Origin of the sequence: Microcoleus sp. FACHB-831 (assembly GCF_014695585.1) — a bacterium.
Taxonomy (GTDB): Bacteria; Cyanobacteriota; Cyanobacteriia; order Cyanobacteriales; family FACHB-T130; genus FACHB-831.
The window spans coordinates 56262-113932 of record NZ_JACJON010000058.1; the positions used below are offsets into that span (position 1 = coordinate 56262).

Consider the following 57671-nt stretch of genomic DNA (forward strand, 5'->3'; position numbering starts at 1 on the left):
CAATACTGAGCAATCGAAAGTAGGGTGATTTCCACCCTACCCTGCTTGTTACTTGTCATCCCGGACTGGCAATGGTGTCTCCAGAATTTCCATTAGCAACTCTAGCCGCGAAGGACGAGACAGGAGCGGGATAAGATTCGGCAACGAGTAGTAGTCACCCGCAAAGGTGAAAGTATCTACCTGCGCGTGTCTTTCCTGCAATCTGCGTTCCATCCAGTCATAGGGATAACCTACTTTGATGATGAGGACGCTTGGCTCTACTTTCAGGTCGCGCTTGTAAGCTTCATAAGTTTCCACAAAGTGGGGCGCTTTGTTTTCTCCTTCGTCTGTAACTAGGATGATTTGCTCCACACGTTGCTTTCTCAGGCGCATCGCTTCCAACGCGCAACCGATGCTGGTAGCACCGCTGGCTTTGATGTGCTGGAAGGCACGTTCCCAGTCGCTTAACTGCTTCCCCGCAGCTTTGATGGGGTAAGGCATGGTGTCAAAGGCGTAGACGAATAAATCTGCCGCAGCAATGCCGGAAATTAGGGCGGCGATGCGCTTACCAACTTCGATGGCATTTTCCATTGAGCTAGATTTATCGACTAGGAGAGCAGTTGGCTGGGAAATTTTGCCGCGCTTTTTTACCTGTTCGTCCATCACGCGCTCTAACTTAGCGGCTGTATCTGCCTCTAGGTTGGCGACATCTGCCGCTACTCGCGCCTTTAAAGCCGCTACTCGCCCATCAGTTTGCGCTTTCTCCAGTTTCTCGTCGATGAGTGCTTTTACCTGGGGGTTTTCCATCGCACCGCGAGTTTGGAGTGACTTGAGGTTGTTTATTACCTCTTGGGGTGTCATAGAGTTAATCAGCGCTACTAGCACTGTGGGTGTCATCTGTTTGATGGCTCCCACAGCAACTGTGTAGGGGATTTTGTGTTCTACAATCAGTTGCGCTTGCTCTAGGGGTGAAGATGCGATCGCCATCAGCTTTAGCGCAAAGGCTAAACTATCTTCTGGCGGGTTGTCTTTGAACAATACCGCATCAGCGCGATCGCTAGGGCGTATATGCAAGCTAGCATAAAGATGCTTTATCGCCTGACGCGCTCGTAGTGCCGCACGGTCAAAGAACGCAGGATTTTTTTCCCGTTCCTTTAAATAGCGTCGCACAGCAGTACGAGTAGAACGCGGCAATTTACCCCGATACTGCTTCAAAAAGTCTACAATCCGCGCTACCTGATAAGGCGGAAACTCCTGCAACAGCACAAACCCCGCATCCCGGTGTTCGGTCAACTTGCTGGTGAGTAAATTGCCAACAAATACCTCTTTGTGGTCGCGGACATCACCTTGGCGCTGATACCATACTGCTAAATGTCCATAAAAAATCGGGTCGCCCTCCACCATATTCTGATGAACTTCAGCTACTTTCTCTAGCTCCCGGTGGGGTGTAGTGAGCAGACTATTTAGCATATCTAAACGCACGTCGCGCTCTGTTGCTTGCACAGGAATCACCTCTATATAAGTCACCCCGTACAAGTTGAGAAAGCTCTTGGCTACTTTGTAAATAAGTATGTAAGCTTTCTCGGTTTGGATACGGGGCGAACGCTTGAAGAATTGGAAATTATATGCTCCGCGCAAGTCGGCAAAGCCGTTCACTTTCTCTGATGCTCTACCACTGAGCTACATCTCCAATTGGAGATAATGGGATTTGAACCCATGGCAACCAGAACCCTATGTGTGTATGCTTCACTCGTTAGGGCGCAAAGCGGTAAATTATAAGCTGCGAATTAGCTGATGTCGCTTTTAGGCGGCTACTCGCAGATGAGTTCAAATTTAACTACTCTTTTATACTACACAAATACTACAACATCGTCAAGGGACTGGAAAAAATAATTTTCACTCTCGTAGGCAAAAAAAGTCCCAAGTCAGAATATATATATAGACAGGCGGTAAAATACAAATTCCCTGGCTTTGCCAGAACTCCTTCATGGGAATAGTATGCTTGATTTCTGTCGCCGCCCAGTTGCCGTCGATTTATTTGCTGGTGCGGGGGGATTTTCCCTGGGAATTGAGCAGGCTGGGTTTGATGTGGCGGTGGCGGTTGAGGTTGACCCGATTCACGCCGCAACTCATGCTTATAACTTTCCCCACACCAAAGTTTTGTGTGCAGACGCGAGGAAGTTATCAGGTAAGGCAATTAAAGAAGCGGCGATACAAGCTAGTGGGGAGATTGACTTAGTAATCGGGGGGCCACCTTGCCAAGGTTTCTCTTTGATGGGGAAGCGGTGTCTGGAAGATGAGCGCAACGACTTGGTATTTGAGTTCTGTAGATTAGTAGTAGAACTGCAACCCCGCTATTTTGTCATGGAGAATGTACCGGGGATTGCTCAGAAGGAACACGCGATTTATCTGGATTTGATTAATAGTGAGTTGGAAGCCGCGGGATACTGCATCACGCAACCTGTGAAGGTGTTAAAAACGGCAGAGTTTGGAGTACCGCAGAATCGGAAGCGTTTGATTTTATTGGGTTCTCGTGCTGGAGAACGCCAGCTTGAGTATCCTAAACCCCTAATTCCTAATCCCCAATCTGTATTTACCACAGTCAGGGATGCGATCGCAGACTTGCCCAACCTGGATGACTTTCCCGAACTCCTGACAAGCGATGAAGTCTTGCTTGAACGGCGACAGCTTAAAAAAATGCGCTCCCTAGCCAGCCTCTATGCACAGCAGCTAATGGAAGCTTCCCCCGACCTTAATAATTTTGCCTATCGTCGGCTAAGTTGTGGGAATCTGTTGACGGGATCTCTGCGAACCCAGCACTCTACTACCTCAATTGAGCGTTTCCAGAAAACTCTACCTGGTGAGTTGGAATCTGTAAGCAGATTTAGACGCTTGCATTGGGATAAACTTTCACATACTTTAAGAGCCGGAACTGGCTCTGGAGGCGGTCGCTACACTTCTCCCCGTCCAATTCATCCGGATTACCACAGAGTTATTTCTGTACGCGAAGCAGCGAGATTGCATTCTTTTCCAGACTGGTTTCGCTTTCACACAACAAAATGGCACGGGTTCCGACAAATTGGGAACTCCGTGCCACCATTGTTGGCAAGGGCTGTGGGTCGTCAAGTTATTGCCTCGCTGGGCATTATCCCACCCAAGCCAAAAGAGCCTATAGAATTAGGGAACACTCAACTACTCCGGTTTAATCCGTGGGAAGCTGCTCGGTATTGGTCAGTCAGTAGTCAGGGAATTGTCAAGTTGGAAAGCTGAAACGTTCTCAGGTTCTAACAACGCCTCCAACCTACCCTTTGAGCTACAAACCTGCAAAGACGAATCAATCCCACCAGCCAAACTTACATATTTGCTTTCGGCTTATTTGCCTCATTTTTTACTTCAGATAGAACATTGTATCCTTCTGGCCCTGGAGGATTTGTAGATTCAGCAACGCCTTCTGTAGGGCCGCCGACTGCTTTCCATGCAGGAAAACCGCCTTTGAGTTCAGAAACGCACTGGAACCCAGCAGAGCGCATTTGGGAAGCTGCTTGAGCGGTTTGCTCGTCAGATTCGCCATAGACATAAATATCGCGAGTGGGCTGAAGACTTGTTTTGGCGCGGTCTACCAATTCCTCTAGGGGCATAGGCATGGCTCCCATGATGTGACCGTTGTTAAAAGTATCGCGATCGCGCACATCTAAAATTGTTAGAGCAGGCTCGCCCCATTCTAAACGGGCTTTCAGGTCGCTTACGCTTGATTGGGGTTTCAGTCCCGGTGGGGTGGGCGTAACTTCTGGTAGGGCATCTTTCGCTTTTAAAATGGTTTCTTCAACCTTGTTGGTAGCACTTTCCACAGTATCTGCAACTTTTTTTGAAGCATCTTCAATTTTATTTTGAATATTGTCCATGAGAAAATTTAACCAATCACATCAATAGAAATGTAATAGGAAGTTAACTTTTTATTTATCCTTCTCCAGAAAGAAGGTTAAAATAATCTTTCTTTAGACAGAGTTGACTATTAATTTCTCTGTTGTTGTAACCTACCAAATCTTTAGTTTTGTTAATCTTGCCTGACGCATTTGGTCTATATTTTTACGAATTGTAACAGTTTGGGGATAATGTGTTCCAAGGATGCGATCGCTCAGTTCTTAAACTTGCAGATACAGCAGTTTCGCTTGGGTGTAGTCTCGTTGAGAAAAGTAGAGAGTTGCCAGATTATCCAGACTGGAGGCTAATTATGTTTCTAAACGGATCGGTCTTGCCTGAGTAGAGAAGACTACAAAAGGCAGCAAAAAATCTAAATTTCTCTAAGCTGCGGGAAATGATTCTAATAACTCGCTAGACATCGCGCTATGCTGTATTGGGTGCTAACTACTTACGTCATGGCGCATTCCCAAGTTGTCCGGTGTCTGTTATTCAACCTTTACCCACAGAAGTAGTCCATTTGATAGCAGCTGGAGAGGTAATTGACTCTCTGGCTGCTGTAGTGCGGGAACTGGTGGAAAATTCTTTAGATGCTGGTGCAACGCGCATCAGTGTTTCCCTGTCGCCGGAACAGTGGCGAGTGCGGGTGGCAGACAATGGCTGCGGCATGAATTTGGTAGACTTGAAACAAGCAGCAGCTGCCCATAGTACCAGTAAAATCCGCGACTGCGAAGACCTCTGGAAGATTACCAGTCTGGGGTTTCGCGGGGAAGCGTTGCACAGTTTGGCAGCTTTGGCAGAATTGGAGATTTACAGCCGTTGTGCGGGAAGCACTGAAGGTTGGCGAGTGGTTTATAACTCGCAGGGGGAAGCGGTGCAGGTGGAGACAGTTGCGATCGCTCCCGGTACAGTTATCACCGTGGCAGATCTGTTTGGCAACTGGTTGGCGCGTCGTCAGGCAATGCCAACACAAGCACAACAGCTAAGAATAGTACAAGCTACAATTCAACAAATCGCCATTTGTCATCCCCACGTCACCTGGCAAATACAACAAAGCGATCGCCCTTGGTTCGCTCTCAGCCCAGGAACCAGCGCGAAACATATTCTGCCCCAAATTCTCCGAGAAGTGCGTTTGAACGATTTACAGCAACTCTCGGTTGAAGTTCCTACTCACCCAGAAAGTAGTCCACAGAGGGAGAAAACCAATCCCCAACCCCCAATCCCCAATCCCCAATCTAAAATCGACTTGGTGCTAGGATTACCAGACAGATGCCATCGCCGTCGTCCAGACTGGGTGCGGGTGGGGATGAATGGACGCTTGGTGAAATCTCAGGAACTAGAGCAAACTATATTGGGGGCTTTGGTGCGAATTGTGCCACGCGATCGCTACCCAATTTGTTTTCTCCATCTGAGGATTTGTGCTAGTCAAATTGACTGGAACCGTCACCCCGCCAAGTCAGAAATTTATTTACACCAGCTTTCTTACTGGCAAGATCAGGTGAAATCGGTAATTGAGCAAGCCTTACGCCTCAACGTCGAGACAATTCCTGAAAAAACCCTCACGCAACGGGTGGGAAAATTGCTCAAAGCGTCGGAAGCGCATAGTAGCTATAATGCAAGTCGTTCCATTCAACCGACACCAACTCAAGCTAGTGAAATAGGGTTATTGCCACTAAAAGCCGTTGCCCAAATTCACAACACCTATATTGTGGCAGAGCATCCGGCTGGGGTGTGGTTGGTAGAGCAGCACATCGCCCACGAACGGGTTTTATACGAGCAATTGTGCCAGACTTGGCAACTCGTACCCCTAGAACTACCAGCGATTTTAAATCAACTTTCACCCGCTCAGCTCGATCAACTTGAACGCATCGGTTTAGATGTAGAACCTTTTGGCGAACAACTTTGGGCGGTACGCACCGCACCCGCACCCTTGCGATCGCGCTCAGATTGTGCAGATGCTCTCTTGGAACTCAGTCTGGGAGGGGATTTGGAAGCTGCACAAGTGAGCCTAGCTTGCCGTAGTGCTATCCGCAACGGTACAACTCTCAGCTTGCTTGAGATGCAAACCCTGTTAGAACAATGGCAGCAAACACGCCATCCTCGCACCTGTCCCCACGGGCGACCAATTTATTTATCACTAGATGAATCAGCCCTCGCCCGTTTCTTCCGCCGTCATTGGGTAATTGGCAAAAGTCACGGTATTTAAAAGCTTTAACTGTTAGCTTCTACCTCCTCATTATTCTCTACTTTCTTGATTTTCCGCTCATACCAGTTCATCAAAGGAGTTGCGCTAATCCCATGTAGAAGTACAGAAATCACGATAACAATGTAAGTAATCCAGGCTATTTGTTCGCCCAAAGTGTCTTTTAATCCTTCGCCAAAGGCATAGGAAAGATAATACAAAGAGCCGACACCGCGAATGCCAAACCACCCAAATAACGAGCTGGTTGCAGGGCCAAAGTTTCGTCCGAGCAAGCTAATCCAAATTCCCAAAGGTCGAATTGCAAATAATAACAATACTGCTACTAAGATTCCTTGACCCGCGTAGTCGCGCATCGGTGCATATCTTAGTATTGTCCCCAATATCAAAATTGTTGCTACCTCCAGCAGTTTTTCAATTTGCTCGGTAAATTCAAATCGAGATTTTTGCTTTTCTGAATCTTCGTAAGTGCGCTGAACCACCACTCCAGCAACAAAAACCGCGAGAAAGCCATAACCGTTAACAACTTCTGTGAAGGAATAGGTCAGCAAAATTGTACTCAGCGCCACGAAATCTTCCATCAAGTTATCGACAGGGCGGAATTTTTGCAGTCGCTTGTCAATCCAGCCAACGCTTTTTGCTACAACAATTCCCATCACGATGGCGGCGGCGATCGCCCAAAGTAAATCAACAACTACCCACTCTTTAAACCAGTTTTCCCAGTTGTTATCTTTTAAGGAGTGAATGCCGAAATAAACAAAGGGAAAAGCTAAGGCATCATTCAACCCGCCTTCAGAAGTCAAACCAAAGCGCAACTCATCGCGATCGTCCATATTTTCCATCTGGACTTCTGAGGCTAATACTGGATCGGTGGGGGCGAGAATTCCTCCCAATAAAATAGCAGGACCCCAGTCCATTTTTAAAATAAAATGTCCAACGGCAGCGATCGCAAAAATTGAAATCGGCATCAGCAACCCAATCAGCCGCGCCGTGATATTCCAAGACCACAAATTCAGCGGACGATTCATCTTCAGCCCGCAGCTAAATACTGAGACAATCACCACAAATTCCGCCAGTCGTTCCAGAAACTCGGCATCTGGTCGGATCTGAACCAACTTAGTCCCGTATGGCCCCAACAAAATACCTACAATCAGGTAAATGATGGCATAGGAGAGAGGTAAACGGGCAATCCAGCCCGAACCCAACGTCACCATAAGCAGGAGTAGACCAATAACCAGCAGGTCAAGAATATATATATCTACAGGAGGGAAGAGCGCTTGCAGCATACAGTTAGCGATCGCACGATTGGCAACAAACATCTGAGCTTACTGCGAAGTCTCCCCGCTCTAAATCATCCTGTGTGATTATTTGTTATCCAGGTTGTGTATACCCTTGTACTTATGCCAACTTAGTTGGTGATGGACAATCAATATATTCTTACAAACTATTATGATGCCTCCTAGTCCGACGACTCCCAAACTACTACAGATGCTCCAGTGGCTGGCAAGCCCGATGACGTTTATGGATGCTTGCGCCGCACGTTACGGAGATATTTTCACATTGCCATTAGGCGCGAAGCTTGTCCCAGTGGTGTTCACAAGCAATCCCCAAGCGCTTCAAGAGATTTTGACAGATTCAAAGCATTTTGAAGCCCCAGGTGATACTAACCAGCTTTTCCAGCCTTTTCTAGGAGAGCGTTCCGTGATTACGGTGAGTGGCACGCGCCACCAGCGTCAGCGCCAGCTGTTAATGCCTCCCTTTCATGGGGAACGGATGCGAACCTATGGACAGGTGATGGGCGATGTCACAAAGCAAGTAGTTAGCCAGTGGAAAATTGGTCAACCGTTCTGCGTCCGTTCATCCACGCAAGCGATCGCTATGCGGGTGATTTTGAAGGCAGTGTTTGGTATAAATGAAGGATCGCGCTGTCATCAGATAGAGCAACTCCTCAGCGCCATGCTAGATGACATGAGTTCTCCCCTGAGTGTCGCTTTTCTTTATTTTCCGGCTCTGCAAAAGGATTTAGGTGCCTGGAGTCCGTGGGGAAAGTTTGTGCGCCGCAGACAGTAAGTTGACAAACTCATCTACGATCAGATTCAGGAACACCGAGCGCACCCTGACCCATCTCGCACAGATATTCTCACCTTGCTAATGTCTGCTCGTGGCGAAGCGGGGGAGGCGATGACGGATGTGGAGTTACGCGATGAATTGATGACCTTGTTAGTGGCAGGTCACGAAACTACGGCAACTGCCTTGGCTTGGGCGTTGTACTGGATTCACAAGCTGCCATCGGTGCGCCAGAAGCTACTACAGGAACTCAATAGCCTTGGTGATGACCCAGACCCCAACGCTATTTTTAAACTGCCCTATCTCAACGCTGTCTGCTGTGATCTGCGAATTTACCCGGTTGGGATGCTGCTCTTACCACGGGTGGTGAAAGCAGCGCGAACTCTTATGGGTTACGAACTCGATCCGGGTACGGTGATAATCGGTTCCATTTATCTGACGCACCGCCGCGAGGATTTATACCCGGAACCAGAGCAGTTTAAGCCAGAACGCTTTCTGGAACGTCAATTTTCACCTTTATGAATACCTGCCCTTTGGCGGAGGCAGTCGGCGCTGTACTGGTTCAGGTTTTGCCCAGTTTGAAATGAAAGTGGTACTCGCCGAGATGCTTTCACGCTTTGATCTGGCACTGGCAGATAATCGTGAGGTAAAACCTGTACGCCGTGGTTTAGTTTCAGCTCCCAATGGCAGTGTGCGGATGATGGTCACGGGCGAAGGTCGCCATTCTCCAACGCCCCAATTAACTTCTAGTAGCGTCTAAGCTTGTGAAAGCAATTTGTATTTGAGCAAAAAAGAGCGATCGCTATCCGTAAATGCACTCACGATACTTGTAGTTATAGTCGTCGGGTGTGCAATGCAGTTTTCTCGGAAACGTTGCGGATTTATCCCGTAGCGATGCTGGCTTTGGCTCAAAGTGTAAGATTGCCCCTTAGCTTAATTAGCTATTAGTTTAATGTGGATACATGGCTTTCTCCCTGTATTTATCTTTTCCCCCATCGGGAAGATATATACGCATAACCGAAGCGTTTCAAACTAGAGGGTTTTCTAAAAAGACAATTTTCTCCTAATAAATATTTGCCTTTGGGTCGCAGCAACCACTGCTGTATTAACATGGCATTTGCCATCTTGGAAATAAAACTGATTCTCGTTACAATTGGGTCGCTTTATCAATTGGCTCTTAGCGATAGTCCAGTAAAGCCTCTACCCTGTGGTGTCGCCTTAGCGCCCCTAGCCAGTATGCGAATGTTTGTGACTTCCAAACGTTATGACAAATCCCCAACTTTTCATAGTAGCGCTACTTCTGCATAAACTACAGCGCGATCGCATCCTCTTTTCAACCCTCTTTTGTAGAGACGGCGATTTACCTCAAGTCTTCTACTGACTTTTCCCTAGCCAGACTTGAAATTGCGCCTTGCTCCCGATCTAAGTTTTAGCTAAACTTTTACCGTAACTTTGCAAATTCTTTGTATCTTCTTCATTTTTCCCCCTAGTCAAGCACAGTATGTTTAATGTAGGAGTAACAGGTCAAGGGTGATGTGGATAATTAATACAGTTTTAATTTTTGCAGGGATAGCTTTTATAAGTTTGTTCTGGGGAAAATTTGCTGAAGAAGTAATTAGGGCTATGAGCTTTTTCTTCTCAGGATTCCAATCAATATTAATTGTAATTTTCCAATTGTTACGTCATGCCCTTGTTGGAGCAATCATTGGAGCAGTAGGCGGTATAATTTTTTCTGCAATATTTCATATTTCTGGCGCTCCAATGAATGTGGTATGGCAAGTTGCTGTTGCAGTAGGATTAGGCTCTTTTTCAGTGTGGATGCTCAAAGCTTTGGTAGAAGAGTGGAGTAACTTGTATTGGAGTATTCGTAATGCCAGACGCAACACCTATCGCCCGCGGCGATAGAAGTTGCTTGCACTCATAGCTTCTGGCGTTTCTAAAGATAAGCAATTTAAGCTAAGATTGGAAATCGCCAACTTCCTGTTTGTATTATGAGAATTGCCCAAATTGCTCCACTGTGGGAACGAGTACCACCCTTTCGCTATGGAGGAATTGAGCTAATTGTCAGTTTATTGACAGATGAATTAGTTCAACGCGGTCATGAAGTCACATTATTTGCCTCTGGAGATTCCCTCACGACTGCTCAGCTTAAATCAGTGCATGAGCAGGCACTGCGGTTAGATCCCAAAATTAAGGAGCATGGACTTTATGAGCAAATGATACTTTCTCAAGTCTATCAACAGGCGCATCACTTTGATATTATTCATTCCCACGTCGGTTGTGCAGCCCTACCTTATACTGCTTTTGTAACAACACCAACCGTACACACTACCCACGGCATCTTTACGCCGGATAACGAGAAAATATTCCGGCAATTTAGATGGCAGCCTTATATCAGCATCAGCGAAGCGCAGCGAGAACCCAAACTAGGTTTAAATTACATCCACACGGTCTACAACGGCATTGACCCAGATGTCTATTCCTTCCAAGAAAAGCCTTCTCAACCAACTTATCTAGCCTTTGTTGGTCGCCTCTCACCGGAAAAAGGGCCAGAAGGAGCGATTAAAATTGCCCGTGCCATCGGCTTACCTCTGAAAATGGCTGGCAAAATTGATGTAGTCGATAGGGAATATTATAAGGAAATTCTAGAACCGCTGATTGACGGCGAACAAATCCAGTATTTAGGGGAAGTGTCCCACGAGGAAAAGGTGCACCTACTGGGAGGCGCTACAGTGACGCTATTCCCGATTACTTGGCGCGAACCATTTGGCTTAGTGATGATTGAATCGATGGCAACTGGTACGCCGGTGATTGGTATCGCAATGGGTTCGGTGCCAGAAGTCATCGCGCATGGTAAGACTGGGTTTGTCTGCCACTCCATAGAAGACATGATTTCAGCAATTCCAGAGGCAATGAAGTTAAATCGGCAGACTTGTCGAGACTACGTTTTAAGCCGTTTTAGCGTTCAAAAAATGGTTGACGAGTACGAAAAAACTTACCAGATGGCACTGCTGGGGAATGGCTGATAAAATTACGGATTGCACAAGTTTCCTCGGTGTGGGAACGAGTTACATCGCAGGATTAGGGTGGTATTGAGTTAATAGTTAGCTATCTGGCAGATGAGTTGGTGCGTCGAGGTCATGATGTCACCTTATTTGCCTGTAGGGATTCTCAAACTTTGGCTCAGTTAGAGCCAGTTTACCCGGTAGTGCGCTTAGCTCCATACAAAGCTGCTTATCAACAAGTCCTCGCTTGAAGTGATAACTTCTCGTTCCCATGCTGGGCCTGGGAATGCTACAATACGTGGCTCTGCCTCCGGGTATACTGCTAACTCATCAGCAATTTCTTTACACTCTCCCTGACACTTCAAGCAGTCTTTTTCTTAAAAATATTTAAGATGAGGCAGAGCCTCTAAATGTGTCTTTCCAACGGGAAACCCTACAATTTTGATGATAACGCCTTGCTCTTAGGCTCTATATAGTCATCAAAGCCAATTAACTTTAAATGCTTTGAACCATCCTTACCAATCAGTTCTTTTGCTAATAAGTAACCAGCACAAGTCCAAGTTTGATTTCTTCTAGCTTCTCTGCCAATTAAATGTCCGGTATGCCCATCATAGTATTCTGGCCATTCATCTTTTTGCAAACGTTTTCCAGCAAGTTCAATGGCTGAACTTGCAAAGTTTAAATATTCCTGTTCGCCAACTTTTTGAGCTGCTGCTGCCCACATCCACATCAGAACAGGCCAGCTGCCACCATTATGATAAGACCAAGGACTATTTTTTGGATCGCAGCCCGTGACAATTTTCCACTCTTGACCGTCTATAGCTGCATAACAGATTTTAAAGGGCATCTGTCCAAGAAGCTCTTTTTTGCGTTCTTTGATCAGCTTCATAATTTTTTCTGACATATCCTTGGTGGCTAGAGAAGATACAATTGCCATCAAGTTGCCTAGAGAAAAGAAACGGAAATCCATTTGCGAAGGGCCGATATTACCAATTAGATAACCGCCATCTTCTGGTATCCAATCATCTAAATTAGCATAGGGAATGGAGTTAGCATATATATTGTACTTATTGATAGCTGTTTCTCCATATTCCTCGACATTGTACTGATAGGTTTTATTCAATTCTTCCATATCCATCCAATATTCATCCCGCATATGGTTAGCGAGATCGATTAATCGTTTCTTGATTTCTGGAATAAGTTCTTTATTGCTGTGATTTTTCCGATCTAGTAGCTCATCAGCAGCACGCAAGGCAGCATAAAATAGCACTTGGATTTCTAAAGGATAACCATAGATACCCATCCGACGGTCAATCATACAAGCGCCATCGGGTACTAAGATAGTTGGCTCTCGATCGAAGCGATCGCTAAAGCAGAGTTCCAGAATTAACCTGATGCCTTCTTGGAAGTCAATTCGGTGGACTAAAGCAGTCTTTCCGGTTGCTTTCCAATACGCCCGCAACAGGATAATCCACCAGAGGCTAGAATCAACAGGCGTGACTCTAGCGATCGCGTGTTGACCAAAATCAGGTTCCAGCTTTTCTTTCCCCTGCTTTTTAATAATTTTGAAGCTTGCAGGCATCAAAACTCGCCCGGTGTTTAAAAAAGTGCTTGACCTTTCTTGCTGATGCAATTCTAATGTTACTTCAAGAAAGTTTTTAACAATTTCTTTGCCCTTGATTAACTGTAATTTTCCATTAATAGTAATTTCAAAGTCACCTTTTATAAGAAACAGAAGTGCTACAGGAATAAAATCCCGAATAAAAACTTGATCATAATTGAGCATATCCTTACTAACTTTGGTACGCTCATTTTCTTTCCGATTTTTTTTAGCAGTATAGGCTGCTGGCGTGCCTACCAAACTTCCTTTATAGGAAATTAGCGACTCAACAAGTATCCTCATTGCTTCTATTTCCAGTGCATTTTCTTCCATAGGACGCAAACCTCTGCAATTTTCATATCAACTATAGCAAGATGCAGCTTTCTCTTCGCCGCTCGTAATGAGGAGAATTGGACAACAACTTTAAAATAGAGCTTAGGATAGAAAGTGGGTGTATAATTAAAAGTTTTTATAATGCTCCCAGGCAACAAACGGCACGAGTGACTTGGGAAGCCAGGGGAAACAAGCGATCGCTTCCTCTGGCGACATGACAAAACGGAAAATTTTGTTGCGTGGGAATAGTTAGGCAAATAGTTGATTAAGTTGATTAAATTTGTAGAAGTGTGAAAAAGGCGCATATCTTGCAACCTTGACATCTAGTAGGATGTCAGGGAGTTTTGTGGGTCAAACTTCTACCATGATGATAGTGCGACCCAAATAAAGCCCTCACAAACAAGCTGTATTCTTGAGCAGAAACCTGATTCATGGCACCAGATACTCTTGAACTGGAAGGAAAAACCTATATTCGGGCTGACGAACTACCCATCCCGGAATGGCCTTGCGTTTTGGGCGATCGCCCCCAGCCGACTCTTACCATTAAAGATAATGATCTATTTTTAGTTACCGACACGCTGGGCAACATTTCTGGGTGTTTAGGCGATGACATGAACTCCAGCATGGGGTTGTTCTGCGCTGATACCCGCTTCCTCAGCCGCCTGGAGTTGCAAATTAACGAACGTCCCCCGGTATTGCTCAGCAGCACAGCTGATAAAGGGTTTGCCCTTTCAGTTTTGTGTACCAATCCGAGTATGGACGGAGGAGTGCGATTAGAAGGAGGAGATAAATTAGAACCAGAGGGGCAAATAGATGGCGGGGCGATGTTTGATTTTGCTCCCCTACGCGCCGACACCATAGGAATTGCGCGGGAAATTGTTCTCAATGGAGCGCTGTTTGAAGAATTAACAGTCTCCAACTACAGCACCAATTCAATTAGCTTTCAACTCAGTCTCAGCTTTGATGCAGATTTTGTGGACTTATTTGTAGTCCGGGGCTACGCTCGAAAACATAAAGGGCAGCTCTTACGAGCAGTGCCAAAAGGTGAAACCGCAGAAAAAGAAAATTTTGAGCTGAAATTAGCTTATCAAGGGCTGGATGGCTCTTTGATGGAATCTCACATTGAGTTTGTTCATCTCCAACCAGACTCGCTGACAGGTTACACGGCAGTTTGGCAGCTAGAGCTGGATTCGCACGAAACCCAGAAGCTGGGCTATCGGCTGCAAATGCGGATCAAAAATCGCCCCGCTTCGAGTGTACCTGCGCCAGTAACTCTAGTACAAGCGAGAGCCGCAGAGTTATCAGAGCAGCAAGATTGGCGCAATCACGTTACGCGGATTCGTTCGGACAAAAATACCTTTAATCGGGTGATTGAACGGGCTGAACAGGATGTTTATTTGCTGCGGCAATCTTTCGGTAAGGGCAAGGTACTCTCCGCTGGGGTGCCGTGGTTTTCCACTTTGTTTGGACGCGACTCGATCATTGCAGCATCGCAAACCTTGATGCTCGATCCGACTATTGCCCGCGAAACTCTAACTATTTTGGCTGACTACCAAGGTAAGAATGAGGATGATTGGCGCGACGAGCAGCCGGGGAAGATTTTGCACGAGTTGCGAATGGGGGAAATGGCTCGTTGTCAAGAAATTCCTCATACGCCTTATTACGGGACTGTGGATGCTACGCCACTGTGGTTAATGCTGTATGCGGAATATTTTGCCTGGACAGCGGATCGGGAAACTCTTGAGCTATTGTGGCCTAACGCTTTGGCGGCGATGGATTGGATTGACCGCAGCTGCCAGGAAACGGGCTATCTGAGTTACCAACGTCAATCGAAGCGGGGTTTGGCGAATCAGGGTTGGAAAGACTCTGGTGATTGTATTGTGAATCGCCAGGGGCAGCTGGCGATGGGCGCGATCGCTTTGTCGGAAGTGCAGGCTTATGTCTATTCTGCTAAACTCCGCCTTGCAGAAATCGCCCGGATGAAGAAGCGGTTAGACCTGTCGGATCGATGGCAAGACGAGGCGAGAGACTTGAAGAACCGCTTTAATCGCGATTTTTGGATGGCAGAGGAAGGCTTCTGCGCTCTGGCTTTGGATGGCGACGGCAATCAGGTTGATAGTATTACTTCTAATCCCGGTCACTGTCTGAATCTAGGCATCCTCTTGCCGGAAAAAGCTTATAGCGTAGCGGAACGGCTGCAAGCGCCGGATATGTTCAACGGCTGGGGGATTCGCACTTTGAGCAGTTTGTCCCCAGCATACAATCCGATGGGCTACCATGTAGGGTCGGTTTGGCCTCACGATAATGCTCTGATTGCGATGGGAGTGCGATCGCTAGGGCTTATCGATCAAGCTCTGGAACTTGCCAAAGCTTTGTTTGATATGACCATACAGCAGCCTTATCAGCGACCGCCAGAACTATTTTGCGGCTACGATCGAACAGAGGATAACGCACCAGTCAAATATCCCGTAGCTTGTTCTCCGCAAGCTTGGGCAACTGGCAGCATCTTTCAGCTGCTGCAAATGATGGTTAATTTGGTGCCAGATGCTCCTAATAACTGCTTGCGGATTATTGACCCAGCTTTACCTGAGTCGATTAATCGTCTGGCGTTACACAACTTGAGAGTTGGAGCAACGCTGCTGGATCTGGAATTCGAGCGTTCTGGCAGTACCACCGCTTGTCGGGTCGCCAAGAAGCGGGGGAACCTCCGAGTCGTGATTGAAGCCTGATTTCCTCATTCCCAGGCGATCGCCTGGGAATGAGAGAATTAATCTTCTTGAGGTTCGCTGCTATTGCCGGGAGACGATTTGTAAAGCGCATCCAATTGTTCGCGGGCATCTTCTACGGACATAGAACGCATCACCAGCAGCGGCTCATTAATTGGGTTCCCGGCATCATCTAACAGTTCCGGGTGCGGTACAGTTCGATAACCAGTGGCGGAAGTCATGTAGGGACCCGATGGTGGGTAACGCCGTGGAGTATCCATACTGCTGATAGTCAACAAGCTGCGGATCATATTCGCGATCGCTAAAAATGCCAAAATGGTAAAGACAACAAGATAAAGCAGGTGTAACATACGATTTTCCTCCAGGCCACACAGTCTAAGTAGTTGTTAGTTTTTATTTGTTATTGCTAGTCGCTTGCTCGGTACGGAACCGCATCCCCACCTGCCAGCACTCCGTTACTAGCTGGTGCCACGGCACCAAAGCAGACGTTTCGATACCGACTTGAGCGCCAGTTGCTAAGAAAAGCATCTGAGCTGTGCTGACTTCAGCTTGAGCTTGCTTTACCCGTTCGAGCAGGTCTGATTGCTGATTCTCACTTAAAAAGGGAATTTCTTCAGTTTCTAAGAGCAGGCGCGATCGCGCAAACCAATACTGAAAATCTTCTAACAACGGTTGTAATACCGTCTTGAGCAATTCGTTTTCCGGCAGGTTGGAAAGGGGCATGATAAAAGCCGAATACTATCCTACTTTAATCTTAACTTACTTTACAATTCTTAATGTTATTTAAAACTTTTTTAATAAAGTCTAGAGCCAGGGGAAAATTATTCCCTTTTTCCCTCCTCTCCAGCCCCCAATCCAAAATTCAAAATTGACTGACCCTTTGTCTTTCAACAACCTGGGTATCATAGAAGCAGTGCTATCACAACAATTCTGTCTATTTTCGCTCTTATGGTTCAGCAGCCAATGCCCCCCGAAGAATCTTCAGCTTCCCAGGATGTGCCAGCAAAGATAAATTTGCCCCGTACCAGTGAATCTGAATCCTTGAAGAAAATCCGTCACACGGCATCCCACGTTATGGCGATGGCGGTGCAAAAGCTGTTTCCTAAGGCACAGGTGACTATCGGCCCGTGGATTGAAAACGGATTTTACTATGACTTTGACAATCCAGAGCCATTTACAGAAAAAGACTTAAAAACCATCCAGAAAGAGATGGTCAAGATTGTCAATCGCAAATTGCCAGTAATTCGGGAAGAAGTCAGCCGCGAGGAAGCCGAAAGCCGAATTAAGGCAATTAATGAGCCTTACAAACTAGAAATATTAGAAGACCTACAAGAACCCATTACCATCTATCATTTGGGAGATCAGTGGTGGGATTTGTGTGCTGGGCCTCATGTAGAAAACACCAGCGAGTTGAATCCAAAAGCATTTGAATTGGAAAGCGTCGCTGGAGCTTACTGGCGCGGCGATGAAACCAAAGCACAGCTACAGCGAATTTATGCCACGGCTTGGGAATCGCCGGAACAGCTGGCTGAGTACAAGCGACGCAAGGAAGAAGCGCTGCGGCGAGATCACCGCAAGCTAGGCAAAGAACTGGGATTGTTTATTTTTGCCGATCAGGTGGGGCCAGGGTTGCCCCTGTGGACACCAAAAGGAACGGTGTTGCGGAGCGTTCTGGAAGATTTCCTTAAGCAGGAACAGCTCAAACGCGGATACCAGCAGGTAGTAACGCCCCACATCGCCAGAGTCGATTTATTTAAAACCTCTGGACACTGGCAGAAATACAAAGAAGATATGTTCCCGATGATGGCGGAGGATGAGCAAGCGGCGGCGATGGAACAAGGGTTCGCACTCAAGCCGATGAATTGCCCTTTCCACATCCAAATCTATAAGAGCCAGTTGCGCTCTTACCGGGAACTACCGATGCGACTGGCGGAGTTTGGCACCGTCTACCGTTACGAACAATCTGGGGAACTCGGTGGATTAACGCGAGTGCGCGGTTTCACCGTGGATGATTCTCACTTATTTGTAACGCCAGAACAACTTGAGAGCGAATTTCTCAACGTGGTGGATTTGATTCTGTCGGTGTTTAAGAGTCTGCAACTGAAGAACTTTAAGGCGCGTCTCAGTTTCCGCGATCCAAATTCAGACAAGTACATCGGTTCCGATGAAGCTTGGGAAAAAGCTCAAGGTGCGATTCGCCGCGCCGTGGAAACGCTAGGAATGAATTACTTTGAGGGAATTGGGGAAGCAGCGTTTTATGGCCCTAAACTGGATTTTATCTTCAGCGATGCTCTAGAGCGGGAGTGGCAGCTGGGTACGGTGCAAGTAGACTACAATTTGCCAGAACGTTTTGATTTGGAGTACGTTGCGCCGGATGGTTCCCGCCAACGTCCTGTGATGATTCACCGCGCTCCTTTTGGGTCTTTAGAAAGGCTGATTGGGATTTTAATTGAGGAGTATGCTGGGGATTTCCCGTTGTGGTTAGCGCCAGTACAAGCGCGACTGCTGACAGTAAGCGACGATCAGTTGCCGTTTGCTCAGGAAGTGGTAAACCAAATGCTACGCTGCGGTATTCGCGCTGAAGTTGACACCAGTGGCGAACACCTCAAGAAACAGATTCGCAATGGTGAAAAGGAGAAAATCCCAGTTATGGGAGTTGTGGGAGCGAAAGAGGTGGAAGCTAATAGTTTGAGTATTCGCCTCCGCGCTTCGGGTAAGCCAACTCAAGAGTTAGGAGCGATGCCTGTTAGTGAGGTAATTGAGAGAATCAAAGACGCTAAGCTCAACTACGGCAGCTTTTAAACTGTAGGGTGGGTTTTTTCCCACCTTACTGATTATTCCAGAGGATGAAGGGAGCGATCGCTCCCTTTTTCCATTTTTAACCTCTTTTCCTAAGCAATACGGAATCCATAACATTTCTGGTGAAGGGTAAGTATACAAACTTTTATCCTAAACACCAGCCAAAATGGAGAAATTACACGTTTTAGGAACAAGCATTTTTCTAGTAGCATCTATTGGATTTAGTACGTCTCAAGCTGCTGTAAAAAGTGAAAATATTTTAACAGCCGAATCCAACACAATTGAACTAGCCCAAAGTAACTCTAGATTTCGCCCAGATCCAGATTATCCGAATGTCCTGCGCGACTATGGTTGGACTACGCCGCTACCAAAAACTGGTAAAGTAACGGTTCGTCGCAATATTAAACAACTAAATTCCAATCGGCTGTTTACTCGTTGCCCTGCTAATACGGTGGTAGTTGCATTTGCAGAAAGTACAAATTACTTGACGCAAATTTGTTCTAAAGAATATGATTTATCACTTCCTAAGTATTACTTTGGACGCGACAAGAAAAGTGGCAGCAGTCTGAAGATTGTAAATAATGATGCAGATGAAGCTAATCAACTGAATTTTTCACAATCGCGGCTACACCTACTTGATTTATGCAGATGGTTCGCGTCCCGAAGGATCGAACGCATATCTAGAGGTGACGCAGCCGAGTGGGAAAACTTACGCTGAAGCGCTACTTTACTTGTACGATCGAAGATAATTTGTAACCCTCACTCTATAAACGGTGCGGGGATGCTGTTACCAACGCCTAATTTAAAGATGCCCTCTGTTTCTTGCGTAACCGTTACCGTTCCCGCTACGACTGCGAATTTGGGGCCTGGATTTGATTGCATTGGGGCAGCTTTGACGCTGTACAATCAGTTCAAGTTCACCCGGCTCGACTCAGCTAAACCGGAATTGAAAATAACTGTCACTGGTGCGGAAGCCGAACGGGTTAACACCAGTGCTGATAATCTGGTTTACCAGTCGTTTGTGAAGTTGTATCAGCATATCAGTGAAACGCCGCCGTCAGTCGAGATTGAGATTGATTTGGGTGTTCCTCTGGCGCGGGGTTTGGGTAGTTCAGCGACAGCGATCGCGGGTGGGTTGGTTGGTGCTAATCTGTTGGCTGGTTCGCCTTTGAGTCAGGCTGAGGTGATGGAATTAGCGATCGCTATGGAAGGACATCCTGATAATGTGGTTCCGGCGTTGTTGGGGGGTTGTCGTCTGGCGGCTACGGGTTTAAACGAACCGCAGCGCGGAGAACCCAGAGAAGAGGGATGGGAGATTTGTGAGGTTCCCTGGCATTCTGATATTGTTCCGGTGGTGGCGATTCCGGATTTTGAGCTTTCGACTTCTGAGGCGCGACGGGTTTTGCCAAATCAGTACAGTCGTGCTGATGCGATTTTTAATACGGCGCATCTGGGTTTGCTGTTGCGGGGGTTGGAAACTGGACGGGAGGATTGGTTAAGGGCGGCGCTGCAAGACCGCATTCATCAGCCTTATCGGAAAGCTTTGATTCCCGGTTATGATGCTGTACGCGAGGCTGCAATGGCGGCGGGTGCTTTAGGTATGGTGATTAGTGGTGCGGGGCCAACTCTTTTGGCTGTTGTACGCCGTGATTTGTGTGTGTCTGTGGAAGAAGCGATCGCTACAACTTGGCAACAGGAAGGAATTAAGGCTCAAGTGCGATCGCTCTCAATTGATTTGCACGGCGCAAGCAGCTCCACAGAAGCATTACCATGAATAGATAATCAACTTAAGTAATTATGGAGCCATTGCAGGCAGAAATTGACGCGATTCGCTCTCAACTTGAAGCTTTAAAGCAAGAACGCGAGTCATTGAAAGTAGATCCAGTATTGCCAAGCTATGACTCACCAGAGGCGATTGTTGAGGCTTATCGTCGTCATGCTAGAGAGACATCACAAATGTCTGCTGAAATCAAGGGGATAGATGATGCGATCGCTGCTCTGGAAGCTAAATTAAAGCAGCTGGTCGGGCAACCTCTAGAATTGTTACAAAGGCAGCGCAAACAAAACTCTCTGGAGCAGCAGTTAGATGAGGACAAACAACGCGCTCAGGGTCATGCTGAACGCATTAACGACCTCGCCGCAGAACTGGCAGAAGAAGTACAGGCGCTCAAAGCGATCGCTGACGACATTAGTACGGATTATTGGCAGTTACACGGGAAGCCTTTTATTACTGGGTTTAGCCGGGTTACGGTTCCCCACGTCCGTTCAGATGGGGCTGTTTGGACGATTGTGAATAAAGTTGTTTAAGAACCCCTCCCCAACCTCTGCCAGTTGACGGGGAGGGGTTAAGTTTAACGGCTATTCTTTCAAGTTGGAGAGCGTTTCTGGAAGGGGCGATCGCTCTTTTACAGGATAATTTTTCTGCTCGATCAAGCGCTGCAATTCTTTAACACGCCTACCGGGTGCTGGATGGGTAGTTAAGAAATCAAAATTCACACCTTTTTGACGACTCATTCGGGCAAAAAAGTCAGTTGCTCCTGCTACATGACCGTAAGTATTTTGTAGCAAAGTAAGTCCAAACTCATCGGCTTGAGATTCTTGAGACTGAGAAAATTGGGATTTGCTGACAGCTTCAACTCCAGAAGCAGCAACTGATGATAGTCCACCCGCATCGCCAAAAATGGTAGCGATCGCGATCGGGAAAATCAGCTGGCGCACTAAACTGCGTAAATGATCGCGATGGGCAAAATGTCCCAACTCATGTCCCAACACCATCATCAGCTCATTTTCAGATTCGATTTGCTTGAGTAACCCCGCGTAGATGATTATGCGATCGCCTGGTAAAGCTAGAGCATTCACCGTATCACCTGGCAAATATAGCACTCGGTAATCCCGCTCTTGTCTCACCTGCTGCGCCAATTTTGTTTCCAGTTTGTCTAGCAGCTGATTTAATGTCTCTTGAGTAGGTGACGGTTTAGCCAACTGTTCGTAAGCCGGAACAATTACAGCACCCAGTTGTTTTTCCACATTGGGAGGAATCACCCATACCAGGCTATTAATCAGCAAACCAAACAGCCAAATAACACCGACAATAAAGCCAATAAACAGCCCCAGAATTATGAGCAGTTGGCGGTTACTTGGGGGCGGATTGCGATTAATAGATGTTGCTGTTGAAGGAATTTCAGAAGACATGATATTAATTATTAGTACCGTGCAATGGCACTTACAAAAGCCGAAAATTAACTTTTAGGTCGGGTTGAACGATAGTGAACCCTACAACTCTCTTAGATTAGCTAGATGTTGGGTGAGGCTCCAAGAGCGCAACCTACGTTTTTAAGTAAGTGCTGCATCCACACAGTATTTTTTTATCAATTACTACTCTTAACTGGACGAAACGGATTCAAGAAATTAATCAACGCATAAAGCTCCCGCGACTGAATCCATAAACGTCCGTTACCCTGAAAGCGACATACTAATCCTTCACCACCTAAAATTCCAGTCCTCAACCCTTTAAATGACAAACCACCTAACATCTCAACTTTGTATTGTAACGAATCTTCAAACGCTACAATGTAGCCAGTATCTACTACATAATCACCTGCCACTGGAATTTCTACAATTGCTCCATAAGAACTAAACCAGATATCACCTTGTCCAGTTGCACGAAGTAAAAACAAGGACTCTCCACTAAAGAAGCCTTTAAAACCTTGAAACTTAGTATCGATTTGAACTGTGGGACTAGCAGCAACAAATCCAGAAGATTGCACCATTAAACCATTACCATTCAGGTAGTAATGTTGAATTTCTCCAGGGACTCCAGGTGAAACATACAGTTCTCCTGCTCTACCTTCAGCGGTGAATTCACTGATAAATAAAGATTCCCCACCCAGCATTCTACCAAGACCTTTCATTAAACCACCTTGCACCTTAGATTTCATTTTGATGCAAGAGTCCATCGCCGCCATTGCTCCTGATTCAACTAACACTGTTTGATTTGCCCTCAAGTCGAACCGTAGGGAGGCATATGCAGGAGAATGTTCAATTTCGTATTTTATTTCATTCATATCTTTAAACTGTTAATTATTTGTTCTCCGTGAAGAATGACTAATGCTTATCGTGCCGGAAGCTGAGCGCCGACCAGCATACCAAAGGCACCAGGATTGTGAGTTTGGCAAAACACTTTACCTTGTCCTTTAAACCGGCAAATGAAACCTTCACCGCCTAAGAAAGAACCGATCAAACTAGAAGTTGCTTTTTTTATTTCAAATGTCAGGCTTTTTTCAAAGGCAACAATATGTCCGGTATCAACAATATATTCACCGTTTACTGATATTTCATAAATTGCCCCAAAGGAACTGAGAAGAATCGAACCATTGCCAGTTACATCTAACCAAAAGATTGATTCGCCAGAAAATAAAGATTTAAAGCCTTGAAATCCCAAGTTAATATCGACATCTGATTCACTGGCTAGGTAAGAAGCAGACTGCACAACTAAACCATCGCCAGTCATTTTATAAGGCAAAATATCGCCCATCAATTTTGGAGCCAGAAATATTTCACCCCCAGCAGTAGGAGAACGGAAGACACTTAAAAATAACGACTCGCCAGCCACCATGCGCTTGAGTCCGCCTAAGATTCCGCCGCCTTTTCCTTGGCGTAAAGTGGTACTAGCATTGATGTAACCACTCATGGCAATCATTCTGCCAGCTTCTGCAACTAATTCTTCACCAGCACTTAAGGTAACGCGAGCGATCGCGCTGTCTGGTTGATGTAAAATTTCTACATTCATCTGGAAGAAATCTCCTAAAATAGTTTTGAAGGTTGAATTTTATTTTTTAAGAACTCAAATAGCCTTCAAAATTGAAAACTTTATTACCGTAATTTGGGGCTTAAATACCTAACTAATCCCCCAACACTGCGAGACTGTAAATAAATCTCCCCTTGACCAGTCAGACGGTTTACTAATCCTTCTCCCGAAGTGACAGAACCAAGCAATCCGCCAGCCAACCCAATATTCATTTTGATTCCTGGGTCATAAGCAACTAAATGACCGCTATCTACTACAAATTCGCCAGAAATACGTTTTTGAGTAATGCCACCATAAGCACCAAAAAACACTTGTCCCTGACCGTTTAACTTCAGCTTAAACAGTCCTTCTCCTGATACCCAGCTCTTGAAACCTGCCCACTGTACTCCCATATTTACGCCTGGAGTATGGGCAATATAAGCACCGGGTTGGAAGCAAATTTCCCGTCCACCCCGTAAATCAATACAAACTATATCGCCAATGGTGGATTGAGTTAAAACTAACTGCAAGGGTTGCTGTGAATTGTTAGTAAAAACATTAACAAATAATGATTCTCCACCAAAGAATTTCTTTAACAATCCTGAGATGAAACCACCGGAAAACTCTGTTTTTATGGATAGTTGAGCATCCATACTGGTCATAGCTCCCGCCTCAGCGGTCAGACTATCACCCGGATTCAAGGTGACAAAAACAGAGGCAAAGGCTGGTTTGTAACGAATTTCGTACTTCACCGATAAATCTCCTGCTTTTGGTGGATGCAGATATATACAAGTTTGACAGAAGTTTTTCCGGTGTCCAGATTTATTAAGGAAAATAGATACATCTTAAAACAGGTTAAACGTGTAGCTGGTATCGCTCCCCAGTACAATCAAGTTATGACCCCTCAACCTAGAAAACAATTTGCTCAACACTGGCTGCGAAGCGACAAGGCGCTGAATCAAATTGTCGCCGCAGCTGCTTTATCGAAATGCGATCGCGTTCTGGAAATCGGCCCCGGTACTGGTATCCTGACTCGTCGCTTATTGCCCCTGGCTGAATCGGTTATCGCTGTCGAAATTGACCGCGATTTATGCCAACTGCTGGCTAAACAACTGGGTAAGGTGGAAAATTTTCTCCTTCTACAAGGCGATTTTCTTTCCCTCGATTTAGACACTTCTTTAACTTCATTCCCAGCCTTCCAAAATCCAAATAAAGTTGTTGCCAATATTCCCTACAACATCACTGGCCCAATTTTGGAAAAATTGTTAGGTACAATTTCCCAACCCGCAGCCAAACCGTTTGATTCAATTGTGCTGCTGGTGCAGAAGGAAGTAGCACAAAGGCTGTATGCTAAACCAGGCTCGAAAGCATTTGGAGCTTTATCGGTGCGGGTGCAATATCTGGCAGAGTGCGAGTTAATTTGTATTGTCCCAGCAGGAGCGTTTCATCCGCCGCCCAAAGTTGATTCAGCGGTGGTGCGTCTGCGTCCGCGAATGACGGAACCACCAGCCGATGACCCGAAGCACCTAGAGACTTTGTTAAAGTTAGGCTTTGCCGAAAAGCGCAAAATGTTGCGAAATAATTTGAAAGGCATAGTAGAACGCGATCGCCTCACCCAATTACTGGAACAATTAGAAGTAAACCCCCAAGCCCGCGCCGAAGACTTAAGCGTTGCTCAATGGGTAGCCTTGAGTAACTTGGATCTTGCCTAACAACTAAAGTCGCCGTCACCCTTCCAGGGTGCGGGCATCCCTTACCGACTACACTATGCGTTCCTACTCCCTGATTTCCCCAGCCAAAATTAATCTCTACCTGGAAATTATCGGCGATCGCCCGGATGGTTATCACGAACTGGTAATGGTGCTGCAAAGCATCGGCTTAAGCGATCGCATAAATTTGCGATCGCTTAGTACCGACATCATCCGCGTTCAATGCGATCATCCCCAAGTGCCGCAAGACAAAAGTAATCTTGCTTACCGGGCGGCAGAATTGATGGCAGTAAAATTTCCCGAAGCCTTTGCCCAGTATGGCGGCGTTGAAATTGCCATAGAAAAACAAATCCCCGTAGGGGCTGGACTCGCTGGCGGATCTAGCAATGCCGCAGCTGTTATCGTCGGGATAGATTTGCTGTGGCATCTGGGACTCACTCAGTCGGAATTGCAAGAACTGGCTGCAAAAATTGGCTCAGATGTTCCTTTTTGTATCGCAGGCGGCACAGCACTGGCAACTGGGCGGGGTGAGGAACTTTCTCCTCTGCCCAATTTGGATCGTCTCTATGTCGTCTTGGGCAAATACCGCAATCTTGCGGTTTACACTCCGTGGGCTTACCAAACTTACCGACAGCAATATCTCAGTTCCTACGTTAGGGATGCTGATAGTTTGGAAGCACGCAGGGAACGAGTACATTCTGGGCCAATGGTGCGAGCTATCTACAATAAAGATGGAGCAAAAATCGGTCAACTGCTGCACAATGACTTAGAGAAAGTCGTATTGCCAGAGTATCCCCAAGTATTGCGACTGCGGGAAGCTTTCATCAGTGCTGGTGTCTTGGGAACCATGATGTCGGGTTCCGGGCCAACAGTATTTGCACTCTGCGAAACAGAAGCCCAAGCACAACAGGTACAGCAGCAAGTTAGACAGTCAATTCTTGACCCCGATTTAGACTTGTGGGTAACTGGGGTAACAACTAACGGTATTCATGTTTCAACTTAAAATTTATGACTGATCCTACTCCTACACAAAATCCAGCTGCCCAACCAACCGAAACACCAACGACTCCTCTACGCTGTTTGACTGGGGCGTTGATTGCAGGAGGAATGGCATATTGCCTCTACTTGCTCACCGTCTCGATTTCTCAAACTTTTGCCGCTAAGCCTATTTCATCGGATAACGTTACTGCGATTAATATCGCGATCGCTGTTCGTACTCTCGTTGTTGGTATGAGCGCACTGGGAACATGTATCTTTGGTTTAGTAACTCTTGGTCTTCTTGCCTTAGCTATTCAAATTACGTTTCAACGTCTGACAAACCGCACACCACCAACTCAATAGTATAAGTAGGTACACATAATTCAACTTGAATAGCAAGGAGTCCCCTACCATATCTGTACTCGGATTGGTGGAGGGAGGCATTGCGCGTAAATTACGGAACGTCCTCCAACTAATATTCGCGCCCCCGCGGCTCAGGAAAGGAAGACAGTTAAGTAATTTACAATTTTCATGTATTGAAATATCCTGAGAGGATAAAGTTTTCCTTTCCCTAATTTTACTTGTTCTTTTTTGCGCCCCTTAAAAAAACATTTATTTATTCTTTATAATTAATTGTTAATGTTTCATCATTTCTTTAAAAATTATGCTAACAGATGATGACTAATAGCAGATGATAGTGATATAAGAAGCATTGAGTGCTTGACGCGGAAAATCAAGCTGAGATATTAGTAGGTTAACAGATGAAATCAAAGACGGCAAAAATAAACCGATCTTTGCCCATCGCTTAGCTAGAAGTTGAGCAGGGGAAAATTTTTATAAGTAAAATAACTTGACTGTAATCAAAGGGTGCAATAATTATGATAGTTTCCCATTGCCAGACGACAGCTAAAAACCAGATGTATCTGCCCCAAATAGAGCAACCAGCAGAACTAATCGAGCAACTTTTGGCGATAGGGACAGCACTTTCGGGCAGTCAAGATTTAGGAGAATTACTAAATCTGATTTTATCTAAGAGTCGCGAGATTACTTGTAGCGATGCGGGAAGTGTTTATTTAATAGATCGAACTGAAGACACTCCCAAGTTGGTATTTAAAGTAGCACAGAATGATTCTCGATCGAGCGATTCCTTTCGAGAGTTCTGCGTGCCGTTAACTCCAAAAAGTTTGGCGGGGTACGTGGCGCTGACGGGTGAAAGCCTAAATTTGCCAGATGCTTATAATTTACCTCCAGATGTTCCCTACCAGCTGGATCGCAGTTTTGACCGCAGTATTCCCTACCACACGCGCTCAGTGTTGGTGCTGCCAATGCAAGACGCTGAAGGAGAAATTATAGGGGTGCTTCAGCTGATCAATCGCAAGATTAATATTAACGCGGTTGTAACTCCGGAAAATGTGCGGGATGTTACTCAACCTTATTCGGCGTGGGAAGAATACGTTGTGCGAAGTCTTGCTTCTCAGGCGGCGATCTCTATTGAACGCAATCAATTACAAAAGAGTATTGAAAATCTCTTTGAGGGCTTTGTCAGAGCTTCTGTTCAGATTATTGAAGCGCGAGATCCCACGACATCGGGGCATTCTGAGCGAGTTGCAGACTTGGTGGTGCGTCTGGCTCTAGAAGCGAGTACAGTAACCACAGGGCCATTGCGGTTGATTTATTTTAGCGATCGCCAAATCCAAGAAATTCGTTATGCAGCACTGTTGCATGACTTTGGCAAAGTAAGTACACCAGAAGCTATTTTAGGCAAGCAGAAAAAACTTTATCCAGCCCAGCTGGAGGTGATTCGGAACCGCTTTGCTGTAGCGCAGCGCACCTTAGAAATGGAATGCGCCCAGAGTAAGTTTAAATATTTAATTGAGCATCCCAGCCACCGCCACAATGATTCCGAAAACGTCTGTTCCCACTGCCAACAACTGCAACAATTAGATAGCCAAGTTGAAGATGCGATCGCTAAACTCAATGAATATTGGCAGCTATTACTAGAGGCAAACGAACCGCATATTCTAGCCCAAGAGCTTCCAGAACGACTCAGAGAGTTGTCTGAATACACCTATCAAGATGTTGATGGTGAGATGAAGCCGCTGATGTCACCTCAAGAATTGTCTCAACTTATGGTGCCTAGAGGTAATTTGACAACCGCAGAGCGATCAATAATCGAAGCCCACGTCACCCACACCTACGAATTTCTCAAGCGAATTCCCTGGACAAAGCATCTAAAAAATGTTCCCTTGATTGCTGCTTTGCATCACGAAAAACTCGATGGTACTGGCTATCCCCAAGCCTTGACACAGGCAGAAATTCCCATTCAAACCCAGATTTTGACGATTGCAGATATTTACGATGCACTCACAGCAAGCGATCGCCCTTATAAACGTCGATTGCCTGTTGAAAACGCGATCGCCATTCTCAGAGCAGAAGCAGCTCAAAGCAAAATCAACACCGATCTAGTCACCCTGTTCGAGCAACGCCATGTTTTTGCTGCTTTAGGTCACACCCTCTCACTTGAAGCTCATTCAGCAGCTTAGGGGCGAACACGGCGGTATTCAGCCTGAATATGGCTCTCACGCCCCGAATCGCTATTTGGCAATTTTTGTCACATTTTCGCCCTAATTACCGAAAACTTATTAATAACTAATGCCACAGGCATCGCGCCTGTGCTACAGACTAATAATAATTGATGACTTTGCAATTCTTATCTTTAACCCAAATTTTCCCCACCTATTCCCCAGCGTTTCCACAAAGCCGTTCAACTTTTTCCACAGGTTAAGAGAGGTTTTCCACAGGGTTTAACGGTCGGATCGGGTCTTGCTGTTCTAGTGGGGATTTTTTTAAAGATACTGACTCGCCTGGGATGGACTGAGTTTTAGTAAAGATAAGTAACAAAAAGCGACCGAAGAAGCTGATTGTTTCGTGAATATTTTTTTTGCGTACAGGTGACTGTAACATTTCGCAGCATTGACAGGGTGGGGAAGGGAAGCCGACAATGATGCGACGGTCAGTTGTCCGTAAGCGTTGAAACTTTCCAACTCTTAGCTGACCACAGACCACAGACCACAGAAAGGAGTTCTATGAACGCAACAATCAGTATCCTGGCAGAAATCCCTGAAGAACTACACGAATCTCTCAAAAACTACCTAGAAACTCATCCTGATTGGGATCATGATCGCGTTTTTGCCGCAGCGCTGTCCCTATTCTTGCTGCAAAATGGTAATGGCAACAGCCCAGAAGCTTCGCAAAGTTATCGCAAAGCAGCACGGGTTTATCTGGAAACCCTTTTCCAGCATACGGTTTGAGAAATAGGGCTGGATCTAACAAAAACTTGTTGATATTGTCGGATTTGACTGTAGAGGACACGATTAATGGCTTATTTCTGGTATAAGGCTTTTCACATTGTCGGCTTTGTGGTCTGGTTTGCAGGCTTGTTTTACCTGGTACGTCTCTTTATCTATCACGTAGAGGCGGGTGAGCAGCCAGAACCTGCCCAAACGATTCTGAAGAATCAGTATCAGATTATGGAAAAACGCCTTTACAAAATCATCACGACACCAGGAATGATAGTGACGGTAGCGATGGCGATTGGTATCGTCACTACTGAACCTGAAGTTCTCAAGCAAACTTGGTTGCATATCAAACTCGGTTTGGTGGTTGTTTTAATTGGCTACCATCATTATTGTGGCCGTCTCCTCAAACAGTTAGCCGAAGATCGATGCACTTGGAGTAGTCAGCAGTTACGGGCTTTGAATGAAGCCCCTACTTTACTGCTAGTTGTAATTGTTTTGCTGGCTGTGTTTAAAAATAGTCTGCCTTTAGATATCACCACTTGGGCGGTCGTGGGTTTAATTATTACTATGGCAGCTACTATTCAGTTGTATGCGAAAAAGCGTAAGCGGGATCAAGAAAAACTCCAGAATGAGGTTCCCCAACAAGAGGCGCAACAAACAATATAAAAAGGGCGTGCGATCGCTACCGTTTAGTGATTACTAGGAATTGACAATGAACAATAGACAAATGACCGCTGATAACCCAAATGCAACACCCGCTTTAGTAATTCCCCAGTTAATTGTTGGTTTGGGGAATCCAGAACCTAAGTATGACAAAACGCGGCACAACATTGGTTTTGATGCGGTTGATGTCCTGGCACGTTCTTGGCAAATTCCTTTGAGTGAAAATCGCAAGTTCCAGGCGCAGTTTGGCGAAGGGCGCGGATTACACGGAGACAAGATAAGATTACTTAAGCCCCTCACTTACATGAATCTCTCAGGACAGGCAATTCGCGCTTGTGTTGATTGGTATAAGATTCCCCCAGAGTCGGTGCTGGTGATTTACGACGATATGGATTTACCTCTGGGGAAGATTCGCCTGCGCCTTTCCGGTTCGGCTGGCGGACACAACGGGATGAAGTCAGCGATCGCCCATCTCGGTACTCAAGATTTCCCCCGTCTGCGGATCGGTATTGGCAAAACCAAAGCAGAACAGGACGCGGTTGCTCACGTCCTGGGTAAATTTTCCTCTGCTGAAAATCAAGTTTTGTCTGATGTCCTGCAACTGGTGACTCAGTCAGTGGAAGTATGCCTCAAGCAAGGGGTTGAGAAGGCCATGAGTCTTTTCAATAACCGCTCTGTTATCCCCAATTCGCCTTAGAAACCAATACGGTTCACGAAGAAGTTAAAATCCAAAACCTGTAACTATTCTTCAATGAACCGTATTGGTTTTTGCCTTAAAAGGAGTCGCCTTAACGAAAACGTCTTGTTTTGCGGCGCGCAGTAGTTGCCTTGCGCTTACGCTTCTCTAGGGGAGTTTCAAAGTGCCGCCGATACCTTGCATCTGCTAATATTCCCGCTTTGGAGACTTGCCGCTTAAAGCGCCGCAGTGCTGATTCTATTCCTTCATTTTCGCCTAAAACCACTTGGGTCATTCTTGTTGATTCCTCGCTAATGTTGATTGATTGACTGTTAGTGTGAGTGTCACCCACGACCACTTGTTCTATGTTGTAATACCTGGATCGCGGTTTTTGCTCCCTAGAGCAGCTTAGCGAAGCTACTCTTAGTAGCCAAAGTCTTCCATTTTTCGGGTAAATCCGGCAGTGCCGTCTCCCGACTTTCCTACATACTTGCAGAGCATTTCTGTAGTGTAGCTATTGATTTGAAGCTTTTTGCCTACTCTTTCTTTTACCGTACAAAGCGTTTAGCTCTAGCTTTGTAGCGGGTCTAGGACTTACAGGAGCAGCCCTACCATTATTCAGTCGGTTTTATCCTAAGATATCTCCACCCCCCAAAGGGCGATCGCACTTTAATCCAATCCGCCCTGAATTGCATTAATTTTACCACGAGCGCCCAGCATCCCATTTCACACCACATCTAGTGTAGTCGCCGAATGACGGGCATATCTTTACACAATTTTGGCTCAAAAGGGGGCTGGCTTATTTGTGATCCCCAGTCCCCTTTCGAGTCAAAAGCGCCGGGAAGAGAATTTTCCGCCCCCCGGGCCGCCCCGGCTTCCCGCAGGACGGCCCCCACCCCCATCTTCACGGGGTTTGGCTTTATTCACTTTCAGGGTGCGGCCCATCCATTCTGCTCCATCTAAAGCTTCAATTGCAGCTTCTTCTTCAGCATCTGTTGCCATTTCAACAAACCCAAAGCCACGCATCCGCCCTGTTTCGCGATCCGTAGGCAATTGAACCCGTTTAACGGTTCCGTAGTCTGTAAATACAGATGTGAGGTCGTCTTGCGTAACTTCGTAGGATAGGTTCCCTACATATATCGACACGGAAATAACTCCAACATTCAATATTTTGAGAGACTCAGTTTCGGAGGTTTGCCTGCCGACACAGATAAATAAACTTGCTGTGCATTAAACAAAGCTTTCCGCCGTTCCAGATTCACGAGCGATATTATAACACAAACTATTTTATTACAATAAAGTTAGCCTGCCTACTTTGCAGGATTTAACAAAAGTGGCGATCGCTTTCGTGCGCCCGACCGAATAAAAAAAATAACAAATCTGATTTTAAATTACATAATGTGGCTCAGACAGGAAACATCAGCATCCCCAAAGTGAAGACTCAAAGCCACATTCATATTTTCTAGAGATTTGACTAACCACGGTACACCATCCCTGGCGTAAGCTTCATAGTGGTTAAAAAGAATTGAAAATCGCTTTTCTAAATAGGGCTTGACTTTGCGGCACAGTAGCACGATTTTCAAAAGCATACCGATTGTGCAAGTTGCCCCCAGGTTGGTAATCAGATCCACAAACACATAGTGATTCGGTCGCTGCGGACTTTCCACTACTAAGAAGTTCAAAATCTGGCTGCAAGTACGCACGATCAGAAATTCGCTGGGTCTTTGACAATCGCTACTTGGCAAAGTGTTCTTCAGTTGGGCATACAATCGGTCATTAAACTGACGTTTGCCATATTCAGGGTCAATAGAAGATGTCAAGTATTCGTATAAATCCCATTTAAAAGCTCTATACGAGGGTGTCTGGCTAGTGTGGGTAATGAAGCTTTGGGATAAATCCCGATAGGTATGGGAGCCTTCGACTTTGCCGACAAATTGCTTGAGAGCAGCACCCAGTTCGCGATCGCTTAGTAAAGTGGGATTATGTACTGGCTGTATAATTCGCTCAGCTCCGACTGAGGAAGTCTTACGTGACATTTGCGCTCGTCGCACTTGATAAGTCACATACTGAGACAGATCAACTTCAAAATCTCGCTGAATCCGAGACTGAATTGCCCTGACGGTTTGCTGATGTTCGTAAGAACTATCTTCACTCAGCAGGCAATGTTCGTATAAGTAGGGATACCTGCGAATTAAGCTACCTAAAGGCTTAGAGCCATTGCCACTCGCCTCTGCCGCTTCAGTCATAACTTGAGCTAGGCGGCGCAGCGTCAGATATTGCTCCGTCTGGTTAAAAATCCTCACCAGTTCTCGGAAGCGCCTTGCTGAGCGAGAGCGAACCGTTCCCACGCTTGGAGGATGCTCAAATATATCTACCAAATCGGGGATAGACGCTTGGAGTTGCGGGTGCATCTGCCAGCGATTAATTAGAATGTGGCAGCAGCGATTGATAATAAACCGAAATTCCTGCTCAGCCTGCTTGGAACTAGCAATCCTCTCCAGAGCCATCCAAATTTTTGGCTCAGAGTATCCCACTCCATCCATAAATAGCTGACGAAATCGCTCGATCATCCGACTGGGTGACTCTTCTTGTACCCAGTGAAGCAGATGCTCGTAAAGCTGCTGCTCTTCAATGCTAGTTTGTCGATGGTAACAGTCTGTCCAGGTAGTCACGTCAAGAAAGCCCCCCTACGTGCAAATGTTAGGGCTAAGTGTATATTAGTTCCGTTAAGTCAGTGTAAATTGCAAATTGAACTGTGATGTAGTAGACGCTAGATAACAAGAGGCACTCTAGACAAAACCCTGATTTTGGGGGCTATACTCTATACTCCTATAAGCTAAGAGATTTTCGCCCAATTAGAGCATATCTTGACTAACTCTTTAAATGGCTCAGCAAATTTGCGGCAATATTGTGAATTTTTTGTGAAGTAAGTGTATAGTTTCGGCAAAGCATCACGTTAACCTCTCAAAAATCTATATCTACGGTAGGTAGACCCAATAGTGGCTGAATGTGATGTAAGTCACTGATAAAGATGCCTATTTTGTTGTGGTGCTGGGATTGGTGCATGATTAGGATTAATCTCATTGAAGTTTGAATTTAAGCTGTATGTCTTTTCACGTCCTCCTCTCGCAACTGGCTGAAATTATAGCGGCAGGGTCTGTAAACTTATCTGACGATCTCTTAGCGGCAGCTGTTGCAGGGATTACAACCGACACACGGACTCTAAAGGCGGGAGAAGTGTTTGTGGCACTGCGTGGAGAGAAGTTTGATGGACATGAATTTGTGGAAACTGCCTTGAGAAAAGGTGCGATTGCTGTCATTACAGACTACAAAATGCCTGGGGCTATTCCGCAATTACACGTAAAAGACACGTTGACAGCATATCAGGCGATCGCTCGGTGGTGGCGCTCGCAATTTAAAATACCAGTAATTGGCATAACTGGCTCCTGCGGTAAAACTACTACTAAAGAATTAGTCTCGGCAGTTTTGTCCTCTACCAAAGGGAATATTCATAAAACTTTATTCAATTACAACAATGAAATTGGCGTTCCCAAAACTTTGTTAGAAATGTCACCGATTCATGACTATGCCGTAATTGAAATGGCAATGCGGGCAAAAGGTGAAATTGCGCTGTTAACACAGATTGCGTGTCCGACAATTGGGGTAATTACTAATGTGGGTACAGCCCATATTGGGCGGCTGGGTTCAAAAGAAGCGATCGCACAAGCAAAATGTGAATTACTCGCCGAAATGCCCTCCAGCAGTATCGCTGTTCTTAACCACGACGATCGCCGCCTAATGGAAACAGCAGCCGGGGTTTGGCAAGGGCAAACCATCACCTACGGTTTAGAAGGCGGAGACGTGCGTGGCGAGTTAATTGATAACGAGACATTATTGGTTGAGGGGATGCGGCTACCTTTACCGCTACCGGGGCGACACAATGCGTCTAATTTCTTAGCAGCCTTAGCGGTGGCTAAAATTCTCCAAGTAGACTGGACACCGTTTAAGGCTGGTTTGGCGGTTAATTTGCCTTCTGGGAGGGCGCAGCGCTACAATTTGCCCAACGACGTTGTAATTCTCGATGAAACTTACAATGCTGGCTTAGAATCTATGTTGGCAGCGCTGCAATTGTTGGCAGAGACACCGGGGAAAAGGCATATTGCAGTTTTGGGTACGATGAAGGAATTGGGAGAGCAAAGTCCCGAATTTCACTTCGCAGTTGGAGAGGCGGCGCGAAAGCTCAATCTCGACGGGTTGCTGATTTTGGTAGACGATAAAGAAGCAGAAGCGATCGCGCTTGGTGCTGCACCTTTACCAGCAGAGTGCTTTACAACACATCAAGCTATTGTAGACCGTTTAAAAGAAATGGTAGAAGAAAGCGATCGCATCCTCTTCAAAGCCTCCCATTCCGTAGCACTCGATCGAGTTGTGAATCAGTTTCGTGCTGAATTTACTGCCTAATTAATATCATCCACCAAAATACCGTAAGAACACCCACAAGGGGTATCCGTCCCAAGCAAGGAGTCAATCCAAAGTGGCTAAGAAATTAGATCAAATCATTGTGGTTGATATTGAATCAACTTGCTGGGAAAAAAAACCACCAGAAGGCCAAGAAAGCGAAATCATCGAAATTGGTATTTGTCCGCTTGATGTCCCTTCTGGAGAAAGACTGGAAAAAGAAAGTATACTCGTGAAACCCGAACGCTCCCAAATAAGTGAATTTTGCACCAATTTAACAACTTTAACCCAAGAGCAAGTTAATCAAGGAGTACCCTTTGCAGAGGCTTGTTCAATTCTAAAAAAAAATACCTAACTCAGCAGCGAGTTTGGGCAAGCTACGGGGACTACGATAGAAACCAATTTCAAAAACAGTGCCAATCTCATTCTATAAAATATCCTTTTGGCTCCAGACACATCAATGTAAAAACACTTTTTAGCCTTATTCATACCTTGCCTGAAGAAGTAGGAATGGACATGGCCTTAGAAATATTGAAATTACCCCTTGAAGGAACTCATCATAGAGGAGGCGATGATGCTTGGAATATAGCCGCTATCTTGTCAAGATTAGTATTACAAAGAAGAAATGTTAATTAGCATTTTAATACACCACATTTAAAGAGTGAATTCTCGTTCCCAGACTGAGCCTGGGAACGCCGATATGGAGGTAGAGCCTCCAACAACGTTTCAAAAAACACAGACATGAGGCAGAACCTCATATATAGCGTTCCCAGGCTCAGTATAGGAACAAAAATAGACGATATAAGAAATCATAGGCATAATAGCATTTGATCCATTACAAAGCACTGCACCCGGTTGGGCTATCTGGGTGAAAATAGATAAAGTCCAAAGTTGCCAGCTGTCTATTATGGATGGCTAATAACTAATAACCAATGACTAATGACTAAGAAAATTATTTGTCTGCTTTTAACCTTGCTGCTCGTAGCCTGCGGTACAACTGCAAGCGACATTACAGGAACCGCCCAAGTGAAACCGGGTGCTTTTAAGGTAGCGGCGATTTTTCCCGGAGCTGTGGATGACAAAGCTTGGAATCAATCAGGTTATGAAGGATTAAAGCTAATTGAAAAAGAACTTGGCGCTGAGGTGGCTTATGCTGACAGTGTGCCAGGAGCCGATGCTGAAAAACTTTTTCGTCAATATGCTAAAAAAGGTTTTGATTTTATCATCGGTCATGGTGGGGAATATATCGCAACAGCTAAAGTCGTATCCGCAGAATTTCCGCGCAATAAATTTGCGGTTATGAGTAGTGATGCTGGCAACAATAAAAATTTTGGCGCTTTGGCGTTTCGGGCTGGGGAATTAGGGTATTTAACAGGAGTGGTAGCAGCGCTGAAAACACAAACTAATAAAGTTGCTTACATTGGCGGTCAAAAATATGCAAGTTTGGAAGAGGAAGCTACCTTATTTGAACGAGGTGTCAAGCAAATTAACCCCTCAGTCCAAGTATTCATCGATTGGGTGGGAAGTTGGACAGATGCAGACAAAGCCAGCAAAATTTCCCAAAAGCTAGTGGCGGCAGGCGTTGATATCATAACGGTCAATGCTGATACTGCTTATAAAGGTGTTATAAAAGTTGTTGCTGAAAATAAAGGAGTTTATGCTATTAGATGGAATCATGCCATTCCTGGGCTTCCAGAGCAACAAAAACCACCCCCAAAAATTATTTTAACTAATGCCATGCAGCAGGTTCCTATGGTAATGCTCGAAGGAGCAACTTTGGTAGAGCAAGGGCGTTGGGAGGGCAAGCAGTATAAATTTGGGTTGCAAGAGGAAATCCAAGATTTGACTCCTTTCTATGGTTCGCTCACTCCAGAACAAGAAGAATTTATAAACTCCCTGAAGGAAGACATTATTACAGGAAAAATCGATGCTACACATTAGTTATTAGCCATTACTTAAATTTAAAGGAATTAGTGGGTGAAAGAGATTTCTAAAGGAGGCACGATGAACCAACAAAATAAAGGCAGTGGTTCACGGCTAGGGGCAAGTCATGAGTTGCCTCTACGAATGGATAGGGCTTCGCCACTTTCTGGTTTTTTTTCTATTGCTAATCAACTTAGATATGGTTTGGTACTGCTAGTAGTTTTAGCTTTATTAATTACGTCGGGAATGTTAATTTCTCTGAGCTTCCAGGCTCAAATAGAACAGGTAGAAGTCGCCCAGCAAGAGCGAAGTTTGGTAGCTGCTGGCGAGATTAATGCTTACTTGGATGACTTGCAGCGTAAACTGAGCTACCTTGCTAGAGTGCAAGGCTTGACGGATTTTTCACCGGAAATTCAGCAACCTTTGTTGGAAGCGCTGACGCGCCATAATAGTGCTTATGAAAAAGTGGCGATTTTCAATAAACGTGGTGAGGTTGTTTCTGAGTATTCTCCTTATGATGATTCAAAATTCTCTCACCCGGACGATTACCGCTCATTTGGGCGGGCTTTTAAACAAAAAGAAGACATTGTTAGTCCAGTTAGAATGGACGCTGATACAAAACTTCCAGTTGTTACCTTAGCGTTACCAATTCGCAACCAGCAGGATGTAGTAGATGGCGTTTTGATGGCGCGGATTAATTTAAACTTTCTCTGGTTCATTGTATCTCAGATCGATGTTGGTAAAACTGGTTACACTTATGTAATTGATAACCGCAAGTATTTAATTGCCGAAAAAGGGATAGCACCTAATAATTATAAGTTGCACGATATTTCAAACTACACTTTTATCAAAAGATTAACAAAATTGAAGGGTGCGAAAACCCTAAAGAATTATCAGGGGTTAAAAGGGGTGGAAGTGGTGGGCGCGATCGCGCCCATTCGCAGTGTACGCTGGAAGGTGGTGGTAGAACTTCCTACGGCTGAAGCTTACGCTCCTGTGCAGAGAATGCTTTTCGTGATGGGTATAGCCTTGAGCGTGGCGATGCTGGTTGCGGCTGAGTTAGGTTGGTTCTTCTCTCGGCAAATTGTATCACCTTTGCAGCGTTTGACGCAGGCAGCAGCCAAAATTAGCGCGGGAAATTTGGATACCCAGGTGACAGTTAACCGTCACAACGAAATGGGGGTATTAGCAACAACTTTTAATGAAATGACCGCTCAGCTGCGCGGACTGATTAAAGAGTTGCGTAAGGAGCGAAATTTTGTTTCCGCAATTCTAGATACAGCGGGTGCTTTGATGATTGTGGTTGATAGACAAGGGCGAATTATTCGGTTTAATACGGCTTGTGAAGAAATAACTGATTACTCGTTTGCAGAGGTGAAAGATCAACCTTTTTGGGATATTTTTCTAATTCCAGAGGAAGCAAAATCTATTAAAGATATTTTCGCTCAGTTGCACACTGGTAAGTTTCCCAAAACCTACGATAATTATTGGACTACGAGGGATGGAAGGCAGCGGCTAATTAGTTGGTCAACTACTGTTTTACTCGATGCTGATGGTTCAATTAAGTATATGATTGGCACCGGAATTGACATTACTGAACGTAAACGCGCGGAAGAGGCGCTGTTACTTTCAGAAGAAAAGTTTTCTAAAGCTTTTCTTTCTAGTCCAGATTCGATTGCTATCAGTACGATCAAAGATGGACGCTATGTAGAAATTAATGAAAGTCTTTTACGAACGACTGGTTACACTCGTGAAGAGCTAATTGGACATACCGCCATTGAATTAAATATATGGAACAATCCGGAAGACCGTCTTAAGATGATAGATATGTTGCAAGAGGCGGGAAATATTCGCAATTTAGAATGTGAGTTTCGCAAGAAGTCTGGAGAAGTGGCTATAGGTTTACTCTCAGCAGAAGTTATCAATTTTGGCGGTGAATTATGCGTGCTGGCTGTTGTTAACGACATCACCGAGCGCAAAGCTGCGGACGCGCAACTACGCGACGCTTTAGAACGCGATCGCTTACTTGGTGTCATTGCTCTGCGGATTCGTCAATCCCTCGATCTCCAGCAAATTTTAGATACTACTGTCAGCGAAGTCCGAAATTTTCTTTCAGCAGATCGGGTTTTTATCAGTCGCATCTATGACGATTTTCAGGTTGTTGCTGAGTCGGTTATTCCGCCGTGGCGACCTATTCAAGAATGGACTCCCAAAAATGAAGAACATTATCAAGCAATTAGGAAAGTTTTTGAAAATAAATCCGTCCATGTTGTTAAAGATACCTCTCAAATAGAGATTTCTTCAGTCGTTGCTGAGGATTTCAATAATTATCAAATCAGAGCTTTCTTGGCTGTACCAATTATTCTGGATGAGGAACCTTGGGGACTGTTGATAGTCGATCAATGTACGTCACCGCGTGATTGGCAGCAATCTGAAATTGATTTGCTATCATCATTGGGAACGCAAGTAACTATAGCTATTAAACAAGCAAAACTCTACCAAGAGGTACAGGAGCTAAATGCTCGGTTAGAACGTAAAGTGGAGGAACGTACTGCTCAACTTTCTCAAAAAATGCAGGAACTAAAAGAGCTAAATGAACTAAAAGATGAGTTTTTACACGCAGTTTCTCACGATTTGCGTACCCCGATTATGGGTATGTCTTTAGTTGTAAATAATTTATTAAATAAATCAGGGGAAACAATCCCGATTTCTCGCTCAATTTTAGAGCGAATGATCCAGAGTAGCGATCGCCAACTGAGTTTGATTAACTCTCTCCTCGAAACCCACTCCAGCGAAGTTCGAGGTGTTATCCTCAATTACCAGCTAGTACAACTGGGTACGCTAACTTCAGCGATCGCTCAAGATATGGAACCACTGCTCCTGAAAAATCAAGCTACCCTGAACAACTTAGTTCCAGCTTCTTTACCAGGCGTGACAGCAGATCCATTGCAGCTGAGACGAGTATTTGAAAATCTGCTCACCAATGCCCTAAATCATAACCCACCCGGACTCATTCTCACCCTGCAAGCCACAGTTGAGGAAGAAATGGTTCATTGCACCGTTGCGGATAACGGCGTGGGAATGAACCCCGAAGCGTGCGATCACCTGTTCGAGCGTTATGTTCGCGGTTCCCGCGCCCGTTCAACTGGCATCGGTCTAGGGTTATATCTTTGTCGGCAAATCATCACAGCTCATGGCGGACAAATTGGTGCTATTAGCGCCCCCGGAGCCGGAGCAACTTTTTGGTTCACATTACCCCTGTTCGCGTCTCCTACTGAAGAAGTAGGTAATTAGTAGGGGCGAAGCATTCGCGCCGATAGATTATCGGTAAGTTGTAAATTGTTATCCGCGAATGCTTCACCCTAACAGGTTATGAGTGACAGGTGGCTAAAAATCACCCAATCGGGTGAGTCAGAAGCACGAAGCGCGATCGCGACCTCTTCTCTTAACTTGGAAGAGTAGAAGTGTACGTGCAGGGAAATTCCATGTTTAAAAAAAAAGTTGTGACTAATGAAACTGCGCCACCTGCTGCTCATCTGTCACTCATTAAATGCTATCGAGAAAATATGATTTCTAATTTAGAGTATTTACAAGCTTTACGGAATTGTTGCCGAAATGAAGCCGCTTTTGAAGAACTTAAAAATCTCTTAAATTTGGCTGGGCAAAGTATTGAGGAAATAGCTATACCAAATCAGCTTCATGAACCAGCCGCGAAGAACCTCACCCCGCCTCCGGCTCCCCTCTCCGCTTGTCCAGAGGGACTGGGGGGGCGGTGTTTTAATGATGGGCTAACCGGGTTGGATATCAGTCTGCCATCAACACAAATTAACACAGATTTTCAGTCACAAAATGTCACTCATTCTTGGGATTTGCTCCCAACAGAAGCCTCAATGTCCCAATCTGTGCCAGAATTAAACAAAATTGCCGCCAACAAGCTCGGAATAATTTTTAAGCTTATAGATCGTAACGATAACTCTCGATGGTTACTATTTGCCCATGCAAGCTGTGAAGAATTATTAGAATTAACGTCCCATTCAGCTCGCTCTAACCTAATTTTGTTTAAGAATCTGGTTCACCCTGAAGATCGAGAATCTTATGAACAATCGCTGATTGATTCGGCGGCTAACTTACAGCCGTGGATCTGGGAAGGTCGGGTAATTACCAAATCAGGTAAGCTGAAATGGTTGCAAGGCGCTACCCGCCCTATTGTGCAGGCGAATGGCGATATATTTTGGAATGGTTTACTGATAGATATTACCGAGCGGAAAGCGTCGGAGGAAGCGCTTTTGCTCTCAGAAGGAAAATTTTCTATAGCCTTTCGTCATAGTCCTGATTGTATCAGTATTACTACATTTAAAGAGGGACGCTATCTGGAGGTTAATGATAACTTTCTGGATCTTAGCGGTTATCTTCGTGAAGAGGTCATTGGACATACTGTAACTGAGATAAATGCCTGGGTAAATCCAGAAGAACGTATAAAAATGCAACAAATATTGCTAGAACAAGGTGCAGTTCACAACCTAGAATGTCAGTTTCGCAAAAAGTGTGGCGAAGTTGTAGCAGCCCTCTTGTCAGCAGAACTTGTTAATATTAACGGCGAGTCATCCGTGCTTGCTGTAGTTACTGATATAACTGAGCGCAAAGCTGCTGAAGCTCTGACTAGAGTCGCCGCTGAACGCGATCGCTTACTTTATGAGATTGCTTTAAAAATTAGGCGATCGCTGGATCTAAATGAAATTCTGAACACTACTGTAGCGGAAGTCCGGCAATTTTTGCAAGCCGATCGCGTCTTCATCAGTTACTTTGATGAAAATGGACACGCACGAGCCGTAGCCGAATCTGTAGATCCCAATTTTAATTCGATTTTGGGATGGGTTACGGATGACATGGCTTTTAGGGAAGTTAAGGAAATTTTTGGTGGCAATTCCATTCGAGTTATCAACGATACCACCCCAATAAAAAAATCTCCTTTTTTAGCAGAATACTATCACCGCTGTCAAGTAAAGGCTGGTGTTGGCGTACCGATTATGTTAGGTGAAAAACTGTTTGGGTTATTGATTGCCAATCAATGCTCTGCACCTCGTGAATGGCAGCAATTTGAAATTGACTTGATAGATCAACTGGGAATTCAGGTAGCGATCGCTATTCAGCAATCTTCTCTTTTCCAACAGGTACAAACCCTCAATACTAATCTGGAACGCCAAGTAGAAGAACGCACTATTCAGTTACAGCAAAAAATGCAGGAGCTGCAAGAATTAAACCGCATTAAAGATGTTGTTTTACATACAGTTTCTCACGACCTCCGCACATCCGTCCAAGGAACTATAATGGTTTTTAAAAACCTGCTTGGTTCGCCGGGGGAGAAATTAACCATTTCTCGCTCTATTGTAGAACGAATGATTCAAGGCAACGAGCGCCAACTATGTATGATTAACTCCTTGCTTGAAAGCAATTCTACGGAAGTTCAGGGAGTTGTAATTCAGCGAAATTTTGTTCAATTAAATACACTTTTACCAGCAATTCTCATAGACTTAGAACCACTGCTGGCGCAAAACCAAGCAACTCTGACCAATATGGTAAATTCGGATTTACCATTAGTTATGGCAGATCCAACTCAGCTACAGCGAGTTTTAGAAACCCTCTTCACTACCACCTTAAAACACAACCCACCGGGACTGAATCTGACTCTCAAAGCTACAGTAGAGCATCAGACAATCCGCTGCACCCTGGAAGATGACGGTGTAGGGATGAGTCAGCTAGAGTGCGATCGCTTATTCGATCTCTACGTGCGCGATCCCCAATCTCGCTGCTCAACAGGCACTGGTTTAAAACTACATCTGTGTCGGCAAATTATTACTGCTCACGGTGGACAAATTGGCGTAACAAGTCGCCCAAATAGGGGGACAACTTTCTGGTTCACCTTACCCTTGGCAACCATAGAACGACAAGGCATCTAGCAGCTTTGTGCCATCGATTCTGACGGCAAAAAATGTGGGAACTTTTGAGCGAATAATTTTATCACATATCTAAATAAGATAAATCCATCTGAATCATTAAGCTCCTCACCATGACTTTGACTTCAAGCTCCTCCAAGCGTCTACTTCGGCGGTCAATTGCAGCCATAGCCACCGTAGTCTCAACACTAAATTTCGTAAACCCCAGCCACGCTGCCACTTTTGATCAAAAAGAAGTTGAACAATCTAAATTTATTGCCGTAGCCGCACCTTATGGCACAAATAGTCATCAACTATTGATTTTGGAACAGATATCAGACAAGCAGCAGTGCTGGAGCGAAAACGGCTCCAGCCCCGTCATAGTAGATCCGCTACTGGTGAACTTTGACTTCAGTGGCATTTGCGGACGCAGTACGGACAGCAACGGCTATTCTATCCGGATGGCAGGTACAGATTTGGGACTGAAGTACAGCTTCAACATCGTCAAAAGCGGTAATGACTTTGTGCTAGTTGGGAAAAATTTTAGCGATCGCAACGCCCCCGTCATCGAAATCGGTAGAGCTAACGGCATCAACAACGGCTTCGTGAAAATTAATCTCGATCCGGCTTGGCGGTTTGCCAAAAGAAGCTTCAACGGTAAAACACTAGGTCACGTCTATCTTACTAGCGACCAAGCACCACCCCCCGGATTTGGCGATGTTGCCACACCTCCAGGCGGAACCTCTTCCTTCCGAGACATCGCCACAGATGTCTATGCTAGAGAAATTGAACAAGCAGTATCCCTTGGATTCGTCGCCGGGTTCAAAGAAGACAATACCTTCCGCCCCCAAGTTTCTTTAACTAGAGAACAACTGGTATCTATGGTATTGGAATCATTAACCAAGCTACCGAGTGCTAACCTCACAATTCCCACCCAAGCATCATCCCGACCATATCCCGATGTCGATGCTACGCGCTGGAGTGCGGCTAAAATTCAATGGGCGCGGGATAACAAAATTGTCAGTGGCTATCAAGACGGCTCATTTAAACCCACCCAACCAGTCACCAGAGCCGAACTATTAGCAGTATTGCGACGTGCTGCGGAATTTGGGAAAAATATGCGCGGACTCCCCACAGAGCTTGCTGTCAAGAACTCAGCCAAAACCTTCTCAGACACAGAAAAACACTGGGCAGCATCACTGGTTAACCAAATGTCTTCTTATTGTAATGTTGCCTCCCCAGTAAATGAAACTGGCAGCAAGTTTGAGCCAAACTCTGCCACTCGTCGCAACTACGCCGCCGCCGCCACTTTGCGAATGCTTAACTGCGTTAAATCGGAATAAGGGGCTGGAACTGGGAACTTTATCCTCGTTCCCATCCCCTGCGGGAACGAGGTAATAAACCATCCACGCTTCTAGGCTTGCGATCGCTTGTAATATGCAACCGCGTGTAACCATCTGCCGCACTTAAATAACCAGTTTCATCCGCTACCGATTCCAACGCCTTTACCGTCATAGTTCCCACGCTTGGTAATTGAAATATTTTATCCTCGTTAAGAAGCGTTACTCCTGGGAATGATTCAGGCGAGGCAAAGCCTCCAGGTATTGCGAATTTTGTAAGATATCAATTGCATAAACGCGAATATTTTTTCCCCACAGTGTTGATTCTTTTTCGTAATTTAAACCAACTTTAATGGCAACTTTTTGAGACGCTATATTTCCCGGCTCTATTAACGATATAAGACGGTTACAACCAACTTTTTCAAATCCATAATCTCGAATTGCACAAGCCGCTTCTGTTGCCAAACCTTGCCCTCAGTATTCTTTGGCAAGTAGATAGCCAATTTCAACTTCTTGCTGTCCATCCACCAACTGGAGACTTAATCCGCATCTACCAATAAATTTATTATCGGCTTTGTAAATGGTTGCCCACAAACCGAACCCGTTTTTATCGTAACAATTGATTATCCGCTCAACCTGTTGCTTTGTCTCTTCGTATGTCTGCTTACTGGGATAGAACTTCATAACAACAGGATCGGCGTAAATTGTCGCTAAGTCGTCCGCGTCATCTAAGGTTAAATGTCGCAGAATCAATCGCGGTGTTTCAGCTACAATCATCTGCTTTTTGATTTGCTGTTATCAACAAAATTATTCCCAAAAGTAACGCCTTTTAACGAGAAAAACAAGAGGGCGCAACTACTCTCGTGCCAAGTATAGTTGCCCTCTTGTTCAAATTAAATGTTTCCTCCAAACCCGGTTTCTTCTTTGAAACCGGGTTTCTTACTAAGAGCGCGGCGCAACCCAACTTGCTTAGCCTGTCCAGGCTAGTAGGGGCGCGGTCGGGGGAGAGGTTTTTGGTGTTAAAAAGATGATCCGGGCTGCGTGAGAAATTCTGCCTCTTCGGGTGTTGACTTTCGACCCAAAATCAGATTTCGATGGGGAAAGCGCCCAAAACGCTCAATTACCTCCAAGTGTCGAACTGCGTAGGAGATAGTGTCAGCACTATCAGGGTCATCACTCAGTTGCTTAAACAACTCCAGCGACTGACGCTGATGATTCAAATCTTCACTGTGTTCAAAAGGTAAGTAAACAAACCATCGCTGCACTGGTAGCAGTTCTTTATCAAAATTATTAACTACAGCATACTTTGCTGCTGCAAGTGCTTGCGGGTCTGTGGCAAAGGCTTGGGCAGTACCTCTGAAGATGTTGCGAGGAAATTGATCCAACAAGATAATTAAAGCTAGGCAACTCTGGGGTGAAGACTTCCAGTAATCTAACTGACCCGCAGCTGCTAGTTCGTAGTCTTGTCGGAAGCGAGTTTGTATCTCTTGGTCAAACTCCGGTTTTTTTGTAAACCATACCTGACGCGGTTTGCCATAACCCGGCTCATCTTCTCGTCCAAACCAAAAATCTAAAATCTCATTGACTTGTGACATCAGTTTTTCCTGGGTGCTGCTGAGGATAGATGTTATAAAATATACGTTCTATAGCTCGACAGGGCAGGGAAGGAGGAAGTACAGTTTCAGCTTAATAGTATTCATAAAGGATAGAGAGCTTTGAGCAAAGTTCTCGGTGGAAGAGTATTTATTTATCTCAGTGAAAATTAAATCTGGAAATTTGGGCATCCTAAGTAGGTAGGACGATATAGCTAAATTTGAGTTTAAATTCACAGCGACCAATCCACTTTTAATATATGAATCACATAGATAACCAAGAGCTACTGCAAAAATTTATCCAGCGATCGCCTGCTGCGATCGCCATGTTCGACCACGAAATGCGTTACCTGCTTTGTAGCGATCGCTGGCGGACAGATTTTAGACTAAGCGGGGATATCAGCCAGCGATCGCTCTATGAGACGTTCAGGGAAGTTCCTGAAAGTTGGAACGACCAACTCTTAACCATCGAAAAGGGTGATGAAGAATTTATCAGGCGTTTGGATGGGACTGGGGACTGGGTAAAGTGGGAAGCCCAACCGTGGACTACAAGTGCAGATGAAATCGGCGGTATCATTATATTTACAGAAATCCTCAGCTCGCGCAAATGGGCAAAATCGGCGCTCAGACAGAGAGAGCAAAACTTCCAGTTGCTAGTCGAAGGCGTAAAAGACTATGCAATTATTAAGCTGGATACCAATGGACACGTTGTCAGCTGGAACGCCGGAGCCGAAAGGATTAAAGGGTATCAGTTAGAAGAAATTGTAGGACAGCATTTTTCCTACTTTTACCCGCCTGAAGAGATTGAGCTGGGAAAGCCGGAGCAAAATTTAGAACTAGCAGCAAAACTTGGTCGGTGCGAAAACGAAGGCTGGCGGGTGCGTAAGGATGGTACGCGGTTTTGGGCAAACGTAGTGATTACAGCTTTGCACGACAGGGAGGGAAATCTGCGCGGCTTCTCGAAAGTGACGCAGGACATCACCGAGCGCAAACAACAAGAAGAATCCCTACGGTTGCTGGAGAGAGCGATCGCATCTAGTAGCAATGGCATCGCGATCAGCGACACCATCCAGCCAGACAACCCGATTATTTATGTCAATCCCCGTTTTGAGCAGATGACTGGATATGCTGCGGCTGAAGTTATTGGTATCAATTGCCGCTTCTTGCAGGGAACAGACACAAATCAACTAGCGAGCGCTCAACTTAGAATGGCAATTGCTGAGGGCAGAGAGTGTAGTGCAGTCTTGCGGAATTATCGCAAAGATGGCACCCTTTTCTGGAACGAACTCCGGATTTCCCCGGTACGCAATCCCCAAGGCAAACTGACAAACTTTATTGGTATCCAAACAGACATCACCTACCGGGTGGAAGCTGAAGCAGCCTTACGGCAACTCTTGCAACGGGAATTGCTTTTAGGAGCAATGCAAGAGCGAATTCGCCAATCTTTGAAACTAGAAGATGTCCTCAACACCACTGTAGCGGAAGTTCGACAAGCTCTCCATGCCGACCGAGCAGCTATTTACCGCTTTGAGCCAGATGGGAGTGGTACTGTAGTTGTGGAATCGCTGGGTATCGGGGTTTCATCAACATTAGGCATCAATATTCAGGAAAATTACCAGTTATGCGATCGCACCAGCTTATCCAATTTTAGTGATCCTCTTGCCACCCCGTACCTCACAGGTGAGATTCAAGCTATTGAAGATATTTACATAGCGGGTTTAGAGCAGGCTCATGTTCAATTGCTAGAGCGGTTTCAGGTCAGAGCCAATCTGGTAGTGCCGATTTTCCAAGAAAGCGTTGCCACATTGAGCAGGGATTCTCGTTGGCATCAGGGAAGGTGGGAAAATGGTTCTACTTCCAACCTTGCAACTGTTAAACCTTCAAACTCCAAATTATGGGGACTGCTAATTGTCCATCACTGTCATGGAACCAGACAATGGCAAAACTGGGAAGTACAATTTCTCAAGCAGCTTTCCGTACAACTAGCGATCGCTATTCAGCAAGCTAACCTTTTCGAGCAGCTGCAAGCTGAACTCGCCCGTACTCAATCCGCAGAAACAGCATTGCGCGTTAGCGAGGAGCGACTACAAGCAATTTTAGATAACTCCACCGCCATGATCTACGTCAAGGATAGGGAAGGACGATTTATTTTGGTCAACCGTCTATTCCAAACCCTATTCCATCTCGACCGAGAGCAGATAGTTGGCAAAACCAACCACGAAATTTTTCCCAAAGAAGTAGCTGACGCTTTTCATACCACCGACCAGCAAGTAATCGCATCTGGAACTCCGATAGAGTTGGAAGAAGTCGCACCTGTCGAAGGTGTTTTACACAGCTACCTTTCAGTCAAGTTTCCCCTACAGGATGCTACTGGTGTCCCTTATGCAGTCTGCGGTATCTCCACCGACATCACCGAACGCCAGCAAGCTCAAGAAAGCTTGCGACGCACTAATTCGCTTTTGAAGGCGCAGCAAGAAGCAGCACTCGATGGCATTTTGGTGATAGACGAGAACAGAAAAGTCGCCTCGTACAATCGTCGCTTCAAAGAATTGTGGCAAATCCCCGACGAAGTGATGAAGTCTGGGGACGACAGACAACTGCTAGGCTATGTACTCTCAACCCTGGTGCAGCCACAAGAGTTTATTGCCAAAGTCGAGTATTTATATGCTCATCCAACTGAATCTAGCCGCGATGAAATTTCCTTAAATGATGAGCGCATTTTTGACCGTTACTCATCCGCGGTGCTTTCCCCAGAAGGAGATGATTATGGCAGAATTTGGTACTTCCGAGATATCACAAGACGCAAACAAGCTGAAGAGGATTTGCACAAGTCTAACCAGCAAATCAACAAGATATTAGAAAGCATCAACGATGCTTTTCTTTCCTTAGATCGGGAGTGGCGGTTCACCTACATAAATTCACGAGCCGAGCAGCTTTTGTTGAGAACCAAGGATGAGTTAATTGGCAAAAATATATGGGATGAATTTCCAGAGGCTGTTAACTCCAACTTCTACTCGCAGTATCACAAAGCTGCTACCGAACAAGTCACGGTTGAGTTTGAGGAATTTTATTCACCATTAAACACCTGGTATCAGGTGCGAACTTATCCCTATGCCGATGGTTTATCAGTTTATTTCCACGATATCAACGAGCGCAAACAAGCCGAGACAGTACAGATACAGTTAAACGCATCTATACAAGAAAGGGAAGAAAGATTCCGAACCCTAGTTGCTAATATTCCTGGTGCTGTTTACCGTTGCGCCTGTGATGCTAACTGGACAATGGAGTTTATCAGTGATGCGATCGCAGGAATTTCTGACTACCCGGCTAGTGACTTTATTAACAATCAAGTACGCACCTTTGCCAGCATTATCTATCCCGAAGACGTGGCGATGGTGGAGAAAACTATTTTAGAAGGGGTGTCAGCAAAACAGCCTTACATTATCGAGTATCGGGTTATTCGAGCTGATGAAACTGTCAGATGGGTTTATGAAAAAGGTCAGGGTATCCTTAATAAGGAAGGAGAATTAATTCGCCTTGATGGGGCGATTTTTGATATCACTGAGCGCAAAGCTGCTGAGGCAGAATTACGCGATTTAGGATCTGCCCTGGAAAATGCCGTTGAAGGGATCTCGCGCCTAGACACCCAAGGGCGCTACCTGGCTGTCAACCGAGCCTACGCCAGCGCTGCTGGATACCAACCAGAAGAAATGATTGGTATGGAATGGCCCTTAACTGTACATCCTGAAGATGTAGAAAAGATGATAGCTGCCTATGAACAAATGCTCAAAGATGGCAAGGTAGAAGCTGAAGCCAGGGGTGTGCGTAAAGACGGCTCTATTTTTTATAAGCAATTAGTGATGATCTGTGCTTACGATTCGCAACGGCGTTTTATCGGACATCACTGCTTTATGAAGGACATCACTGAACGCAAAGCCGCTGAGGAAGCCTTGCGCCAAAGCGAAGTGTTACGCGAAAGCGAGGCGAAAACTCGCGCCCTTCTAGACGCTATTCCAGATGCGATGTATCGCATGAACAAAGAGGGCATTTTTCTAGATTTCAAAGCCGCTAAGAACGATCCTATGGAGATGAGTGCTGATGCTGTTGTTGGCAAAAATATTTATGATGTTTTGCCCATGAGTGTAGCTCAAGCTGCTTTACACTATAGCGCGATCGCTCTTTCCACCAACAAAGCACAAGTGTTTGAATATCAAATGCCCAAAGGCAAAAAGATTGAGACTTATGAGGCTAGAGTTGTAGTCAATGGACCGGATGAAGTGCTGGCAATTGTGCGCGATATTACTGAGCGCAAGGAGGTAGAGCGATTGAAAAACGAATTTGTCTCAATTGTTAGCCATGAATTGAGAACGCCGCTGACTTCAGTTCGCGGTTCTTTGAGTTTAATTAGTGGCGGCGTGGCGGGTGAAATTCCCCCACAGGCAAAAGCCTTGGTAGACATTGCTTATAAAAATAGCGAACGTCTGATCCTGCTGATTAATGACATTTTGGATATCGAAAAGATTGAATCCGGTAAAATGGATTTCCATCTCACGCCGCTGGATCTGATGCCATTAGTGCAGCAGGCAATAGACGTGAATCGTGGCTATAGCGAACAGTTTGGCGTGCAGTTGGTGTTGGAGCCGCAACTAACGGATGCTATGGTGAATGTAGATCGCGATCGCTTGATGCAGGTGATCACTAACCTGCTCTCCAACGCCGCCAAATTCTCTCCCCGCAATGGCCAAGTCAAAGTCTGTGTCTCCCGCTTAAACCCAGAAGATAGAAGTCCAGACTTATTGGCAACTGATAATATTTATCCTACCTATTGCCTCCTGCCTTCTTCCTCCTTCATTCGCGTTGCCATCACCGACCAAGGTACGGGCATCCCCGAAGAATTTCGTTCCCGGATCTTTAAGAAGTTTGCCCAAGCTGATTCCTCAGATACCCGTCAAAAGGGCGGAACTGGCTTGGGTTTGAGCATTTGCAAAGCGATTGTCGAAAAACTCGGCGGACAAATTGGCTTTACCACCACTACCAATGTCGGCAGCACCTTCTATTTTGACTTACCAGAATGGCAGGATGCACTTGTGCCAATTGTATCCAGCTCAAACTCATCTGACAGCCTCCGCATCTTAGTGTGTGAAGACGACCCTGATATTGCCCAATTGCTCTGGCTAATGCTAAAGCAAGAGGGTTTGAGCGCAGATATCGCTTATAGTGCAGCACAAGCCAAGCAGCTACTGGGCCAAAACCGCTATGCAGCAATGACAGTGGATCTGGCATTACCCGGTCAAGACGGTATTTCATTGATCCGCGAGTTGCGGGAGGCGCAAAACACCCACAGCCTGCCAATTGTTGTGGTTTCTGCCAAGGCGCAGCAAGGGCGGCAGGAATTCAACGGCGGCTTGGCGGTGATAGACTGGCTGGATAAACCAATCGATCAACAGCGATTGATGGCAGCAGTCCGGCAAGCAGTGCGACAACAAACTGGCACCCAGCTACAAATTTTGTATGTAGAGGACGATCCGGATTTAACCCAAGTCGTCTCAAAAATTTTGCAGACCCTAGCCGAAATTGACTCAGCTAAGAATCTTCAGGAGGCAAAATACAAGCTACGGACAAATACTTACGACCTGGTTATTCTAGACCTAAGTTTACCTGATGGTTCTGGTCTGGAGTTGCTACCTTACCTAAACAATCAGGCTCGCGTCCCGATTCCAGCAGTGGTTTTCTCTGCCAATACAGTTGGTATTGAAGCCGCGAATCATGTGGCTGCGGCACTCGTAAAATCCCGCACCTCAAATCAGCAACTGCTGGATACCATCAAATCCTTAATTGGGCGCAGTGACTCGATAAATACCCTTAAATAACCGTAGCCAGTTACGCTGACAAAATGCCAGATTAGAAATGCAAATTAAAAATGGCTAAGAAACTCTTAAATTTTTAATTTGTTTTCTTCAGCACACTCTTTTTTGGAAGTACAACTTAGAGAAACGCTTTGTCTACCCCACCTCTAAACCGGATTTTGTTTGTGGAAGATGACCCAGATATCCAAACTGTTGCCAGCTTGGGTTTGCAGGCTGTCGGCGGTTTTACTGTGCAAATATGTAGTTCTGGCAGTGAAGCAATTCAAGCCGCGCCAACTTTTGCCCCAGATTTGATTCTGCTTGATGTGATGATGCCGGGTATGGACGGTATTAGTACGCTAAAGGCTCTACGCGAACTAAGAGAAACTTTAACTACTCCTGTGATTTTTTTGACTGCCAAAGTCCAAACTCACGAAGTAGCTTCCTATAAACAACTCGGCGTTTTGGATGTAATTGCAAAGCCGTTTGACCCGATGACTCTTTCTGCAACTCTTAATCGCTTGTGGTCTCAGTACCATGTTTAATTCTGTGAAAAATCCACAAGAACAACTAAACGCCTTACGTATTGCTTACACGCAGCAACTACCAAGTCGAGTTGAGCAGATTGAAGCTATGTGGAATCAGCTGCTTGCAAGTTTGGAAAAGAGTATCGCAGTGGAGGAGGGGGAGAGTGGGAGAGTGGGAAAAGATAATACTAAATTCCTCTTCTCACCTCATCACCCCATCACCGCCTCACCGCCTCTGCCCCTCTCCGAAGCTTCCTCACTTTTGGTAACGCTGCACAACTTAACACACCGTCTGGCTGGATCGGGCGCTACATTTGGCTTTCTAACGTTAGGCAATGCCGCCCGAACATTGGAACTTGTTTTCAAAGCGATGCTGGAATGTGGGGATTTGCCAACTTCGGAACAGCAAGCACAAATTTTGGTGCTGCTAGGGGTATTGAAACACGCGGCGAGTGAAATTTGTTTACTGTCCACTCAAGAATTGTCGGTAAACCTGCCGCTGACACTTCCTCCCCTACCGGAGTCAGACAATCGGCTGATTTTTCTGGTTGAAGACGATCCGCTTTTGTCACAGGATTTAGTGTTGCAAATTGGTTGTTTTGGTTATGATGTTCGCGCCTTTAACGAGTTTGTTGAACTTCAGGACGCGATCGCTCAAACACCTCCAGCAGCAGTCATCATGGATGTGGTGTTCCCTGAAGACAATTTGGCAGGCCCGAAAACTATCACCCAAATCCAGAAAGGGCGCGAACAACCTTTGCCAGTTGTATTTATCTCTTGCAGAAACGATCTGACGGCGCGTTTGCAGGCGGTGAGGGCAGGTGGGAAGGCATATTTCCCTAAGCCAATTAATATCGGCGAGTTGATTGATGCTTTGGATTCGCTGACGGCACCGCAAACCCCAGAACCGTATCGAATTTTAATTGTTGACGATGATGCGTCTTTGGCTACTTTCTATAGCTTAACTTTAGAGCAGGCGGGGATGATGACGGTAGCGATCGCTGATCCTTTGCAGGTGATGCAGCCTTTGATTGAGTTTAGACCGGATTTGATTTTGATGGATATGTATATGCCGGGTTGCGATGGCTTGGAATTGGCATCGGTGATCCGTCAGCAACCTGCTTATATGGGGATTCCGATTGTGTTTCTCTCGGTAGAGACTGATTTTAATAAGCAGCTGACGGCGATTCAGCTAGGCGGGGACGATTTTTTGACTAAGCCGATTTTGCCACACCATCTGGTGGCGTCGGTGATGCCGCGAGTGCAGCGATCGCGTCTTTTACGTTCTGTGATGGTGCGCGATAGTTTGACGGGGCTACTTAATCATACGACTATCAAAGAGCAATTAAGTATTGAAGTGCAACGGGCTAGCCGGGAAAATACCACAGTCGCCTTTGCCATGATTGATATTGATGATTTTAAGTCAGTTAATGATACCTATGGGCATTTGACAGGCGATCGCGTTTTGAAAAGTCTCTCCCGTCTATTGCAGCAGCGTTTGCGTAAAACTGACATTACTGGTCGTTACGGCGGTGAAGAATTTGCTATCATCTTGCCGCATACAGATGGTCTAACAGCAGTCAAGGTGCTCAATCGCATCCGGGAAGGCTTTGCCAAAGTTCGGCAACAGTCTGAAGGTGCTGAATTTTCCGTCACTTTTAGCTGTGGTGTTGCTGTTTTTCCCAGCGTGGTTGATGCGACGCAACTCAATGAAGCCGCAGACAAAGCACTCTACGAAGCCAAACGACACGGACGAAATAAAGTTGTTATTGCTAATTCCTAATAGCTAATTGCTATTAGGAATCTCCTTAAATTAAAATAGGAATCGGCAGTCTCTTACCTTTCCACAGTAGTTTTTCCAATTCTTCCGGTGGTACAGGGCGACAAAACAAATATCCTTGGACTTCATCACAATTATGTTGGCAAAGAAAAAATACTTCTTCTGCCGCTTCTACTCCCTCAGCAATCACTTTTAAATTCAATTTTTGTGACATTTGAATAATTGCCATAGTGATGTTTTTACATCTAGCATCAGTGTTAATATTCCGGATGAAACTCCGGTCTATTTTTAGAGTAGAAAAAGGAAATTTTTTGAGATAACTTAAAGAAGAATATCCAGTTCCGAAATCATCAATAGATATTTCAATTCCTAAAAGCTTCAACTTATTTAATGTCTTGATAGCTGCTGATTCATTTTGGGTTAATACGCTTTCAGTAATTTCTAATTCCAAAAATTGCGGAGCCAGACCTGTGTTATTTAAGATTTCGACTATACTCTCACCCAAGTTTGCTTGATTGAATTGTCTGCATGACAAATTAACTGCCACTCGTAAAGAAGAAAAACCAGCGGTTTGCCATGCTTTAGTTTGAGCGCAAGCAGTTTTTAAAACCCATTCGCCAATGGGCATAATCAAGCCTGTTTCTTCTGCCAATGGTATAAATGTTGCCGGAGAAATTAGCCCTAATTCTGGATGTTGCCAACGTATTAACGCTTCTACCCCAACAATATTTCCGGTTTTTAATTCGACTTGCGGCTGATAGTATACCTGAAATTCTTCTCGTTCTAAGGCACGGCGCAAGCTAGATTCTAGGGCCAATTGATCGACAGAATCAGCCTGCATATCTGATGTGTAAAACTGATAAGTATTCCCCCCTTGCTTTTTAGCCCCGAATGTTGCTAGAGAAGCATTTTTAATTAAAGTGTCAATGTCACCACCATCCGACGGATAGCGCGAGATGCCAATGCTGGCGGTGATAAACACTTCGTGACCCTCCAGCATAAAAGGTTGAGAAATTGTATTTAAAATGTCGTGGATAACGCCAACATCTGATTTGGTTTTGTCATCAGTTAGAAGAATAATTGCAAATATATCGGCTTGCAAGTGAGCAACAAAGTCGCCGCTACTAACACACATTGTCAGGCGTTCGGCCACAGACTTAAATAGCAAGTCGCCTAGTGTATAGCCTAGAACGTCGTTGACGCGGCTAAATCTATCTAAACTAATAGATAGAATACTAATAGAAGATTGGCTTGGTAACTTGTCTATATGAGCAATCACTTGATAGAACTGTTCTTGTAGTGACAAGCGATTGGGCAGGCCGGTCAAGTTATTATAATATACCAGGTGATTGACTTTTTCTTCTGTATGTTGTAATTCAGTTGAGTAATGTTCAAACATTACTGTTTGTTTTTTGAATCTAGCAGCGATCGCGCCCAATAATTCATCTCTGGTAAACGGTTTTGTAAGATAATCATCAGCCCCCAGTTCCATACCCTGACGTAGATCGGATTTGGTAGATTTGGCAGTTAGAAAAATAAAAGGAATCATAGCCGTGGCTGGATTTTGACGCAGTTCTCTCAATACACCGTATCCATCCAGTTCCGGCATTGTGACATCACAAATAATTAAGTCCGGTTGGTTTTTTATTGCCAATTTTACCCCGACTTTACCATTTTCTGCGCCTATCACATCGAAATTCTCAGCTATTAGAAGGGCGCTCATTCCAGCTAAAACTGGTTCTTCATCTTCAATAACTAAAATCTTGTTCATTTTTGCCGGTTTCTCCCTGACCCTGTTAAGTTTTTATTGATATGGCAACTTGACTACAAACTTCGTTCCTAGCCCTAATTGACTGTTTACGCTAATTTCTCCTTGGTGTAATTTAACACATTCTTTAACTATCGCCAGCCCCAATCCAGTGCCGGGAATAGTACCTACATTAGTAGCCCGATGGAAGCTTTCAAATAAATGTTGTTGGTCTTCTATGGGAATACCGATGCCCTCATCTTGGACTTCAAAAACTAATTTTTCATTTTGAAAATAATAGGAAAAATTAATTACACCTCCTTGGGGAGAATATTTCATAGCATTTGAAAGTAAGTTTGTAAAAATTTGCCGCAAAAGTTGTTCATCTACATAAACTTGTTGAAAGCAGCTAGAGCTTTGCAACATAATAGTCTGTTGGCTACCTGCTGTAAGTTGCATTTCGCTCACTAAGTCGCGGCAGAAAACATCTATATTTAGAAACGTTGGACTAAATTGTAGTTTTCCAATTTCGGCTTTCCCGATGATTAAAACATCATTTAGCAGATTAGTCATATTTTTGATAGCAGTTTGAATGCGGAGAAAATACTGGCGTTTTTGCTCCTCATCCCACTTATGGTGATAGTGTTCTAACAATTCGGTATAAAGCAAAATAGTGCTTAGGGGAGTACGGAACTCATGGGAAACCATTGAGACGAAGCGAGATTTTAGTTCGTTGAGTTCTTTTTCTTTTTCCAGTGATGAACGGATTTCTGAGTCGGCTTTTTTGCGCTCAGTGATGTCGCGACTTATGCCGCGATAACCTTGCAGTACACCTTGGCATTCAAAAACAGGCGAACCGCTGCTTTCTAAAACAATTGAGTGACCGTTTTTGTGAATTACAGTTTTTTCTAGGTTGGAGAAGGGTTGCTGTGCAGAAACATAGTAGTTGAGAACTGATTGAAATCGGTTTGCCTCATCCGGCAACATAAAATTGAAAGTAGTCTTACCAAGAATTTCCCCAACTTGATAGCCTGCAATTTCAGAGGCTTTTGGGCTGACGTAGGTAAAGACACCATTGCTATCAATTTCCCATACCCAATCGTTGGTTTGTTCGACAAGATTGCGATACTTCTCCTCACTCTCTCGTAGTGCTTGCTCGGCTTGCAGGCGTTCGGTGATGTCAGTAAAGATGGCAATTGACCCAACAACTTGACCGGAAGTATCTTTGATGGCATCTGTACGGAGGGAAATTTGGATGATGCAGCCGCTACGCGATCGCATCTCTACTTCACCTCTCCAAGATTTGCCGCTCCTGACGGTGGCGAACACCTCTTGGTTAACTGCTTTTTGGGTGAACAGTAGCGCTAGACCTCCAGAGGTGTCCAATTCATCCAATGCGTAGCCGAATAAGTTGCGAAAAGCTTCATTAATATAGATGGGTTCAGCATTTACACCAGATATCCCAATAGCATCGCTAGATTTTTCCACAGCGGCGCTGATGCGTAAAAGAGTCTGCTGTGCCGACTTGCGTTCGGTGATATCTTCTGCAAGCCCGGTGATGCGGCAGATTTCTCCGGCGGCGTTCCGGACGGGAAAGGCGCGATCCCAGATCCAGCGAACCGAACCATCGGGGCGCACAATTCGATATTCTTCGTTTAAAGTCCCTTGGGGATTGTTACGAATGAGAGCAAGGATGCGATCGCGATCCTCTGGATGGATTGATTCCACCCAAGATTTAGGTTCCTGATACAAACTCTCGCAGGTGCGACCCCATATTTTCTCGAATG

Annotated in this window: 47 protein-coding genes and 2 pseudogenes (2 of these 49 cut by a window edge); 30 read left to right on the top strand and 19 right to left on the bottom strand. The window is 45.3% G+C overall.

Annotated elements, in window-relative coordinates:
* Together H6F77_RS15790 and H6F77_RS15795 are read right to left on the bottom strand one after the other, a co-directional pair.
* Window positions 1-59, bottom strand: the 5' portion of a protein-coding gene (locus tag H6F77_RS15790; RefSeq protein WP_199313365.1) for a DUF4291 domain-containing protein. Its footprint begins 670 nt before the window's first position; only the first 59 of its 729 coding nucleotides appear in the window; the start codon lies at window positions 57-59; the stop codon falls past the left edge of the window.
* Window positions 49-1635, bottom strand: coding sequence for a hypothetical protein (locus H6F77_RS15795; protein WP_514131593.1), 1587 nt, complete (start codon window positions 1633-1635; stop codon window positions 49-51). The genes H6F77_RS15790 and H6F77_RS15795 overlap by 11 nt, the downstream gene beginning before the upstream one ends.
* Before the next feature lie 342 nt (window positions 1636-1977).
* Here H6F77_RS15795 and H6F77_RS15800 point away from each other — a divergent pair, with 342 nt between their 5' ends.
* The gene (locus H6F77_RS15800; RefSeq protein ID WP_190427907.1) at window positions 1978-3249 is read left to right on the top strand and encodes a DNA cytosine methyltransferase; all 1272 of its coding nucleotides are present in this window, start codon (window positions 1978-1980) and stop codon (window positions 3247-3249) included.
* Between the two features lie 83 nt (window positions 3250-3332).
* On the opposite strand, the gene H6F77_RS15805 is transcribed toward H6F77_RS15800, so the two are convergent.
* On the bottom strand, window positions 3333-3881 hold the full coding sequence (locus H6F77_RS15805; RefSeq protein WP_190427905.1) for a rhodanese-like domain-containing protein: 549 nt from the start codon (window positions 3879-3881) through the stop codon (window positions 3333-3335).
* A gap of 497 nt (window positions 3882-4378) precedes the next feature.
* Between H6F77_RS15805 and mutL the strand changes: the two genes are divergently transcribed.
* On the top strand, window positions 4379-6103 hold the full coding sequence (mutL, locus tag H6F77_RS15810) for a DNA mismatch repair endonuclease MutL (protein ID WP_190427903.1): 1725 nt from the start codon (window positions 4379-4381) through the stop codon (window positions 6101-6103).
* A gap of 5 nt (window positions 6104-6108) precedes the next feature.
* Here mutL and H6F77_RS15815 read toward each other — a convergent pair whose 3' ends face one another.
* Window positions 6109-7416, bottom strand: coding sequence for a cation:proton antiporter (locus H6F77_RS15815; RefSeq protein ID WP_242022182.1), 1308 nt, complete (start codon window positions 7414-7416; stop codon window positions 6109-6111).
* A 193-nt stretch (window positions 7417-7609) separates the two neighbouring features.
* Here H6F77_RS15815 and H6F77_RS15820 point away from each other — a divergent pair.
* From H6F77_RS15820 to H6F77_RS27930, 6 genes and pseudogenes are all read left to right on the top strand, one after another.
* Window positions 7610-8686: pseudogene (locus tag H6F77_RS15820) on the top strand (cytochrome P450).
* 4 nt (window positions 8687-8690) lie between these two features.
* The gene (locus tag H6F77_RS28725; protein WP_277874039.1) at window positions 8691-8924 is read left to right on the top strand and encodes a cytochrome P450; all 234 of its coding nucleotides are present in this window, start codon (window positions 8691-8693) and stop codon (window positions 8922-8924) included.
* 350 nt (window positions 8925-9274) lie between these two features.
* Window positions 9275-9472 carry a hypothetical protein gene (locus tag H6F77_RS15825; RefSeq protein WP_190427901.1) on the top strand — a complete coding sequence of 66 codons (198 nt, stop codon included), beginning with the start codon at window positions 9275-9277 and terminating at the stop codon, window positions 9470-9472.
* 225 nt (window positions 9473-9697) lie between these two features.
* A complete protein-coding gene (locus H6F77_RS15830) occupies window positions 9698-10069 on the top strand; it encodes a hypothetical protein (RefSeq protein ID WP_190427899.1) in 372 nt (123 codons plus the stop codon).
* An 86-nt stretch (window positions 10070-10155) separates the two neighbouring features.
* Entirely contained in the window at window positions 10156-11190 is a 1035-nt protein-coding gene (locus H6F77_RS15835) for a glycosyltransferase family 4 protein (protein WP_190427898.1), read from the top strand.
* A 65-nt stretch (window positions 11191-11255) separates the two neighbouring features.
* Window positions 11256-11420, top strand: coding sequence for a hypothetical protein (locus H6F77_RS27930; protein WP_309228863.1), 165 nt, complete (start codon window positions 11256-11258; stop codon window positions 11418-11420).
* Between the two features lie 182 nt (window positions 11421-11602).
* Here H6F77_RS27930 and H6F77_RS15840 read toward each other — a convergent pair whose 3' ends face one another.
* Window positions 11603-13102, bottom strand: coding sequence for a glycoside hydrolase 100 family protein (locus H6F77_RS15840; RefSeq protein ID WP_190427895.1), 1500 nt, complete (start codon window positions 13100-13102; stop codon window positions 11603-11605).
* 431 nt (window positions 13103-13533) lie between these two features.
* On the opposite strand from H6F77_RS15840, the gene H6F77_RS15845 reads away from it, so the two are divergent.
* On the top strand, window positions 13534-15831 hold the full coding sequence (locus tag H6F77_RS15845; protein WP_190427893.1) for an amylo-alpha-1,6-glucosidase: 2298 nt from the start codon (window positions 13534-13536) through the stop codon (window positions 15829-15831).
* 38 nt (window positions 15832-15869) lie between these two features.
* Here H6F77_RS15845 and H6F77_RS15850 read toward each other — a convergent pair whose 3' ends face one another.
* Window positions 15870-16178 carry a DUF2973 domain-containing protein gene (locus H6F77_RS15850; protein ID WP_190427891.1) on the bottom strand — a complete coding sequence of 103 codons (309 nt, stop codon included), beginning with the start codon at window positions 16176-16178 and terminating at the stop codon, window positions 15870-15872.
* A gap of 43 nt (window positions 16179-16221) precedes the next feature.
* The gene (locus tag H6F77_RS15855) at window positions 16222-16551 is read right to left on the bottom strand and encodes a DUF2605 domain-containing protein (protein WP_190427890.1); all 330 of its coding nucleotides are present in this window, start codon (window positions 16549-16551) and stop codon (window positions 16222-16224) included.
* 240 nt (window positions 16552-16791) lie between these two features.
* On the opposite strand from H6F77_RS15855, the gene thrS reads away from it, so the two are divergent.
* The 4 genes from thrS to H6F77_RS15875 all read left to right on the top strand — a co-directional run bounded on the left by thrS (window position 16792) and on the right by H6F77_RS15875 (window position 20934).
* Window positions 16792-18630 carry a threonine--tRNA ligase gene (thrS, locus tag H6F77_RS15860; RefSeq protein WP_199313382.1) on the top strand — a complete coding sequence of 613 codons (1839 nt, stop codon included), beginning with the start codon at window positions 16792-16794 and terminating at the stop codon, window positions 18628-18630.
* Window positions 18631-18793: 163 nt separating this feature from the next.
* Window positions 18794-19345: a hypothetical protein gene (locus tag H6F77_RS15865; protein ID WP_190427888.1), complete on the top strand. Its 552-nt coding sequence runs from the start codon at window positions 18794-18796 to the stop codon at window positions 19343-19345.
* Window positions 19346-19435: 90 nt separating this feature from the next.
* A complete protein-coding gene (thrB, locus tag H6F77_RS15870; protein ID WP_190427887.1) occupies window positions 19436-20401 on the top strand; it encodes a homoserine kinase in 966 nt (321 codons plus the stop codon).
* A gap of 23 nt (window positions 20402-20424) precedes the next feature.
* Window positions 20425-20934 carry a hypothetical protein gene (locus H6F77_RS15875; protein ID WP_190427886.1) on the top strand — a complete coding sequence of 170 codons (510 nt, stop codon included), beginning with the start codon at window positions 20425-20427 and terminating at the stop codon, window positions 20932-20934.
* A 51-nt stretch (window positions 20935-20985) separates the two neighbouring features.
* Here the strand turns inward: H6F77_RS15875 and H6F77_RS15880 are convergent, their stop codons facing one another.
* From H6F77_RS15880 to H6F77_RS15895, 4 genes are all read right to left on the bottom strand, one after another.
* Complete coding sequence (locus tag H6F77_RS15880) at window positions 20986-21819, bottom strand: M48 family metallopeptidase (protein ID WP_190427879.1); 834 nt, start codon at window positions 21817-21819, stop codon at window positions 20986-20988.
* A gap of 176 nt (window positions 21820-21995) precedes the next feature.
* Window positions 21996-22691 (bottom strand): TIGR00266 family protein, encoded by a 696-nt coding sequence (locus H6F77_RS15885; protein ID WP_190427877.1) that lies wholly within the window; start codon window positions 22689-22691, stop codon window positions 21996-21998.
* A 47-nt stretch (window positions 22692-22738) separates the two neighbouring features.
* Window positions 22739-23416 carry a TIGR00266 family protein gene (locus tag H6F77_RS15890; protein WP_190427875.1) on the bottom strand — a complete coding sequence of 226 codons (678 nt, stop codon included), beginning with the start codon at window positions 23414-23416 and terminating at the stop codon, window positions 22739-22741.
* An 83-nt stretch (window positions 23417-23499) separates the two neighbouring features.
* Window positions 23500-24165, bottom strand: coding sequence for a TIGR00266 family protein (locus tag H6F77_RS15895; protein WP_190427873.1), 666 nt, complete (start codon window positions 24163-24165; stop codon window positions 23500-23502).
* Window positions 24166-24309: 144 nt separating this feature from the next.
* Here H6F77_RS15895 and rsmA point away from each other — a divergent pair, with 144 nt between their 5' ends.
* From rsmA to pth, 7 genes are all read left to right on the top strand, one after another.
* Window positions 24310-25125, top strand: coding sequence for a 16S rRNA (adenine(1518)-N(6)/adenine(1519)-N(6))-dimethyltransferase RsmA (rsmA, locus tag H6F77_RS15900; RefSeq protein WP_190427872.1), 816 nt, complete (start codon window positions 24310-24312; stop codon window positions 25123-25125).
* Window positions 25126-25180: 55 nt separating this feature from the next.
* A complete protein-coding gene (gene ispE / locus H6F77_RS15905) occupies window positions 25181-26125 on the top strand; it encodes a 4-(cytidine 5'-diphospho)-2-C-methyl-D-erythritol kinase (RefSeq protein WP_190427870.1) in 945 nt (314 codons plus the stop codon).
* Window positions 26126-26130: 5 nt separating this feature from the next.
* Window positions 26131-26463, top strand: coding sequence for a DUF3082 domain-containing protein (locus tag H6F77_RS15910; RefSeq protein WP_190427868.1), 333 nt, complete (start codon window positions 26131-26133; stop codon window positions 26461-26463).
* A 554-nt stretch (window positions 26464-27017) separates the two neighbouring features.
* Entirely contained in the window at window positions 27018-28643 is a 1626-nt protein-coding gene (locus tag H6F77_RS15915) for an HD family phosphohydrolase (RefSeq protein ID WP_242022194.1), read from the top strand.
* Between the two features lie 543 nt (window positions 28644-29186).
* A complete protein-coding gene (locus H6F77_RS15920) occupies window positions 29187-29411 on the top strand; it encodes a DUF2811 domain-containing protein (RefSeq protein ID WP_190427856.1) in 225 nt (74 codons plus the stop codon).
* A gap of 66 nt (window positions 29412-29477) precedes the next feature.
* Window positions 29478-30065 carry a protoporphyrinogen oxidase HemJ gene (hemJ, locus tag H6F77_RS15925; RefSeq protein ID WP_190427854.1) on the top strand — a complete coding sequence of 196 codons (588 nt, stop codon included), beginning with the start codon at window positions 29478-29480 and terminating at the stop codon, window positions 30063-30065.
* Window positions 30066-30111: 46 nt separating this feature from the next.
* The gene (gene pth / locus H6F77_RS15930) at window positions 30112-30759 is read left to right on the top strand and encodes an aminoacyl-tRNA hydrolase (RefSeq protein WP_242022184.1); all 648 of its coding nucleotides are present in this window, start codon (window positions 30112-30114) and stop codon (window positions 30757-30759) included.
* Window positions 30760-30850: 91 nt separating this feature from the next.
* On the opposite strand, the gene rpsU is transcribed toward pth, so the two are convergent.
* The 3 genes from rpsU to H6F77_RS15945 all read right to left on the bottom strand — a co-directional run bounded on the left by rpsU (window position 30851) and on the right by H6F77_RS15945 (window position 33410).
* Entirely contained in the window at window positions 30851-31033 is a 183-nt protein-coding gene (gene rpsU / locus H6F77_RS15935; protein WP_190427852.1) for a 30S ribosomal protein S21, read from the bottom strand.
* 533 nt (window positions 31034-31566) lie between these two features.
* Window positions 31567-31884, bottom strand: a complete 318-nt coding sequence (rbp, locus tag H6F77_RS15940; RefSeq protein WP_190489603.1) for an RNA-binding regulator — start codon at window positions 31882-31884, stop codon at window positions 31567-31569.
* Window positions 31885-32129: 245 nt separating this feature from the next.
* The gene (locus H6F77_RS15945) at window positions 32130-33410 is read right to left on the bottom strand and encodes a Sll1247 family protein (RefSeq protein ID WP_190427850.1); all 1281 of its coding nucleotides are present in this window, start codon (window positions 33408-33410) and stop codon (window positions 32130-32132) included.
* Between the two features lie 433 nt (window positions 33411-33843).
* On the opposite strand from H6F77_RS15945, the gene H6F77_RS15950 reads away from it, so the two are divergent.
* From H6F77_RS15950 to H6F77_RS15975, 7 genes are all read left to right on the top strand, one after another.
* Window positions 33844-35199, top strand: coding sequence for a UDP-N-acetylmuramoyl-tripeptide--D-alanyl-D-alanine ligase (locus tag H6F77_RS15950; RefSeq protein WP_190489604.1), 1356 nt, complete (start codon window positions 33844-33846; stop codon window positions 35197-35199).
* Between the two features lie 73 nt (window positions 35200-35272).
* Window positions 35273-35551, top strand: coding sequence for a 3'-5' exonuclease (locus tag H6F77_RS27935; RefSeq protein WP_199313362.1), 279 nt, complete (start codon window positions 35273-35275; stop codon window positions 35549-35551).
* A complete protein-coding gene (locus H6F77_RS27940) occupies window positions 35524-35832 on the top strand; it encodes a 3'-5' exonuclease (RefSeq protein ID WP_199313361.1) in 309 nt (102 codons plus the stop codon). Before H6F77_RS27935 ends, H6F77_RS27940 begins: the two co-directional genes overlap by 28 nt.
* Before the next feature lie 303 nt (window positions 35833-36135).
* A complete protein-coding gene (locus tag H6F77_RS15960; protein WP_190427848.1) occupies window positions 36136-37137 on the top strand; it encodes a BMP family protein in 1002 nt (333 codons plus the stop codon).
* A gap of 63 nt (window positions 37138-37200) precedes the next feature.
* Window positions 37201-40413 (top strand): PAS domain S-box protein, encoded by a 3213-nt coding sequence (locus H6F77_RS15965; protein WP_190427847.1) that lies wholly within the window; start codon window positions 37201-37203, stop codon window positions 40411-40413.
* Between the two features lie 191 nt (window positions 40414-40604).
* Complete coding sequence (locus tag H6F77_RS15970; protein ID WP_199313360.1) at window positions 40605-43076, top strand: sensor histidine kinase; 2472 nt, start codon at window positions 40605-40607, stop codon at window positions 43074-43076.
* 110 nt (window positions 43077-43186) lie between these two features.
* Entirely contained in the window at window positions 43187-44395 is a 1209-nt protein-coding gene (locus tag H6F77_RS15975; RefSeq protein WP_190427846.1) for a DUF3747 domain-containing protein, read from the top strand.
* 19 nt (window positions 44396-44414) lie between these two features.
* Here H6F77_RS15975 and H6F77_RS15980 read toward each other — a convergent pair whose 3' ends face one another.
* The 3 genes and pseudogenes from H6F77_RS15980 to H6F77_RS15990 form a co-directional block, all read right to left on the bottom strand.
* On the bottom strand, window positions 44415-44567 hold the full coding sequence (locus H6F77_RS15980; protein ID WP_190427845.1) for a hypothetical protein: 153 nt from the start codon (window positions 44565-44567) through the stop codon (window positions 44415-44417).
* A gap of 47 nt (window positions 44568-44614) precedes the next feature.
* Window positions 44615-45169: pseudogene (locus tag H6F77_RS27945) on the bottom strand (GNAT family N-acetyltransferase).
* 242 nt (window positions 45170-45411) lie between these two features.
* Window positions 45412-45987: a DUF924 family protein gene (locus H6F77_RS15990; protein WP_190427844.1), complete on the bottom strand. Its 576-nt coding sequence runs from the start codon at window positions 45985-45987 to the stop codon at window positions 45412-45414.
* Window positions 45988-46244: 257 nt separating this feature from the next.
* Between H6F77_RS15990 and H6F77_RS15995 the strand changes: the two genes are divergently transcribed.
* The 3 genes from H6F77_RS15995 to H6F77_RS16005 all read left to right on the top strand — a co-directional run bounded on the left by H6F77_RS15995 (window position 46245) and on the right by H6F77_RS16005 (window position 54140).
* A complete protein-coding gene (locus tag H6F77_RS15995; RefSeq protein ID WP_190427843.1) occupies window positions 46245-51854 on the top strand; it encodes a PAS domain S-box protein in 5610 nt (1869 codons plus the stop codon).
* A 128-nt stretch (window positions 51855-51982) separates the two neighbouring features.
* Window positions 51983-52375 carry a response regulator gene (locus H6F77_RS16000; RefSeq protein WP_190427841.1) on the top strand — a complete coding sequence of 131 codons (393 nt, stop codon included), beginning with the start codon at window positions 51983-51985 and terminating at the stop codon, window positions 52373-52375.
* Between the two features lie 4 nt (window positions 52376-52379).
* The gene (locus H6F77_RS16005; RefSeq protein ID WP_190427839.1) at window positions 52380-54140 is read left to right on the top strand and encodes a GGDEF domain-containing response regulator; all 1761 of its coding nucleotides are present in this window, start codon (window positions 52380-52382) and stop codon (window positions 54138-54140) included.
* A 25-nt stretch (window positions 54141-54165) separates the two neighbouring features.
* Here the strand turns inward: H6F77_RS16005 and H6F77_RS16010 are convergent, their stop codons facing one another.
* Together H6F77_RS16010 and H6F77_RS16015 are read right to left on the bottom strand one after the other, a co-directional pair.
* On the bottom strand, window positions 54166-55908 hold the full coding sequence (locus H6F77_RS16010) for an EAL domain-containing response regulator (RefSeq protein ID WP_190427831.1): 1743 nt from the start codon (window positions 55906-55908) through the stop codon (window positions 54166-54168).
* 33 nt (window positions 55909-55941) lie between these two features.
* On the bottom strand, window positions 55942-57671 hold the end of the coding sequence (locus tag H6F77_RS16015) for a PAS domain S-box protein (RefSeq protein ID WP_190427829.1). It continues 2812 nt past the right edge of the window; 1730 of the gene's 4542 nt are visible here — the last part of the coding sequence; the start codon falls outside the window, past its right edge — the gene reads right to left on this strand; it ends in the stop codon at window positions 55942-55944.

Bases quoted from the DNA above. Each gene is read 5' to 3' on its own strand.
- H6F77_RS15995 (WP_190427843.1), top strand. From the start codon at position 46,245: ATGAATCACATAGATAACCAAGAGCTACTGCAAAAATTTATCCAGCGA.
- H6F77_RS15840 (WP_190427895.1), bottom strand. From the start codon at position 13,102: ATGGAAGAAAATGCACTGGAAATAGAAGCAATGAGGATACTTGTTGAG.
- H6F77_RS15850 (WP_190427891.1), bottom strand. From the start codon at position 16,178: ATGTTACACCTGCTTTATCTTGTTGTCTTTACCATTTTGGCATTTTTA.
- H6F77_RS15855 (WP_190427890.1), bottom strand. From the start codon at position 16,551: ATGCCCCTTTCCAACCTGCCGGAAAACGAATTGCTCAAGACGGTATTA.
- H6F77_RS15865 (WP_190427888.1), top strand. From the start codon at position 18,794: ATGGAGAAATTACACGTTTTAGGAACAAGCATTTTTCTAGTAGCATCT.
- thrS (WP_199313382.1), top strand. From the start codon at position 16,792: ATGCCCCCCGAAGAATCTTCAGCTTCCCAGGATGTGCCAGCAAAGATA.
- hemJ (WP_190427854.1), top strand. From the start codon at position 29,478: ATGGCTTATTTCTGGTATAAGGCTTTTCACATTGTCGGCTTTGTGGTC.
- thrB (WP_190427887.1), top strand. From the start codon at position 19,436: ATGCCCTCTGTTTCTTGCGTAACCGTTACCGTTCCCGCTACGACTGCG.
- H6F77_RS15805 (WP_190427905.1), bottom strand. From the start codon at position 3,881: ATGGACAATATTCAAAATAAAATTGAAGATGCTTCAAAAAAAGTTGCA.
- rsmA (WP_190427872.1), top strand. From the start codon at position 24,310: ATGACCCCTCAACCTAGAAAACAATTTGCTCAACACTGGCTGCGAAGC.
- H6F77_RS15975 (WP_190427846.1), top strand. From the start codon at position 43,187: ATGACTTTGACTTCAAGCTCCTCCAAGCGTCTACTTCGGCGGTCAATT.
- H6F77_RS15910 (WP_190427868.1), top strand. From the start codon at position 26,131: ATGACTGATCCTACTCCTACACAAAATCCAGCTGCCCAACCAACCGAA.
- H6F77_RS15835 (WP_190427898.1), top strand. From the start codon at position 10,156: ATGAGAATTGCCCAAATTGCTCCACTGTGGGAACGAGTACCACCCTTT.
- H6F77_RS15830 (WP_190427899.1), top strand. From the start codon at position 9,698: ATGTGGATAATTAATACAGTTTTAATTTTTGCAGGGATAGCTTTTATA.
- H6F77_RS15885 (WP_190427877.1), bottom strand. From the start codon at position 22,691: ATGAATGAAATAAAATACGAAATTGAACATTCTCCTGCATATGCCTCC.
- H6F77_RS15965 (WP_190427847.1), top strand. From the start codon at position 37,201: ATGAACCAACAAAATAAAGGCAGTGGTTCACGGCTAGGGGCAAGTCAT.
- H6F77_RS15800 (WP_190427907.1), top strand. From the start codon at position 1,978: ATGCTTGATTTCTGTCGCCGCCCAGTTGCCGTCGATTTATTTGCTGGT.
- H6F77_RS16010 (WP_190427831.1), bottom strand. From the start codon at position 55,908: ATGAACAAGATTTTAGTTATTGAAGATGAAGAACCAGTTTTAGCTGGA.
- H6F77_RS15890 (WP_190427875.1), bottom strand. From the start codon at position 23,416: ATGAATGTAGAAATTTTACATCAACCAGACAGCGCGATCGCTCGCGTT.
- H6F77_RS15880 (WP_190427879.1), bottom strand. From the start codon at position 21,819: ATGTCTTCTGAAATTCCTTCAACAGCAACATCTATTAATCGCAATCCG.
- H6F77_RS15950 (WP_190489604.1), top strand. From the start codon at position 33,844: ATGTCTTTTCACGTCCTCCTCTCGCAACTGGCTGAAATTATAGCGGCA.
- H6F77_RS15920 (WP_190427856.1), top strand. From the start codon at position 29,187: ATGAACGCAACAATCAGTATCCTGGCAGAAATCCCTGAAGAACTACAC.
- H6F77_RS15875 (WP_190427886.1), top strand. From the start codon at position 20,425: ATGGAGCCATTGCAGGCAGAAATTGACGCGATTCGCTCTCAACTTGAA.
- H6F77_RS15980 (WP_190427845.1), bottom strand. From the start codon at position 44,567: ATGACGGTAAAGGCGTTGGAATCGGTAGCGGATGAAACTGGTTATTTA.
- H6F77_RS15990 (WP_190427844.1), bottom strand. From the start codon at position 45,987: ATGTCACAAGTCAATGAGATTTTAGATTTTTGGTTTGGACGAGAAGAT.
- H6F77_RS15845 (WP_190427893.1), top strand. From the start codon at position 13,534: ATGGCACCAGATACTCTTGAACTGGAAGGAAAAACCTATATTCGGGCT.
- H6F77_RS15825 (WP_190427901.1), top strand. From the start codon at position 9,275: ATGGCATTTGCCATCTTGGAAATAAAACTGATTCTCGTTACAATTGGG.
- H6F77_RS15970 (WP_199313360.1), top strand. From the start codon at position 40,605: ATGTTTAAAAAAAAAGTTGTGACTAATGAAACTGCGCCACCTGCTGCT.
- rpsU (WP_190427852.1), bottom strand. From the start codon at position 31,033: ATGACCCAAGTGGTTTTAGGCGAAAATGAAGGAATAGAATCAGCACTG.
- H6F77_RS15915 (WP_242022194.1), top strand. From the start codon at position 27,018: ATGTATCTGCCCCAAATAGAGCAACCAGCAGAACTAATCGAGCAACTT.
- H6F77_RS15815 (WP_242022182.1), bottom strand. From the start codon at position 7,416: ATGTTTGTTGCCAATCGTGCGATCGCTAACTGTATGCTGCAAGCGCTC.
- pth (WP_242022184.1), top strand. From the start codon at position 30,112: ATGAACAATAGACAAATGACCGCTGATAACCCAAATGCAACACCCGCT.
- ispE (WP_190427870.1), top strand. From the start codon at position 25,181: ATGCGTTCCTACTCCCTGATTTCCCCAGCCAAAATTAATCTCTACCTG.
- H6F77_RS15960 (WP_190427848.1), top strand. From the start codon at position 36,136: ATGACTAAGAAAATTATTTGTCTGCTTTTAACCTTGCTGCTCGTAGCC.